This window comes from Flavobacterium sp. NRK1 (assembly GCF_024054175.1).
Classification (GTDB): Bacteria; Bacteroidota; Bacteroidia; order Flavobacteriales; family Flavobacteriaceae; genus Flavobacterium.
The window spans coordinates 1464861-1522531 of the sequence record NZ_JAMXLA010000001.1; the positions used below are offsets into that span (position 1 = coordinate 1464861).

Here is a 57671-nt window from a genome sequence, read left to right on the forward strand (position 1 = left end):
CAAAATTAATCCTTGAAGTACAGTCTCACGTAGGTGAAGACACTGTTCGTACTATATCAATGGACTCAACTGACGGTATGAGCAGAGGTCAGGAAGTTATTGGAACAGGTGCTCCTATCCAGATGCCAATTGGTGCGGATGTTTACGGACGTTTGTTTAATGTTATTGGAGACGCTATTGATGGTCTTGGCGATTTGCCAAAAGATGGTGCTAATGGATTACCTATCCACCGTCAGGCTCCTAAATTTGAAGATCTTTCAACTTCATCAGAAGTTTTATTCACAGGTATCAAAGTAATAGACCTTATCGAGCCTTATGCAAAAGGTGGTAAAATTGGATTATTTGGTGGTGCAGGTGTTGGTAAAACAGTACTTATCCAGGAGTTGATTAACAATATTGCAAAAGGTCACGGTGGTCTTTCTGTATTCGCAGGAGTAGGTGAAAGAACACGTGAAGGAAACGACCTTCTTCGTGAGATGCTTGAGTCTGGTATTATTAAATATGGTGATGACTTTATGCACTCAATGGAAAATGGTGGTTGGGACCTTTCTAAAGTAGATAAGCCTGGTATGCGCCAGTCTAAAGCTACATTCGTATTTGGACAGATGAATGAGCCGCCTGGAGCACGTGCACGTGTTGCGCTTTCAGGTCTTACAATCGCTGAGTACTTCCGTGACGGAGCGGGTGAAGCACAAGGAAAAGACGTTCTTTTCTTCGTAGATAACATCTTCCGTTTTACACAGGCAGGTTCAGAGGTGTCTGCACTTCTTGGTCGTATGCCATCTGCGGTAGGTTACCAGCCTACATTAGCAACAGAAATGGGTGCTATGCAGGAGCGTATTACTTCTACTAAAAAAGGATCAATTACATCTGTACAGGCGGTTTACGTACCTGCGGATGACTTAACTGACCCGGCACCGGCAACAACATTTGCCCACCTTGATGCAACAACTGTACTTTCACGTAAAATTGCTGAGCTTGGTATCTACCCGGCGGTAGATCCTCTTGATTCAACTTCAAGAATCCTTACTCCGCAAATCTTAGGGGATGAGCACTATAACTGTACACAAAGAGTTAAAGAAATACTTCAGAAATACAAACAACTTCAGGACATCATCGCTATCCTTGGTATGGAAGAGTTAAGCGAAGAAGATAAACTTGCAGTATCACGCGCACGTCGTGTTCAGCGTTTCCTTTCTCAGCCTTTCCACGTGGCAGAGCAGTTTACAGGTATCCCTGGTGTACTTGTAGATATTAAAGATACTATCAAAGGATTCAACATGATCATTGATGGTGAGCTTGACCACCTTCCGGAGGCTGCCTTTAACCTTAAAGGTACTATTGAGGAAGTGATCGAAGCAGGTCAGAAAATGTTAGCTGAAGCGTAATTGGTTGAGGGTTGATAGTTGATGGTTGCCAGAGGCTTCCGAATATCTACAACCAACAACTAAAATAACTAAAAGATATGTTATTATTAGAAATAGTATCTCCGGAGGGCCATTTGTTTAAAGGGGGCGTTACTTCGGTAACGGTTCCGGGTGTAGATGGTGAATTCCAGATGTTGAATAACCACGCCAGTATTGTTTCGATATTGACAGAAGGCAACATTAAGATAGCAGTACCTGATTTTAAAACGAACACCGAATTTTCGGCTAAGTTTGAAAAGTCAGACAAAGACCAGAAATTCCTTTTGCCAATAACATCAGGTACTCTGGAGCTTAAAGACAACAGAATTATTATCCTGGTAGGTTAATCTATCCATGAAATATAATTGAGAAGCCCTGCACATTGTGTAGGGCTTTTTTCTATGTATAATGCGTAAAATTACGTGATTGTAACACTGCTGATTTTGTATTTTTGTTTTAATAAAATACTGATGATGGCGAACCGTATAGTTTTGTTTTTTTTAATGCTTATTGCTGTAACTGCGTGTTCAACCACAGACAGTGATTATTCCGGTACTTATGTGAGTAAGGATGTGGTAAATATTGAAGCTATAAGGATTATGTATAGTAAAGGGTATTATCGTTTCTTAAGTACCAAAGCAAAAGAGGATACTTTAATACTCAGGCGGGATAGAACATTTATACATAGTAAGCTTTTATGCAATAAAGGCTTGACTAAATGGAGTGGTAAATGGTATGTTGACAAGCATAAAGTTGTTTTGGATTATGATGATAAAGACCGAAATGATATGATTTTTATAGCCGGATATAATCAGTTATACAGTATAAATAATATTGTAGCTCTAAAAACTAAAAAGTCTTATAAAAGACTTTGTTTACTTGAAAAGAGATAATTAAAAGGTAAATAAGATAATTAAATTAAGCGCGCATAATCCAGTGCCAATTATGTTTATTGTCATTATTGCTTTATCTTCAATGTATTTAGCATATTTTATACAAAATAAGTGATATATAAAATACAATGGTGTAATGTATATAGTTATTAAAAACAGGGGGAAACTACAATGAGGCTTTATATTGCTATCAGGAGTTAGATCGACGAACCATAAGTACATAAAAAATAAATATAGTACTGCTGTAGTAACTACATGAGTCTGCCAATAGTGAAAATATATTGCTACAAGTGCCACAAGAATAAGAAGCAATAAAAAAATTGATAATATAAAAAGGATCATAATTTATTTGGTTCATCACTTTCTTTAATATACTCCATAATATCACCGGGCTGGCACTCCAATACTTCGCAGATAGCTTCTAATGTCGAAAATCTAATGGCTTTCGCCTTGCCGGTTTTAAGTATAGACAGGTTGGCCGTGGTTATACCTACTTTCTCTGCCAGTTCATTAGAGCGCATCTTCCGTCTGGCGAGCATTACATCAAGGTTTATTATTATAGGCATGATTATATGGTTAGCTCGTTTTCTTCCTTAATAAATTCTCCTCTTTCAGCCATGTAAGACATTATCAAAATCAATTTACCAATAAGGTAAACAGCTAAAAATGAAGGTAACTGATCTTTTAAGGTGCTGAAATCAAAGTAATAAAAGCATCCTACTCCACAAAATAGCAGGTATTTTAGTTTAGCAAACATAATTATTGCTGTCCCTGCCTTTTTAAAGTCGGCACCTTGGGTAATGTAGAACATTTTACCTTTTTCTATATTATAAAGGCACATGTAAAATCGTATCAAACCATAAATAAGATAACCCAATAACAAAGCATAAACAATGCAAAATGTACCTGCAAACCAAATATCATTTTGGTACTCGTTCCAGGATATTGGTTTGAAGTACTCTGTCAGGCTATATTCTATTACTTTAAGGTATTTATGTGTAAAGATAGAATGTGCAGCTACCAAATGTAAGATAGCCCATGCTATTGCTAACATTATAGCACCTCGTAGTGTCAATAAAATTACATTTATATGATGTTTCATAATTAAACAGTTAAATCGTTTTTTTCTTTAATGTCTTTTGCCATTTGGAATACTTCAGACAAGACAAAAAAGAACAATCCAAGGCAGATGATGAATATAGATCCTGCAATAAAATTGAAGTCTATGCCTGACTGATTTCGTGACAGGTTATAAAGTACTGATCCGCCACCCGAAAGTATATAGCCTATTAAGATGCTTCTTCCAATAAGGCGAAAGTTTTTAATAACATCAAGGTTGAATATTCTCTTTTTTAAGAAAAGGTCCAGTGTTTGTTTAAAGATGTATAGGGCATAAATAAAAAAGGCAATACCCGCTATCACAAGTCCGGCAAAAGCTTTGGCAACAATCGGGGTGGCAGCCATTATTTCTCCGTTTATCTTAAACGGTATGGTGTGCGGGTATGTGAATGAGAGTACCCAAAAAGGCACTAAAAAAAACATAATAAAGAGTGATAATGCGAACAAAATTTGTACCAGTGCATGTAGAATGATTAAACGTTTCATTGGTTATATAGTTAAGTCGTTTTCAAGTTTAATGTTTTCTCCCTTTTTAATGATGTCTGCAATTACTATCAGTACAAAGCCAACAAACAGGAGTGTTATATTATATCCGAGTTCATAAGTAAAATCAGAAAAAATATTTTTTTAGTATCTATTCCGGTGTGTGATGAAGAGAGAATTTTAAATTTAGTCATTGGTTCAGGTATTATGGTAGCGCAAATATAAATAAATTATTGAAAAACAATAATTAATATCCCTTTTTCAATACTATTTTTTTGTTTATAGGTTTTTAAAACATAGTATTTTTGGAGTATGAGAACCTTTCCGAAATCATTACAGAATAAATTAGCATCGCGGGATGAAGCTGACGCATTACGAAAACTGCCTGCGCCGAATAGCAGGATAGATTTTTCGTCTAATGATTATCTGGGTTTTTCTAAATCGGAAGAAATCTTTAATGCATCGCATAACTATTTGGTTAAAGCCGGTATAAATAGTAATGGTGCTACAGGTTCACGCTTAATATCCGGAAACCATAAATTATATAAGGATACCGAAAATGCTATTGCAAATTTCCATAAAGCTGAAAGTGCTCTTATTTTCAATTCAGGGTATGATGCTAATTTAGGTCTGTTTTCATCTGTACCGCAAAAAGGCGACATTGTTTTGTATGATGAATACATTCATGCGTCAATACGTGACGGAATGCGCCTCTCTATGGCTAAAAACTATAAGTTTGGTCACAATGATATTGTCGATCTTGAAAGGTTGCTTAAAAAGGCTGAAATTGAGAATAGGGATAGAGAAATATATATAGTTACCGAATCGGTTTTCTCTATGGATGGTGATACTCCTGACCTTTTGGCAATGGTACATCTTGCTGAAAAATACAATGCCCGCATGATTGTAGATGAGGCTCATGCATTGGGGGTATTTGGAGAGAATGGGGAAGGGCTTTTACAAAGCCTTGCTTTAGAAAACAGGGTTTTTGCCAGGATTATAACCTTTGGTAAAGGTCTTGGCTGTCACGGAGCCGCTATAGTAGGTTCTTTACAGTTAACACAATATCTGGTTAATTTTGCCAGAAGCTTTATATATACTACAGCACTGCCGCCTCATTCGCTTGCTACCATACTTACGGCTTATAGCTATCTTGAGCAGGATAAAAACAGCAGGCAATCTTTAAAAAAGATAATAGACTTTTTTACTGCCGAGGTTAAAAGACTGCAATTGCATAGTTTTATATATAGCGAATCGGCAATACATTGCGCGGTGGTAAAAGGCAATGCAAAGGTTAAAAAGGTAGCTTTTTCACTTCAGCAAAACGGATTTGATGTAAAACCTATACTTTCACCCACGGTTCCGGAAGGGGAGGAACGCTTACGTTTTTGCCTGCATGCCTACACTACCCAGCAACAAGTTACTGCTGTATTGCAATTATTGTCTATTCACCTTTCTTTATAATTTTTTTAACCTTAGTGTCATTTTTGGCATCTTTTGCCTTTTCCTGTTGCGCTCTTTTGGTTCTGCGTTCCCGCTTTTTAAACCAGTTGCTGTCTTCTTCACCAAAAAGGTAGGCGTAGGGCTGGGTGTCGGGACTCAGTTCAAATAGTTTTTTAAGTATTGCAATAGTAGGAATAATGAGTATCATGCCGGTTATACCCCATATAGCACCGCCTATAAGCAGGCCTATAAAAGTAATAAGTGCATTAAGATTCACATTGCTTCCTGTAATTTTTGGGGTTAAAAAAGCACCTTCTAATAACTGTATAAAAGTAAAAGCCACTAGAATTGCTATCGGGTAAAACAGGCTGTCTTTAGTCATTAATGCAAAAGTAAAAGGTAATATTACTCCTAATGATGGCCCCAGGTAAGGTATAATATTTAGCATACCTGCTAATACGCCAAAAAATATGGCATGTTTTATACCCAATGCAAACAGCACTGCTGTATTTACTACAGCTAAGATAGCCATAACTTTTCCTGCCCCCATTATATATGCATGTACAATTTTTCGGATAGAGGTAAGTTTATCCAGCAAAAATGTATTGTCTTGCTTACTAAATACTTTTGTTACAAAAACCGCAAGGTGGTCACGGTATATGAGAAGGAAAAAAATAAAAACAGGTAGTAAAATAACATCAGAAAGCATTCCTATTGTGCTAAAAATAAGCTTGGTAGGCGATGGATCTTCGGGTTGTACTATTTCAACAGCCTTTTTCATTTCAAAGCCTCTTGACATACCTAAATCAACCCCGAAATGTTTTGCAAGCCAATTATTTCCCTCTACAATGAAGGAATTTATTTTGTCGGTCAGTCCGTCGCCCAGATCTTTCATAAAACCATTTACCTGAAGGTAAATAAAAAATAATATAGCGCCAATAAGGGTAATAAATATAAATAGGCAGATAGCGGCACTTACAGAGCGTGGTATTTTACGCCGCTCCAGTGTATTGCAGGCAGATGTTAACAGCATTGCAATATAACCTGATATAAGTAGCGGTACCAGAAGTTGTTTGGCAATTATCATAACAAAAACAATTATAATAATCAGGAGGGCAATATATACTGATTTGATATAATTTGGTACGCGTAGAGTTTCCATATAAGGTGGAATAATGTTAATTTTTTAAATCTTAGTAATCAAAATTAGTAATTATGCATTCTCTTATTGGTAATATTATATTAAAATTATAACGATAATTTAGTAAATGTTTAATTGGTGGCTTTAAACTAAAATGATGCTGATTGATTTAGTAAGTTTGTAAAACTTAAATAAATTGAGAAAAATTGCTGCTTTATATATTATATCGCTGCGAAAACTGCATAAATGAATTTGAAATAAAATGAAATTATTTATTACCGGTATAGGCACCGATGTTGGTAAAACTGTTGCATCGGCAATAATTACCGAAGCACTTGAAGCCGATTACTGGAAACCAATACAGGCAGGAGATATTAATGACTCCGATACACATAAGGTTAAAAAATATATCTCTAACAACAAAACACGCTTTTTTGAAAATAGTTATCTGCTAAATACTCCTGCGAGTCCCCATTTAGCAGCCGAAATAGATGGGGTTGAAATAAACTTAATTTCAACAAAGGAGCCTAAAACCAAAAATCATCTTGTTATTGAAGGCGCAGGAGGCTTATTGGTTCCTTTAAATACTACTGATACGATTGCCGACCTTATAAAACCCGAATATAAAGTTGTTGTGATATCACGCCATTATTTGGGCAGTATAAATCATACGTTACTAACTATCGAGGCTTTAAAACTGCGAAATCTTTCAATTGGGGGTATTGTATTTAACGGAGATGCTTTGCCATCTACAGAAAACATTATACTTCATAAAACAGGTTTGAAAATGATTGGGCGTATTGAAAATGAGCCTTATTTTGACAAGAATGTTATTAAAGAATATGCCGATGAATTTCGTGCAGAATTATTAAATATATGAGTTTACAAGAACGGGATGCCCAATACTTATGGCACCCTTATACACAACATAAAACCGCCGCAGTACCTATTGGAATTACAAAGGGTGAAGGTGCTTTATTATGGGATGAAAACGGAAAACAATATATAGATGCTATTGCATCATGGTGGGTTAACCCTTATGGGCATAGTAACAAATATATTGCCGATGCGATATACAAACAGCTTACATCATTAGAGCATGTGCTTTTTGGCGGATTTACACATGAACCAGCGGTGGTTTTGTCTGAAAAACTGATGACAATACTGCCTTCTAATCAAAAGAAATTGTTTTTTTCCGATAATGGTTCTACTGCTGTAGAAATTGCTATTAAGGTTGCTTTACAATATTATTACAATAAAGGAGAAAAACGGACTAAGATCATTGCTTTTGAAAATGCTTTTCATGGCGATACGTTTGCTGCTATGGCTGCAAGCGGAATTTCGTTTTTTACAGAAGCTTTTAAGGGTTCTCTAATTGAAGTGGTTCGTATTCCTGTACCGGAAAAAGGGAAAGAAGAAGAAAGTTATGTGCTTCTAAGGGAATTAGCTGAAACCAATGAATATGCAGGCTTTATTTTTGAGCCACTGGTTCAGGGAGCAGCAGGAATGGTTATGTATGAGCCGGAAGCCTTAGATGTGCTTATAACTATATGTAAAGAAAATGGTGTTTTTACAATTGCTGATGAAGTAATGACAGGATTTGGAAAAACCGGGAAAAACTTTGCCTGTGATTATCTTACCCAACGCCCTGATATGATGTGCCTTTCCAAAGCATTGACAGGAGGTGCTATCCCCATGGCTATAACTACTTTTACACAACAATTGTATGATGGCTTTTATGATGAGGATGTGAATAAAGCACTTTTTCACGGACATACCTTTACTGCCAATCCTACGGGTTGTGCGGCAGCCATAGCCAGCCTTGATTTGTTACAACAACAGCAAATGCAGGATAATCTGGTTCGTATTAATAAAAAGCATCTGGAGTTTAAAGCAAAAATGGAAAAACATCCCAGAGTTAAAACTACCAGGGTTCTGGGAGTTATTTTTGCTTTAGAGATTGAAAGGGAGAGCGAAGAATATTATGGTAGTTTCAGGAACAGGCTTTACGATTTTTTTATTGCTAATGGTGTTATCTTGAGACCTGTTGGGAATATTATCTATGTACTTCCCCCTTACATAATAGAAGATGAACTTCTTGAAAAAATTTACAATACAATACAGGAAGCGATAGAAACAGTAATGTAAAGACGCTGCTGTCTTTTACTCTATGTTTTTAGCGTATTTTTGCACAAATATTTTTTGCTTTGTCAACAACAGTTTCCATAGTTTCTATTTCCTCTTTTTCGCCGCTTGGATCATCAACTAAAGAGGTTTGGAATAACTATTCAGATACAGCTACCTTAATGCACGATTATAAACTGGGAGAGAAAATAATCCCTGTTGCTGCTTTAACCATAAAACAAAGGGAACAGGCAGATGCATTAAAAACATTTGATACAAAATATAATTCTCTTGATAATTCAGTATTGTATTCAATTCTTGCTTCAAGAATGGCAGTTGAAAATGCAGGCTGGACAGAAAATGATGTTTTTGGCATTAATATAGGCTCCTCTCGCGGAGCTACAGATTTATTTGAAAAGCATCATAGTGAATTTCTTGAAACAGGTAAAACAGGCATTCAGGCTTCTCCTGCTACTACCTTAGGTAATATATCCAGTTGGGTGGCTCAGGACCTTAAAAACTCAGGGCCCGAAATTTCACATTCTATTACATGTTCTACTGCCCTGCATGCGCTGTTAAACGGGGTAGCGTGGCTTCGTGCCGGTATGGCAGACAAATTTCTTGTAGGAGGAAGTGAAGCTCCGTTAACACCTTTTACTGTAGCGCAAATGCAGGCCATGAAGATATATAGCTCCTTAAAAGGCGAGTATCCTTGCAGGGCATTTGATTTTGAGAAAAAAGCTAATACCATGGTATTAGGCGAGGGAGCTGCTTCTGCATGCCTTGAGCCAGGTAAAAAAAGTAACGCCTTAGCTTATATAGATGGTATTGGATATGCTACGGAAACCCTTAAGCACAGTGTTTCTATATCTAATGATGCTGAATGTATGCAAAAATCGATGCTTATGGCGCTTAAAGATACCCCATTGGAAGAGGTAGATGCTATAGTTATGCACGCACCGGGTACGGTTAAAGGTGATTTATCTGAATATACGGCAGTACAAAAAATATTTGGAGAGAACATGCCATTGCTGACTACTAATAAATGGAAAGTGGGGCACACTTTTGGTGCTTCGGGATTATTAAGCCTCGAATTTGCGGTACTTATGTTACAAAATAATCATTTTATCGGAGTTCCTTATATAAATAGGTTTCCAACACAGGATAAGCCGTTGCGTAAAATTCTTGTAAACGCTGTAGGTTTTGGAGGTAATGCAGTAAGTGTTTTAATATCAAGGTAATTAGCTATAAAAATAGAATCCCGGCTACTACCCCGGGATTCCGCATCCAACTAAAAAATTACTAAAACATTATGAGACTTGCCCATAATTACTTTTTCCTTTAAGAATATCTTTATTTAATTTATGAATGTGTAAATTAAAAACTTATGTTAAAAACTTTTTGCAAATATATTGATATATAATGATTTGCAAAGGTTTGAGATGTTTTTTGCTAATAATTCACATCTACAGCTATATATTTATATATTAGATATTTATAGTTTAATATTTCAGTTATTATCTTCACATAAATTAATGGTAGACTATAAATATGATAATTTGATTTCTATGTATTTTTTAAAGCTAAAAAGCTTATTTATTCTTTTTTGTGTATAAAAAAATGTTTTTATACTTTTATTTTTGCATTTTTAATAAAAAGAAAACCCCGCTAAAAATTAACAGGGTTATCCAACTAAAAAATTTACTAAAGAATTATAAAAGACCTTACTCAATTATAATTTTCATAAACCGATTTACGGTTTGCCCTTTAGGCTGTATTTTAAAGAACTTGTATGCCTTGGTATCACTGCACTAATATTTTTTTAGTAATAATAACACCATTGGTCAGGGTGATGTTTACAATTACTACCTGTTGAACATTTAATATATCTGTTACATATTTTTGCAACTCTATATTATTTTGTTCGTAAATCTTTTTTCCGGCGATATCATAAACAATTACAGATTTTATACTTTCAGAAGCATTAATTGTAATTTGGTGATTATCACTATAAATATCTGCATTTTCAGATTGCGAGTTTGTTAAACCGGCCGTAGTGTCATAAACAACTTCAAAACGGTCTTCAAAAGTTCCTGCCTCACTGATAAATGTATAAGGTCCGGCATTCAGGTTGTTTATAGAACCATTAGTATGGTCTTTTATATAAACATGCTGTCCGTTAGCAAAAATACCATCCATATGATCAAGAGCCAATTGATATGTACCTGCAACATTAGTTTTAAATCCTAATTTTACTATATCTGTAGTATCAAATTCCTGACGTGCCTGTATTGCAAGTTTTGAAGTTTCACTAATAGAATAAAGTGTCACACCACCGTCAAGAATTGTTTCCCCATCCCATCCATTATCAAATTCGTTAGATGCTATTGATGAATAACCTATAAGTGCCTGGGTAAATACCCCTTCAGCGGTAACATCCAGCCAAAAACGGCTCGCATTTACTTCTTCATCATCTTTTTGAGAAATAGTTCTGAAAAAACTTTCAGAATTTACCATTTCTCTCATGCTGTTATTAAATACAAGATTCTGACTACAGGTTGATTTCACCATAAATCCCTGTCCTGTATTTAAAATTCCTTCTTCATGAAGTTCAAAAGGATCCTGTATTGTATTGTTTTCAGGATCGGGGATTGTGTTTGACTGATAGCCAAATTTTGTAATAACACAATAGCTAGATTTTCCGGGATCATCCGTTTTTCTCCACAGCCATAAAGTTCCGGTTATTACATCGCTATTGGCATCAATAAATTTTGCAATATTAATAGGCGATGGATATGGATTGCCTACTGAATTATAAGAAAGGTTACTATTAATATAATCAAGCGGTATGGAAATGTCACCTGTATTTGGTGTGCCGCTAAAACTTCCTTCCCATATTGAAGGAGTTGTAGGATGAGTTTCTTCGGTTCTTATTAAATATCCTTTAGCATTTTGAAAAGTTGTTGCTGCCGGATCTGATATTAGGTTATAAACATTATCGAAGGTAAAAAAGGTATAAAAGCGATTTATCATTGTTTCAGGTGAAAAATCAAGCAAAACCTGTCCGCTTACCGGTGAAGACCACAATGTAAAGTCATCTTTTTTAATGAGTGATGAGTTTCTTTTGATAGTAACGTTTCCTGTATTTTCCTGGCCTTCAGTTTGGATAAGATTACTCCCGCTTTCAAAAACCAGTTCACTATTATTGGCCACGTGAACATTATGAACAATTACTGCATTGGAATTTTGTGAAAAATTGACATGTGCTCCTCCTGTTACAAATAAGGAGCAGGCAGTAAATGTACCATTTGTATAAGTATAATCACTGCTTATAATAGCATCTTTTTCTGCGGTGGGTTCACCATTAGTCCAAAACATTCCATTCCATGTAGTATGCGTATCGCAATAAGAACCTGGATTCTGCGAGTGCATGTAAAATGGCAATAAAAACAGTAAATACAAGTGCTTTTTAGCAATTATACTTAGCTGGTAAAATAAAGTAGTCATGGGGGCTAACTTTTTATTAAATCAGACTAATAATGATACTAGTTAAATCTAGTTTTAAATAAAATGTTGGGAATAGAAGATCTTTTGGGGGCAAAAAATCAACTATAAATTCAATCAGAGATAAACTCTGCCAGGGTCGCTAATAATATAAAACGGGGGCAAATTTTATATTATCAAAAATTCAGAAAAAGCATTTTGCCATTGGGGGCACATGGCAAAACAAGAAATTAATTTTTTGGTATCTGTTTTATATTATTTGTGTTTTAAATTTTTTAGTTGAGTAGCAAGTAGGTTTAAATGTAAGGGTAACTATTAACTTTCTACAGGGACAAAGTAATGGTAAAAAAAGTAAACATTAACAAAAATTTAATAGACAAAGTATAGACAGTAAGAATTTTATGATTTTGACACGTATTGAAAATCAAATACTTACAGATTAAAATTAAAATTAATAGATGAAACGCATAGACAAGGGGTTATAATGCCAAGAATTTGAAACATTTTTTTGAAGATGAAGTAGTGAGGTTTTTTTGTAGGGCTATTAAAATTCCATTAGCAATTTCTCAAAATCATCCTCGTCATTCATTCCTATTTTTTTCTTTATTCTATACCTTTTTGTAACTGCACTCTCATAAGAAATCTGTAAAAGTGAAGCTATTTCCTTATAGGATAAATTCAATTTTAACAATGAGCAAAACTGAATATCATTTTTAGTAAGCATTGGAAAGCTGGAAAGAAGTTTGCTTTCAAAGTCGGGATTAGCATTTTTAAAGCGTACTTCAAATTCTTTCCAGTAATCTTTTTGACGTGTTAATAGTTTAAGTTCTTTCTTAACATCGCTTAATTCAGTAAAAGATGTATTATCAAGTTTATCAATTACTGAATGAAGGTTGTCATAATAATTTGCCATTTGCAGAGCCATAGAGGTTGCTTCCCTTTGTTTTTCTTCTATTACTTGTTTTTGTGAACTGCTAAGCTCCTGCTCAAGAATATTTTGTTGTTTAAGAAATTTCTTTTCGGTTTCTATAGATTTTAATTCTTCATGTTGTAAACGGTTTTTCAGCCAGTAGCCACGCAATAAAAGTAATATAAGAATTATTAAAGCAATGCTTGCAAAAATGTACATGAGCATTAGCCTTTTTTCTGTTTCTACTTTTTTTATCAGTGATTCATTATGGGTGGCAAGTGCCATATTTTTTTCCCGTTGAAATTCAGTCTGAAATTTTGCCTGCATTTCGTTTAATTTCTTGCTATAGTCAAGCATTCGTAATGTATCACAAAGCAGCATTGCCCTTTTATAGGCATCAGAACTTTCTTTCCAGTTTTTGTTAGCCATATATAGTTCTGCTATAGTCCTTTCATATTCATACCTTTCACGGGCATAACTTTTAAGATAAGCTGGTGAATTTCTAAATTCCGTGATTATTTTAATAGCTTCATTATATTTTTTTGCCTCATTAAGTACTCCAATATAATTGCTTATTATAAGCATAGAGTATTTTGATTTTTTTTGAGAAAGCAATTGATATGCCTTCTGGTAATGATTTAATGACTTTTTAGTATTACCCTTTAAGTCTTCTATATAGGCTAGTTTTGCATATATTACAGCTTCAATTTCTTTATCACCGGATTTTTGTGCGTAGGGTATAATGTTAACAAGCAAAGTATTGGCTTTATTGATCTGATCAAGCTCTATAAGATTTTCCGTATAATTTATTGTTGCTACTATATATACCTTATTTTCTTTATCGTCTTTATTTTTAGCTAAATATTCTTCCAGTAAATCGGCTGCAAAACCATAGTTGTTACTTTGCAGATAAGTACCGGCAAGTGTAACCTTAAATAAGCCCAGATAGCAATTATCATTTTTTTTCTTAAGTATTTTTATACCTTTTAAAATATTATCTGTGGCTTTCTCAATATCATCTTTGTATAGATATGCTGCGGCAATAGCATGATATATGTGCGCTTTATAAATATCATTGCCATATTTGTCATTTAGCTCAAAAGCTTTATTGCTCCATTTTAAGGAAGTGTCAAAACTGCCCATAATATTATACTCTGTTGCCAGGTTAACCATAGGAGCAATTTTTTTGGCAGGATATTTTTTGAGCAGGGCAAGTGCTTTTTTAAAACATATTATGGCAGAGTCCTGATTTCCTGAGAAGTCATAATATAACCCTGTTATATTATATGCCTTGGCTAACAAAGTATCGTTAACATTTTTTGATTTTAAAATACCGGCATACCTGTTTTTTTCTTTTTCAGCGTGCCTGAGGTTTTTATAATCTGCCTTAAACCAAAAATTTTTATAATTACATTTTTTGTCCTGTGCAGATACGCCAGAAATTAATAAGAGCATACACAGGCAAAAAATATCTTGCAGTTTAAATTTCAGTAAGAATTTTTTCAAATTCTGCATCATCATTAATTTCCATTTTCTTTTTTATCCTGTACTTTTTTGTGATGGCGCTTTCATGCGATATTTGTAAAAGCGTAGCAATTTCTTTATTAGATAAGTTTAATTTAAGTAATGAGCAAAATTCAACATCATTTTTTGTAAGCCTGGAATAACGGTTGGTTAATGTGTGCCCAAATTCCGGGTGCAGGCTGTTAAAGCGGGTTTCAAACTGTTTCCAATAATCCTTTTGCTTTATAAGTGATATTAAATCTTTTTTTAATTCATTAGTGCTTTCAAATTGGCCACGCTCACACTTCTCAATAATCTCGTTCAGATTATTTTGATAATTTGCCAGCCTTAAAGCAGATGATGTTAGTTCACGCTGTTTTTCTTCAATAACTTCTTTTTGGGAACTTGCATACTCATGTTCATAAGCCTGCTGTTGTTCAATTAAATTTTTTTCGGCATTTATTCTTTTAAGGGCTTCATTTTGCAGTCGGTTTTTAAGCCAGTAGCTGCGAAGGAATAATAGTACAATAATACTTAAAAAAATACTTGCAAATACATAAAGCAGGGTAACTTTTGTTTTAATTTCTTTTTCTTTCTGCAATGATCTGTTTTTAGCTTTAAGCACAAGGCTTTTTTCGTGCTGCAGCTGCTTTTGCAGTTTTGCCTGTAATTCATTTACATAGTTTTGATTATTAGCTTTTGCTATTGAATCTTTTGTCTTTACAATACTTATTAGCCCTGTAAGTGCTTCTTTATTATTGTTGGTATTTTTATATGTTTCTGCAGCGGCCACATCAAAACGCAATTTATCTTCAGAATTTACCCTGTTAAACGTAGGTGTTTTTTTTGTAGATTCAATTACTTTAAGAGCTTCATTATATTTACTATGCGCATTAAGAAACTCTATAAATTCAGCTCCGATCACTACTGTATTAAGAGAGTTCTCCTTTAAAAGAATCGTATATGCCGCTTTAAAGTTTTTATAAGCCGCCTCATCATGTTCTTCAAAATCGTCCAGTCTTGCAAGTTTGGAATAGGCAATTGCCAGGTGTTCTTTATTCTTTATTTTTTGCAACTCGCCAATTGCTTCTTTTAAGGCTCTTTTTGCGTTCTCTACTTCGTCAAGATGTATTACGCATTCAGCATAGTTTATTAGTGTCAGCGAGTGATTTACAATATCGTGGTTTGCTTTAAATATTTCGAGGCATTCTGTATACAGATCTTTTGCAAAAGTAAAATTTCGCATTTTCATATATGTATTTGCCAGTTTTTGGTTCATATTTACCAAATTGGCATTATCATCTTCATTTTTAAGAATAGCAATACCTTTTAGCAAACACTCTATAGCTTTATCATACTCCAGCATAAACTGGTAATTAGACGACATATTGCTATATACCGTGGCTTCAAATGTTTTAAGCTTTAACTTTTTGCTTAGCTCCAACGCTTCATTAAGAACTTCAAAAGAAGCATTATAATCTCCTTTGTTTCGGTAAGCAACAGAGATATTCATGAGCGGCATTGGTTTTAGGCGGGGGTAATTTTTAAGCGATACCAGAGCTTTTTTATAATAATAAATAGATGAATCTGTTTTACCCGTATTGCCATAATAAATACCATAAATATTATAAACCGTCCCTTTAATACTATCGGGAAGGTTTTTTTGGGAAAGAGCATATTTTATATAATATCTGGTACTGTCTGGCGAAGAGTAGATGTATTTTTTAATTTTTGCTTCTACAGCTTTATAATTAAATGTGCCTTCCTGGGCATACCCTGGTGATAGAAATAAACACAGCAATAAAAGAAGTAGGCTTGATTTTTTCATACTACTAGATTTGCATAAGAAGTTTTTCAAATTCGGCATCATCATTAATTCCCATTTTCTTTTTTATCCTGTATTTTTTAGTAATCGCACTTTCATGCGAAATTTGCAGCAACGATGCTATTTCTTTGTTAGAAAGATTAAGCTTTAAAAGTGAGCAAAATTCAACATCATTTTTTGTAAGCTTTGGAAAACGGCTCGTGAGCACATTTCCAAATTCAGGATGTAATGTATTGAAGCGTATTTCAAATTGTTTCCAGTAATCTTTTTGCTTCATAAGCAATTGCAGCTCTTTCTTAATATCATTTATATTAAGGTTGGCGTTGGCGTTGCATTTTTCTATGATCTCGGTAATATTGTCCTGATAGTTGGCCATTCTTAAAGCTGTAGAGGTAAGCTCTCTTTGTTTTTCCTCTATAATCTCTTTCTGTGAGTTTATTAACTCCTGTTCGTGTTCCTGCTGTTGCTGAATCAGGTCTTTCTCTGTTTCAATAGATTTAAGCTCTTCATTCTGTAAACGGTTTTTAAGCCAATACCCCCTTAAAAAGAGAAGGATAAGTACAATTATAGCTACGCTTATAAAAACATATAAAAGCATAAGCATTTTTTCTGTTTTCATTTGATTTTGCAAAGCTTTATTGTTTGCTTCCAGCGCCAGGTTTTTTTCACGCTGCAGTTCGGTTTGAAATTTGGCCTGAATTTCCTGCACTGCAATTTCCTTTTGTGCACTGGCAATAGAATCCATAATTGTTATAGTGTTCTGATAAGCTTTTATAGCTTCTTTATCATTATTAGTGGCTTTATAAGTTTCCGCTATTGCATTTTGGTAGCTAAGCTGGTCTTCCTTATTGGCGTTTTTAAATTTTTTGGAATTTTCTATAGTTTCTATAACTGCCAGTGCTTCTTTTGAATTATTGAGTTTATTAAGATAGCTAATATATGTTCCACCCATACCAACTACCCTTACAGATTTAGCCTTTAGCAAACTATTTACAGCGCTTTTATAGCTTGCCAATGCCTGATTTTTCTGTTCCAATATGGCTTCCAGTTCGGCTATTCTAAACTCACAAATACCTATAAGTTCTTCGTCACCATAAGTTTTAAGTCCGGTTTTAGCTTCTGTAAGTGCTTTTTTTGCCTCACTATATTGTTTAGTATGGGTGAGCGCATCACCCAGGTTAAGTAATGTTATGTAGTAATTTTGCTGTAAACCGGAAGCTTTAAATTCGGTCAGGCACTCGCGATACAAATCTATTGCAAATTTATAATTGCGTTTTGCCAGATAAGTACTTGCCAGTTTCTGTTTTACCGTATAAAGGTCTTTCCTGTTATTTACAGATTTGTAAAGATCAATAGCCTTTAACAAATAATCTACAGAACGCTCAAAATTGGTCATGTAATTATAGTTAGTAGCCAGCTCTCCATATGCAGTAGCAAGTCCATCATTATTTTTTAGCTTTTTCTGAATAGCTACTGCCTCATTTAGGAGTGAAATAGAGGTAGTGTATTCACCTTTATTTCTATACCCTATTGCAAGGTTCATGAGGCTTTTTACTTTAATTTTTGGGTATTCTTCTAAATACTTAATAGATTTTTTCATGTAATATATTGTAGAATCCGGTTTGCCGGTCATTCCATAATATATACCGTATAAGTTATAGGTTTTACCATAAACTGTATCATGAATATTATCCTGGGCAAGAGTTTTTTTAATTATTGCTAAGGCTTTTTCAGGACTTGAATTAAGCTGTTGTCTTGCATTTATTTCTGCTGCTTTAAAATTGTAGCTTTTACTTTGCCCAAATGATAATGCACAAATAAACAGAACTATAAAATGTAGCTTTTTTACCATAGCATTATATACATTAAATTAGCAAATTATCTGGGGATATTATACAGGCAATTTAACAAAATTTTATAAATTTTGTATTGTGTAAACAGTCAAAAATGTTATGAAATTGTGTTTATCTTTTCCTGTACGAGATTACTTTCATAACCTTTACGCAGTAAAAAGTCCATTACTTTTTTTTTCTTTTTTAGCAGGTTGCTTTCTCTTACATTTTCCCATTGCTTGTCTGCTAATAAATGAAAAGTTTCCAGGTATTCTTCGGCAGGTATTTCCTTTAAAGCTGTATCTATATTATATTTAGATATATTTCTTGCTTTAAGCTCATTTATTATTCTTCGTTTGCCCCAATGCTTTATTCTAAACTTTCCGCGGGCAAAACTGCACGCAAAGCGCTCTTCATTAAGAAAATTGTTATCAAGTAAATGTATAACTATAGCATCTATAGCCTGGGGTATCATATTCAGGCTTTTTAGTTTTTGTATAACTTCGTCATGGCAACGTTCCTGATAGGCACAATAATGCTCCATTTTTCGTTGTGCTTCTTCTACGGTGTACGATTTATACATTTTCTTTTATTAGAGGAAACAAAGGTAAAAAAGAAAATCCCATTATGTAAGGGGATTTTTTCTCTGTTAAATGGGTAATTTTAAATTTTTATGTGTATTTACTATAGCCTGTCTGTTTTTATAATCTATCCATGACTGGCCTTTGTATTTTCGCATAATATTGTCAAAATTTCTCATAATAAATACATTATAAGCGGCTTTGCCAAGATTTGATATTTTTCTTGGAAAAGCTCTCAGACTCATTGAGAAGCCGGGTGTAATATATTTCATGTAATGCCAGTAACCTTCCGGCATATATAGCATTTCTCCATGTTCAAGATCGGCAACCAATCCTCTGGCGTGTTTAAGTGCCGGCCATTTTTCAAAATCAGGATTATCAAAATCTATGTCTTCTCTTGAAATAAGGGCATGCGGAACTTTATATAAATAAGGAGTTTGGCTGGGTTCAAACAATATGCAGCGCTTTTTACCATGAAAATGAAAATGCAGAATGTTTGAATAATCTATATCATAATGAATAAATACTTTTGAATTTTCTCCTCCAAAAAACAGCATTGGTAATTGTTTTACCAGCTTAAGGCCAATATCAGGCCATTTAAAATCGTTTTTAAGTGAAGGCACTTCCTTCATTAAATTATATAAAAAAATTCTGTAGTTTGTAGGTTTAGATAACAGAAGGTCAATATAATCGGCCATTTTCATCTTAGCATGAGCTTCATTAAACCCATCTTTATGAGATACCGGCCTGTCATCATATAAGGGAACTATTTTATTTCCTGCAATATCTTTTATATAATTAAGCTTCCATTTTTCATAAGCTGGCCAGTCGTGCGTTAACTGCTCTACTATAACAGGCTTTTGTTTTCTTACATAATTGTTAAAAAAATCTTCTTTGGTAATGGTTTTTACGCGTTCAATTTCTGTCAGATGTAACGGCATCAGATAAGGATTTTAGCTTAGGCAAAATTACTAAAGCGTTATCTAATTGTAAAACAAGGTTTTCTTAAATTTTTAAATTATGTTAATATTATTTTTCAACTGGTTGATTGTTAGATATAAAAAAGCACCTGCCGAAACAGGTGCTTTTCAAAAATATAGTTGTGTTTAAAATTATTTCTTTACAATAATAAATTCTATTCTTCTGTTTAATGCGTGTTGTTCTTCCGTACAGTTTTCGCCGCAGTCAATTTTTGGCTGGCTTTCACCATAACCCTGACCTGACATCCTGCTGCTGTCTATACCTTTTGACATAACATATTGAACAGTAGCTTTTGCCCTGCGGTCAGATAATGCAAGATTATATTCCGCACTACCTCTGTTATCGGTATGGGCTTTTGCCATAATAACCATATTAGGCATAGACTTCATTAGTTGCACAAGCTTATCAAGCTCTGCAGCACCTTCAGGGGTTATGTTGCTTTTATTGTATTCAAAATAAATTTCTTTTAGTTTTACTTCATTGCCAACAATAAGTACCTCTACAGGAGTAAGGTCTGCAGTTATGTTAATAACACGTTCTTTTGTTTTTGCAATTGGAAAAGTATTTTGAAGATAGCCGTCTTTTGAAGCCTGAATAACATACGCCCTGTCGCAATCTACATTGTAAGTTACTTTACCTTCGGCATCTGCAGTAGTGGTTTCTATAACATTATTCCTGTCATCCAGTATAGATACAGTTGCGTTGGCAAGCACCTTGCCTGTTTTGGCATCTTTTACCTGTACAATAGCTTCTACACCGCAAATTGGTATAGCCATATACAGATTGTCTTTTCCAGCTTTATTACTGGAAAAGAACCCAATGTTTTTGGTGTTATTAAAACTAAATGCAAAATCGTCCTTAGATGAGTTTACCGGAAGTCCAATATTCATTGCATCAGTGCCTTTATTAAGGTCTATCATAAAAATATCCATACCTCCAAAACCTTTTCTGCCTTCAGAGGCAAAGAATAGTTTATTGTCATCGGTTATATACGGAAAATTTTCCCTTCCTTCGGTATTCACTTTTGGTCCAAGGTTTTCAGGTTTACCGTATTTGTTGTCACCCAAAACTTCTACTTTCCAAATATCTGTGCTGCCTCCTTTAGATCCTGGCCTGTTCGAAGCAAAATAAAGTGTTTTACCATCTTTGCTTACAGAAGGGTTTCCTGTAGAATATTTTTTTTCATTAAAAGGAACAGGTTTTACATTACCCCATTTTCCGTTTTCTTTTGTAGCCACAAACAGGTAAATAAGTCCGGTTCTTTGTCCCGGCGTATCTTTTTCAAAACTTCCTTCCTTCCAGCTTTCACTGGCAAAATACATGGTTTTTCCATCTCCGGTTACTGTTACCGGGCCATCATGCCATTTGGTATTAAGGTCTGAAAGGGGAGTAGGCTCGCTTAAAGTTCCGTTGTCATTGTATGTGGAAGTATAAATATCCATATATGGTTCTTCATTTCTGCCATACGTTCTTCTTGCCGTATTTCGCGTGCTTGCAAAGTAAAAAGTATTATCATCAGTAACAAAACCACCAAAGTCAGCATACTTATCATCGTTTATGTCCAGTATTTTTTCGTCATAAAGTTTTGTCTGTGTTTTAAGCTTGGGTAAATAATCAGGGTCCTGGTTAAAAAGTACAGCTCTTTGATCCTGAGGTGCCATTGAAGCAAATTTTTGCATCTGCTTATTAGCCTCTTCATATTTACCTTCTACCTTAAGCATTTGTGCATAACGATAGTAGGTCTCGGCATCCTGCTGTTTCAGGTCTATGAGCTTAGCATACCATTTGGTAGCTTCTTTGGCATTAAAAAGGTTATAATAACTATCTGCAATTTGTTTGTACACATAAGGATCTTTACCTTTTGAAGCAATTTTCTCGTATGCCTTAGCTGCATCAAGGTATTCAAATTTAGCATATAATTTATCTGCCGATTCTGTGTCTTTATTTTGTGCAGCCAATGTTAATGTCATTAGCAGGCTTAAGGATATATATATATATTTCATGTTCTGTTCGTTTTTTTAGATTAGAAATAACGTGGTGAACGTGATACTTTTTTAGGGAAGTTCAAATCAAACAACAATATGATCTCGTGAGATGCAGGTGTTGTTACATTAAGGTCTGATACAATGTGGTCATAAGCATAACCTAATCTCAGGTTAGGAGTTATAGCATAGTTTACCATACCGCCAAAGCTGTCATCAAGCCTGTAGGTAGCTCCTATCTCAAAGCGTTCAAAGAATAAAAAGTTAAGTGATCCGTCTATAGATGGGGATACACCAAATGCCGACTTAACCATGAATGATGGTTTCATCTTCAGGTTGTCGTTAAGCTGGAATACATATCCACCGGTAATAAAATAGTGTGATTCCTCTGATCCGAATTTTTGAGTTCCATTTTGATAATCAAGGTGCTTGCTTTTCAGCATATTCGGTACAGATGCTGCAAAATAGTACTTATTGGTATAGTAGAAAAATCCTGCTCCAATGTTGAAAAACGTATTATTTACGTTAGAAGAGAAGGCAGGGTCGCCTGGTGCTGGTACGTGGCCATCTCCAATATCGCTGTATAAGCCAACATTATGAAAAGTAGCACCGGCTTTTAAACCAAGAGCTAAACGGTGTTCGCCACCAAGGTTTAGTGTGTATGAGAAATCCGCATAGGCGTTAGTCTCTTCTACAGGCCCTATCTTATCATTGATAACCGATAATCCCAAACCTACATTCTTACCTACAGGACTGCTCCCTGAAAAGGTCATGGTAGTTGGGGAATCTTCGATATCTACCCATTGCTTACGGTATAGCAATCCAAAAGAAAGGTTTTCTTTTGAACCTGCATAAGCAGGGTGAATAACATTCATGTTATACATGTACTGTGTGTAGTGTGGGTCCTGCTGTGCCGAAGCATCTGCAAGGCCGCCAAGAGCCAATAATGCTGCAAGGTAAAGTTTCTTCATTTGGTTTGTTTAGTTTAAGTTAGGGATAGAGCCAAAATAGTATTGCTGCCAGGTTATCAAGTAACAGCAATAATTAATAAGACTTATTTTGGTGTAAAAGGTTTAACGAATAGTTAAATTTTAACTATTTTAAATTTAAGCTTAATGCCTGTTATACAAGGCAATTGCTTATTTAGAAGTTAAATCTTACAGATTATCAGAGTGCGGAAAGATAGTCAAACAGCAAAGTGTTTTCAGGCAGATCCATCTTTGCTGCAATACGCTCTTTTCGTTTGCGGCATGCCTCGGCAGTAATATTTAACATAGATGCAATTTCTTTAGTACTAAGATTCATATATATGTATGAAAGAAATCGGATATCGTTTGCAGTCAGGGCAGGGTGTAGTGTTTTAAGCTGTGATATGAAGCCGTGATTTACTTCTTCAAAATGGGTAATAAAAGTGTCCCATTCATCATCTGTTTTAAGATGTGCTTTCAGTGTTTTTATCTGATCCGAAAGAGAATGGTTTTTAGACAGATCTGTAATTTGCGAAAGAGATGTTATTATTTCTTCAATGAGTTCATTTCTTCCTGAAAGGTATAATGCTTTTGCCGATAATTTCCTGTTACGGGCTTCTATCTCATTTTTAAGGCGTTCCTGTTCAAGCAGCGCATTAGCTTCTTTTTCATTTATTTGTTTTTCAAGCAGCAGATTTTCTGTTTTTTCCTGTTCAAGCTCAAGGGCAATTACTTTTTCATTGCGTTCGGCAATAAGTTTCTTTTGTTTATGCTTTAATATTATACTTCGCAGTAAAAGGCCAATAATTGTTATTATAGCAATTATAAAAGCAATGATAGCATAAAATACCCTGCGTTCTGTAGCAAGTTTTTCCTCTTTTAAAGCTATTTGGTTTTTATAATTTTGTATTTCAAATTTTACCCTGTTGTTTTCAAAAAGTCTTCCGTTTTTTCCTTCATTAACCTGTTGTTCAGCCTTTAATACAGAATCTTTATACTGCAGGGCAAGATTAAACTCATTTTTATAAGCATATATTTGAGATAGAAAATTAAATACTATTTTCCTGGTGTCGGGGCTTTTATTAACTTCCAGTAGTTTTTTTGCATTAGCTTCAGCAAGTTTATAGTTACCTTCTTTAAGATATCCCTCTATTATTATGAGCGAAAGCTGTGTACCTATATTATTAAAACCAAGATCTTTAGCAGATTTGTACAGGCTTTGAGCTTTTTCTCTTGCCTGTTGTGCATTACCTGTAAGTAAATCATTTTGAGCAAGAGTGATTAATCCTAAAGTGTATAAATTGGCATCTTTTTTTAGGTAAGGGAGCGATTCAAGTATGTATTTTTTTGCTTCTGCTGTCTTTCCTCTTTCATTTGCCATGCTGCCAAGATTCATCGCATACAGGCCTATTTTTAAATTGTCTTTATGCTCTTTTGCAATATCATAGGCTTTCTTAAAATATTCATGTGCTTTTTCAGGATTATTTTCTTTGGTATATAAAATAGCAATATTATTAAGTACCACCATTTCATACTTAGGGTCCAGATGTTTTAATGCTATGTTATAGCTTTCAAGATAATAGTTTAGTGCCTCTCCATAATCAAGCATTTCATAGTAGTTGGCCCCAATATTATTGTTAGCAAGGAATTGCTGTTTATACCAGCGGTTTTTTTCGGCAAGGGTACGTGCCCTCGTTAGAAACTCTAATGACTTTATATGGTCTTTTTTCCACATAGCATCAATGCCTTTTACTATAAGCGAATCGCATTGAGCCGGGTTGTTAGCGTATGCTGTTGTTATTTGCATAAAAAAGCAAAGCACCAGTAGATAAAATGCCTGCAGGTATTTTTTATGTAAATGTTTCTTCATTATAAATTACACTAATCTAAAATCAAATATAAGTAATACGAAGTAAAAAGGCTTTTCCTTGATGTAGGAAAAGCCTTTTGTACTATTTTTTTATTATTTATGCTTTTTTGCCTGAAGCTTCAAGGTTTCTTTCAATCTTATGTCCGGGTCTTGACCATTTTGGTTTTTCGCCAAGTGGAGCATACTCAGAGTCTTCTGCTTCTACGGTTTTAGGCTGTGATACTTTTGTAAATGGTTTTTGTGGAATAAGTCCTAATGTTTCAAACATTTTCATGTCTTCATTAACATCGGGGTTAGGTGTTGTAAGCAATTTATCACCTGCAAATATTGAATTGGCACCTGCAAAGAAACACATTGCCTGACCTTCGCGGCTCATTTGCGTGCGCCCTGCAGAAAGCCTTACCTGAGTATCCGGCATTACAATACGTGTAGTAGCAACCATACGTATCATTTCCCATATTTCAACAGGTTTTTCATTTTCCATAGGTGTACCTTCTACAGCAACAAGTGCATTAATAGGCACAGATTCAGGTTGCGGATTAAGTGAGGCCAGTGCAACAAGCATACCTGCTCTGTCTTCAATACTTTCACCCATACCTATAATACCGCCACTACATACAGTAACATTGGTTTTTCTTACGTTTTCAATAGTTTGTAAACGGTCTTCAAAACCACGTGTAGAAATTACTTCTTTATAATACTCTTCTGAAGTGTCAAGATTATGATTGTATGCATACAGGCCTGCTTCAGCAAGTCGTTTGGCCTGGTTTTCTGTAATCATACCTAAAGTACAACATACCTCCATATCCAGTTTGTTAATGGTTCGCACCATTTCTAACACCTGGTCAAACTCGGGGCCGTCTTTTACGTTTCTCCATGCAGCACCCATGCAAACACGCGATGATCCGCTTGATTTTGCACGTAAAGCCTGCGCTTTAACCTGAGATACGCTCATAAGGTCGTTGCCTTCAACACCTGTATGATAACGGGCAGCCTGAGGACAGTAACCACAGTCTTCAGGGCATCCGCCGGTTTTTATAGATAGTAATGTTGAAACCTGCACCACATTTGGGTCATGGTTTACTCTGTGTACCGATGCCGCTTCAAACAGAAGGTCCATCATCGGTTTATTATATAAGGCTATAATTTCTTCTTTAGTCCAGTCGTGCCTTTTTGTAGTCATAACAGTATTTTAATATTGCTTCAAAAGTAGCAAATTCCTGTTATGTACAGAAATATCTGCAATAAAGATTAATGTTGATTATGTGCTACGTCATCTACTCTGTTGATTTTTTCAACTTTATCTTTCCAGTATTGCATAAGTGCAAAAGATACAATTGCCGATGCTGCAACACCTTCAACAGTTAAACCTATGCAAAACTGATATAATGAAGGTTCTCCGCCGCCAAAAATATAGCTTTGTTCAAATCTGTTCAGGTATTCATTTCCCCCTTTATATTCTATATAGCCAATAAAACTCAAAATTCCCAAAGCAAGGCTTATAATTGCAGTAAATATACCTGACATTAGGTTTGTAAAATATCCGTTTATGTGATCTTCATAGTTAGATTTGATAGTTTTATTTACCCCGTAAATAACAAAGATAAAGTTTACTAGCCTAAGGTAAACCTGGTCAGACCAGCCTACCATTTCCATTAAAAGGAAAAACAATGCAATGCCCAAATAAATAATAAAACCGTTGATTGCTATTCTTGAAAAGTTCATAGTTTTTGTTGTTTTGTGTTTATATTCAGTTAATAGACTGCTTAACAATATATTATTTAAACACACCCTGAAAAAATTGCCGGCAATAGATGTATTTATACCCGAATTTAGTCATAAAACGGGATATAGCTATGGAGATTAATAAAAATTTAATAAAAGAATTATGATTAAATACGGGAAGTATTTATTTTTTTGAAGTTTGCTTATTATCAGTTAATAATACCCATTCATTATGAAAAAAATAATCCCACTTGGCTGATGCCAGATCGGTCTCAGGATTAATGAGCGTTTTATATGCACCTTTGTTTATAGATACTTTTGTGTCTGCATATATTTCAACATCCTTACCCAGTTCTTTAAAGTGCCTTTTTAAATATTGTGCGGTCTGCCAAATCATATCAGGTCTTGTTTCCATGTTGTGTATTTGCTTAGGAGTAAATACCGATCTGAAATTGAACATTTCCTCTTCACCTGTTTTTTTGTCAATAATTTTAAAGTGTGTATAGCCGCTGCGCATACGCAGCATCATTCTCCAGCTCAGGCGATGCCCTTCTTCTGTCCACAATACATCACCTTTAATTAAATGATGCCTTAAAGGCAGTAATAGCTGAATTATAAGATAGGGTAAAAAAAAATAATGCAATATATTTTTCCCCTCATTTGTTGGCTGTCCGGCAGTTATGGCAACAGGCTTTTTTTTGAGAAATAATCTTCTTATTGTTTCAGGCGGATAAAAGAATACCACAAAGCTTAAAGCAAAAAACGGGAATATACCAATCTGTAGTGTTATTGAATTGAATATATGAAATATAAGTGAAGCTATAAATGCTATAGTCCTTGTTCTTTTAAACAATAGTAAAGGTACTATTGTAAGGTCAAAAACCATCCCGGAATAGGTTATGAACAAATAAAACCATTTATGTGTCATTATAGGCCTGAGTGCAGGATGTGGAACAGAATATTCCATGAGATATCGCACAAATGTACCATCCAGCCATCCCGGATATAGCTTTGCTATAGTGGCATAAAAATACACAATGCTTATCTGGGCAATCATTATCCAGGAACACCACGCCGGCATAGTTAGTTTTTGCAATGCAGGATTTAGCTTAACATCTAAAGAAGCATATTTATTAGCCGGAAGAAAAAACATTATGAGGCAAACCAATATTAAAAGGTAATAGTGGTTATTATAGGATGTTTTTTGCATAAGGTAAACCCCCGTCCAAAGAATTGTATATAAGCCCAGTGTCCAGCGGTATTTGTAACCAATTGCTACCAACAGGCCTAATATGCCCATAGCTGAAAAATAGAAATACATGCCATAGCCGGGAAGCGGTTGCAGCCATTCAAAACCAATGTGGGAAAAAGTATATGCCGGATCTATAAAATTGCTCTTAACCCAGCCGGTAAGTATAGCGCCAAATGTTTCGCAGGCCAGCAGCAAGCCAAAAAATATCCTGAAAATAATTAACGGGGCGTTATCTATTTGGAGGAACAGGCGCTGTTTCATAAGTTATGCTCTTTAAAATAAGCTAATGATTCCTGCCTGTCTATTTCAAGTTGTTGTTTTAAAGCTTCAAACGATTCAAATTTTATCTCGTCTCTAAGTCTGTGGTATATACGAACATTTACTTTTTTACCGTAAATATCCTGATTAAAGTTGTGGTAATGCACTTCAATAGTCGTTCCGGTTCCGTTTACTGTAGGGCGAGTACCTATATTCATCATGCCGTAAATGGTTTTTCCGTCTATTTCAGATGACACTACATACACACCATTTGCAGGGATAAGTTTATAATTCTCGGAAGGTTCTATATTTGCAGTAGGAAAATTTATAGTTCTGCCCAATTGTTTTCCCTTTACAACTGTTCCGTTTATAAAATAAGGGTAACCTAAAAAATTATTTGCGGTTTCTATATTGCCTTCAGTTAAAGCATTTCTTATTTTGGTAGAGCTGACGGAAATTTCGTTTACTGAAAGTGCAGATATTTTATCTACTTCAAAACCGTATTCTTCTCCAAAAAGAATAAGATCATCTATAGTTGCCGTTCGGTTACGGCCAAAACGATGGTCATGGCCTATTATTATTTTTGAGATATTAAGTTTGTCTACCAGTATGTTCTTTACAAATTCTTCAGCAGTAAGCCTTGAAAAAGCCATATCAAAGGCATGTATAATCAGGTTGTCTACCCCTTCTTTTTCAAGCAGGGTGGCCTTTTCATCTATAGTATTAAGAAGTTTTAAATCGCTATTTTGCTGCAGCACCATTCGCGGATGCGGAAAAAATGTAAGTACCACACTTTCACATCCTGAAGATCTGCTGCTTCTTATAAGTTTGTCCAGTATGCTTTTATGGCCTTTGTGCACGCCATCAAAAGTGCCTAAGGTAACAATTGTTTTTGTAGCTGAGCTGAACTCCTGTATTGAATTGTAAATTTTCAAACCTATTCTATATGTTTCGCAAATTTAACCATCTGTATTCAATTAAATTATTTCTCATTCAAAAAAATAAGGAATAATTCACAGTTTGCTTTCAAAAAGTTAAAAGCAGGCTTATTTTAAAGTTATAATTACTGATTTTGTTTTTTGTGAATCTACCAATTCGGGTAATTCTATTTGGAGCTTATTATTTTTAAAGCTAATACTGCCTTGTTCAACTTTATAAATTCCTGCTTTGCCACGACAAAAACATTGTACATTAAAAAGCATTTTTATCTTTTGAAGATCCTTTCCTGTATAATTAAATTCTTTACCCTTATCGGTTTCAAAAATTATTGTTTCGCTGTAACCGGCATCCTGTAATGTAGGGTCTGTTATTTTACGGAAGGTATATTTCACTACAGTTTTGCCTTTTATATCCTCAAGGTTATAATAAACGTGCCCCGTATCGTCTGTTTTTACCAAAATGCTTTTGTTCTCTAAAACTTCGAATAAGCAATCTGTTTTTTCCGGACACGATGTTTCTATAGTATAACTTTTTCCGGATAAAGAAGTACTTTTTTTAGCCGTGCAACCATATAATGCTATAATATAAAGAGAGAGTAAAATTGTCTTTTTCATATTATAAATGTACAAATTTTAATATCACGGCAAATTTAAAAGCAAACAAGGGTTATTAATAACTATATAAGGATGTTAAAATATTGTTATGTTGTGTAAATTATTATCTTCGTAATCTGTGAAAATTAAAATTTTATGAAAAAAAGAATACTTTTAGTTGTGGCTTTTGTCATGTTCTTAAGTGCTGGCTATGCTCAAAATGCAATCTGGACTAAAACAGACGGGCGTGATGTGTCTAAAGATAAACTTTTGGACAGAATGTCTACCCCTTCACACTACCATCTGTTTCATTTAAATCTGCAAACACTTAAGGGGCAGCTCGCAAACGCTCCTATGCGGGGCAATAAGCTTTCGTCTAAAGTTATATTACAATTCCCAAATGGTGATGGAGAACTTAAAAGCTTCAAGATTTATGAAGCACCGGTAATGCAGGGAGGTTTGGCTGCAAAATATCCTGATATGAAATCGTATGTTGGGCAGGGAGTTGAAAATCCAACTGAAATTATACGTTTCAGTATAACAATGTACGGGCTGCATAATATGATGTTTACTGATGATGGTACATCATATACAGATCCTTACACTAAAGATAAACAAATCTATATAGTATATAAAAGAGCGGCTGTAGAACCAAGGGCTTTTAGATGTGGCGTTACCGATGCTGCTCCTAAAAAGAAAAATAATCCTCAGACAACAACACTTAGTGAAACAGCTACAGATGGTGTTTTACGCACTTACCGACTGGCAATGGCCTGTACTATAGAGTATGCTGCTTTTCATATAGATGCTGCCGGCCTTAGCGGAGGTACAACTGCTGAGAAAACGGAAGCCGTGCTTGCTGCAATGAATGTTACCGTAACAAGGGTAAACAGTGTGTATGAAAGGGATTTTTCTATTTCATTACAGCTTATAGATAATAATGACCAGCTTATTTTTATTGATTCAGATAATTTTGATAATGAAAATACAGATAATGCATTGCTTGATCAAAGCCAGGATGCTATAGATAATATTGTTGGTTTTGACAGTTATGATATTGGGCATGTTGTAAGTACAGGCGGCGGCGGTGTAGCACAATTATATTCACCATGTTCTGATAGTAAAGCAAGAGGTATTACCGGTTTATATGCTCCCGTAGGAGATCCTTATGATATTGATTTTGTGGCTCACGAAATGGGACACCAGTTTGGAGGCAATCATACTTTTAATAATAGCTGTGATGGTAACCGTAATGATGGCACTGCCTATGAAACGGGTAGCGGAACCACTATTATGGCTTATGCAGGTGTTTGTTTCCCAAGTGTACAGGATCATTCAGATGCTCATTTTCATAAAAACAGTATTACTGAAATTACTGACTTCATGAAAAACTGGGGTAACTGTTCTGAAAATACTGAAACAGGAAACGCTGCACCGTATGCCGATGCGGGCTCTGATTATGTAATACCTAAGGGTACTCCTTTTATTTTGAAAGGAAATGCTACCGATGAAGATAACGACGCCATGACTTACTGCTGGGAACAAATGGATTTAGAGATTACAGTACAGCCACCGGTAGCAGATGCTGTTGAAGGCCCTAACTTCCGTTCACTGCCGCCAAAAGACAGTCCTGAAAGATACATGCCGTCACTAAGTGCTGTACTAGCCAATAATCTGGCGCCTACGTGGGAAGTAGTATCTAATGTAGCACGTACCTTTAATTTTGCTTTTACAGTAAGAGATAATAATCCGCTTGGCGGGCAGACTGCTTATGATGATATGCAGGTAACGGTATCTGGTGGAGCAGGTCCGTTTTTGGTAACCGCACCAAACACCAATGTGCTATGGCAGGCAGGAAGTAACCAAACAGTTACCTGGGATGTTGCAGGTACTACAGAAAATGGAGTAAATACAGCCTATGTAGATATTCTTTTTTCTAACGATGGCGGGCAGACTTATCCTGTTGTGCTTGCATCTAAAGTACCGAACGATGGTAGTGAAGTAATAACGGTACCTACTTCTGCCGGATCTAATAAAAGAATAATGGTTAGAGCTTATGGCAATATTTTTTATGACCTTTCCAATACTAACTTCACGGTTACAGCTGCTTCTGCAACTATAGCTATAGCTGTTGATGGTGAACAAAATAAAAATGGATGTAAAGACGGCGAAGTTAATTATTCATTGTTCTATCAGGCATTAGCAGGTTTTACAGGGGAAACTACTTTTTCTGCAACGGGTAATCCGGAAGGAAGCACGATAAGTTTCGATCAGGAAACTATGAATACTACAGGTGTTGTAACTTTAACTATTTCGGTGCCGGATGCTGTTGAAGCAGGGTTTTATGCTATGACTGTTACGGCTACATCCGGAGATGTCACTAAAACAGCTAACTTATATCTTAATGTGATAGATACTAATTTTGGCACTGTAATTCTTACTTCTCCTGCCAATGGCGCAGAGCAGATTGTGAACAGGGTTAAACTTATGTGGGAAAATGTTGCAGGTGCAACAGCTTATGAGGTTGAAGTTGCTGCAGATGACACTTTTGAAAATATAATTGAGGAGCAGACTGTAATGACTAATAATTTGGTAGTTACACTTAATGAGCTTTCAGATTATTACTGGAGAGTAAAACCGATAAATGAAACATGCTCAGGAGCTACAAGTGAATCATTTATGTTTAGAACCGGGGAAACCACATGTGCAGAATCTGTTTCTGCTAATGTACCTGTTACTATATCTGATTCTTCTTCTGTAACAGTAAATTCTACATTAACTATCACAGGTACAGAACCAATAAGCAGATTGACTGTAGATTTGGAAATCAATCATACGTGGGTAAGTGATCTTACAGTAGTACTTAAAAGCCCAACAGGTACGCAGGCTACACTTTTCCAGAATGTTTGCCCGCAATCTATAGATGTTGATGCTGTTTTTGATGATTACGGAACAGCATTGGTATGCGGTTCTACTCCGGCTATATCGGGAATGGTTATTCCGTTAGAAGCACTATCTGTATTTAATGGAGAATCTCCTGAAGGTGTCTGGACGCTTACAATTAATGATAATTTTGAACAGGACGGAGGTCAGCTTGCCAGCTGGTCACTAAATATATGCAATACTTATGAGCCGGAAGTAGCAGGATTACAGAGCGCTGTTTTTGCAGGTCTTAGTATATATCCTAATCCTAACAAAGGCGATTTTACCATTAGGTTTACCTCAGCGACAGGTAATGACATTAAAGTTTCGGTTTACGACATGAGGGGCAGGCAGTTACTTGATAAAGCATTTGCTAATACGGGACTTATAGAACAGTCCTTGTCTTTAGGAAATGTTCAGTCAGGTGTTTACCTGGTAAATATTCAGGACGGAGAAAGTATAGTTACCAAAAAGATTATTATACAATAATGAAAGGATGATAAGAATTTTTCCAGGTTATGAAAATAAGCAAAACAGTAACAATTATATTATTGCAAATAGCATTTCATTCCTTTGGACAATCTGTGCGGATTGATACTTTATTACTTCCGCGCATAGAAAAATCCACATCTAATTCTAACCCGTTTAAATTTCCTGAAATTAGAACAGGGAATCAAAACATTGATAAAAAAATAAATGCACAGTTAAGGAGAGATTATTTCAGCGATGGTAATGGAGGTTTAAAACCTGAGTCAGAATGGGTAGATGAAAGCCTATTCTATATTGATTTTGCAGTTACATTCAATAAAAAAGGTGTTTTATCTCTAAATATCAGTATGGAAAGCTGTGGGGCATATTGTACTAATTGGACAAATTATTATAATTATTCAACTCTCACAGGAGAGCAATTAAGTATAAATGATATTATTGATTTTTCGGATAATTTTAAACACAGGATAATTAATGATAAGGATCTTCAGTTTTTAAAACAAAAGGAAGAATTGGAAGTGATGAGGCATGATACACATTCGGGACTTGACGAAGAAAGTTTCAAATGGGCGCTGGAGAATTATCAAAATTGCCAAGAATCATTTGAAATTAATGAATTTGCTTTATACAATGATTATTTGCAGATAATATATGAATGTCATTTGCCACGAATGATTCAGAACCTTAATCCGGTTATAGTATTAAAATACAAATTTGAGGATCTTAAAAACTTAAAAATAGAACCCTAAAGTTGTGGTTCTTTAATATAGTTGCCAGTGTTTTTCCGTGTGAATATTCCGGGCGGAGATAGTAAAATTAACAAAGAGATTATAAAAATAAAATAGGGATGCTTTCACAGCATCCTATTTTATTTTCCGTTAAAACTACTCATTGTATTAGCAAGTCCCGAGAGCACGAACGATTTTACTGCTTCAGCTGATGTATCAAGCCTTTCAGATAGTTTTGTTTTTTCTTCTTCATTCCATTCTCCCAGTACGTAATCTACCTGTTTGCCTTTTTTAAATTCATCGCTAATGCCAAATCTAAAACGAGGATAATCGGCAGTATTAAGTAGCTGTTGTGTACTTTTAAGTCCGTTATGTCCGCCGTCGCTGCCTTTTGCCTTTATGCGAATGGTGCCAAAAGGAAGGTTAAGGTCGTCGGTAATAACCAAAAGATTTTCCAAAGGTATGTTTTCCTTATCCAGCCAGTATTTAATAGCCTTTCCGCTAAGGTTCATGTAGGTATTTGGTTTAAGTAAAAACAAAGTTCTGCCTTTAATCTTAACTTCCGCCATAGCACCTAGTTTTGCAGTTTCAAAAGAACTGCCTTCCTGCTGTGCAATCCTGTCTACTACCTTAAAACCTATATTATGGCGTGTATTTACATATTCTGCACCTATATTACCAAGGCCTACAATAAGGTATTTTTTCATTGGGTCTGTAATTTCTTGATTTCCTTTTTTATTAAAAAGTGAGGTTAACCATTTCATGAGTGCAAAAGTAATATTATTTGTTTGATTTGGTAATCTCAAAATCTATTGCAATAAAAAAGCGTCCCTTTTGAGGACGCTTTTGGTATATGAGAAAATAATGAATTATTTTTTCTTTCCTTTTGCAGGAGCTTTTGCAGCTTTTGCAGCTTCCTGAGCAGCTTTCATAGCAGCACGTGAAATTCTTACCTGTGCAACAACAGTGTTGTCCGGGTGAAGTAATTTGTAGTTTTCAGCAGGAAGTTTAGTAACATAAAGTTTGTTACCCATTTCAAGCTCAGTAATGTCTGCTTCAACAAAGTCAGGCAGGTTTGCAGGTAAAGCTCTAACTTTAAGTTTACGTTGGTTAAGACGTAAAACACCACCTGCCATTACACCTTTAGAGTTACCTGTAACTTTAACAGGAACTTCCATAGTGATTTCTTTTTCTGCATTTAGCTCATAGAAATCGATGTGTAAAATTCTGTCAGATACCGGGTGAAACTGGATATCCTGAAGGATAGCGTTGTAAGTTTTACCGGCAAGGTCAATTACTACAGTGTGTACGTTTGGAGTGTAAACTAAGCCTTTAAAAGCTTTTTCTTCTGCAGTAAAATGTACTGGCTGATCTCCTCCGTATAACACGCAAGGTACCATTCCAGCATTACGTGCCGCACGCGTTGCCGCCTTACCCACGCTTTCTCTTTCAGATCCTTTGATCGTAATTGATTTCATTTGAAATAATTATATAGTTAATAAAAAATAAATTACATTATAAACTTCCCGCTTATGGAAGTGTTGTTTTGTACCATGTGCATTACATCTGCAAACAGGTCTGCACAGGTTACAACCCTAATTTTAGAGGTTGATTTTTTAAGAGGTATGCTGTCTGTAACAATAAGTTCTGTAAGCTTAGAGTTTTCGATTTTCTCGTAAGCATCGCCAGAAAGTATAGCATGTGTGCATATTGCCCTAACGCTTAATGCACCTCTTTCTATCATAAGGTCGGCAGCTTTTGCAAGTGTTCCTCCCGTATCTATCATATCATCTACAAGAATAATGTTCTTACCGGTTACTTCACCAATAAGCTCCATTGTCTCAATCTTGTTAGCTTCTTTACGCTGCTTGTAGCAAATAACTACATCAGACCCTAAAAATTTAGAGTAAGCATATGCTCTTTTAGAGCCACCCATATCCGGAGAAGCTATAGTAAGATTCTCAAGGTTAAGGCTCTTAACATAAGGTAAGAAAATAGTAGAAGCAAATAAATGGTCTACCGGTTTTTCAAAGAAGCCCTGTATTTGGTCTGCGTGCAGGTCCATAGTCATAATTCTTGTTGCGCCGGCTGCTTCAAGCAGTTTAGCTACAAGTTTAGCTCCTATAGGTACCCTTGGCTTATCTTTCCTGTCCTGTCTTGCCCATCCGAAGTAAGGTATTACTGCGGTAATGTGCCTGGCAGAAGCCCTTTTTGCAGCATCTATCATAAGCAGCAGTTCCATTAGGTTGTCTGATGTTGGAAAAGTAGAGCACACAAGGAAAACTCTTAACCCTCTGATAGATTCTTCAAATGAAGGCTGAAATTCGCCGTCACTATATGTTGAGAACGTAACTTTACCCAGTTCCGTGCCATAGCTTTTGGCTATTTTTTCGGCCAGGTACACACTTTGAGAACATGCAAATATTTTTGCTTCGGGCTCGTTGTATGACATTTTAAATTGTTGTTTTGTAGTTAGTTAGTCTTTAGACCTATATACGAGGGTGCAAATTTAGGAATTTAATTGGACTCTAAAAGGAAATTGTAATCTATTTTTACTGAAATTAAATATTTATTTTTACATTTGCACCCACAAAATGACAGTATCGCTGGTTACTACGAGAACATTTTGTTGAAATTGATATTCCGATCAATAAGCCTGGATGGCGGAATTGGTAGACGCGCACGACTCAAACTCGTGTACTTAGGTGTGTGGGTTCGATTCCCACTCCAGGTACTAAACCTCTCAGAAATGGGAGGTTTTTTTTATTTTTTTTAATCTTCGGAACCACAATCCGAAGGTTAAAAAGTGCCATTAAAATTTAAAGCTTAAATTATATATAAAAAAAGGAGCTGTCGTAAAATACAGCCCCTTTATAATAATTGATTGTTGGTTTGTGGTGATCACAAATGTAAAACATGCGGGTATGCAAAAACCAGGTAAAAATACCTGATTTTATAACTGAAGGCATTTTTTAACAAAAGGTGTCTTAAACATTCCTTAATCCATGCTTAACACCATCATTTGCCAGTAGCTATAAGTTTGCAGATATTATGTAAATGCAAATGAGTATTAAGTGGCCGGTTTCTATATTGTATAGTGTTGTGTGGGCGATAAAACCGGAGCTTACAAACTACTGAAAAACAATAATAGTTAGGGTAATTTTGTTTTTTGAAAATGGGAAGGGTCAGCATAATGCCGACCATTTTCTTATTTTGATAAACTTTTAAAAACATTATATTTTTAGTTATTAAAAGCGGTTTCCATTTTTGTGTATATAGCCTCAAGGCAAAGATTATTAATACTGCCTTCATGCGTATGTTTTGTGGCTTTTGGCGAAGTAAAAGTGTTGTTTTCTACCTGCTCACCCACAATTTTATAAGCATCTCTAAACGGTACTCCGTTACTTACTAATTCATTAAGAGCATCTACAGTAAACAAATAATCATACTTTTTATCTTCAAGTATATTTTCATTCGGCTGTACCTCTTTAATACTGAAAGTTAACATCTCCAGGCATGATTTAAGGGTTTGTACGGCAGGAAATAAACCTTCTTTCAGTAACTGAAAATCGCGGTGGTAACCACTTGGTAAATTATTGGTTAGTAAGGTTAGCTCATAGGGTAATGCCTGTATCTTATTGCATTTTCCACGCACTAGCTCAAAAATATCCGGATTTTTTTTATGTGGCATAATACTACTGCCGGTAGTAAGGTGTTGAGGTAGCGTAATAAAGCTGAAGTTCTGGCTTAGGTAAAGACAAATATCCATTGCCAGCTTAGATAATGTTCCGGCTACAGATGCCATGGCAAAAGCTGTTGTCTTTTCCGCTTTTCCACGGCTCATTTGTGCAGCTACAGAATTGTATTTTAAAGTTTCAAACCCTAATTCTTCGGTAGTAAATGTTCTGTCTATAGGAAAAGAGCTGCCATAGCCTGCCGCAGAACCTAGTGGGTTTTGGTCGGCTATTGTAAGGGCTGCATTTAGCATAGTAACATCGTCTATCAGGCTTTCGGCATACGCCGAGAACCACATACCAAATGATGATGGCATGGCCACCTGTAAATGGGTATAACCCGGTAAAAGTATGTGCTCATATTGCGCTGCTTTTCGCATTAACAAATCAAAAAGCTCTTTGGTTTGCTGTTTAATAACAGTCAGTTCAGTTTTCAGGAATAAATGTACATCTACTAAAACCTGATCGTTTCTTGATCGGGCAGTATGTATTTTTTTACCTGTATCGCCCAGTTTTTCTATAAGCAGGTATTCTACTTTGCTATGTACATCTTCAAAAGACTGTTCTATTATAAAATCACCTTTTTTAATATCGGTAAGTATATCTTCAAGTGCCATAACAATATCGTCTGCTTCATCTGTGGTAAGCAAACCTGTTTTAGCCAGCATTTTTGCATGAGCCATAGATCCGACTACATCATATTCTGCGAGCAGCAAATCAAGTTCTCTGTCATTGCCAACGGTAAATGCGTCGGTTTTTATATCAGTTGGTATCCCTTTTTCCCAAAGTTTCATGGTTTATTGTTTAAGTCGGAAGCCTTTGCTTCCGGTTATATGTTTTGGTTAAGAAATTTAGAGAGTATAGCTATATACAAACGTATTCCTTCTTCAATTTCATTTATATAAATAAATTCGTCAGCGGTATGAGAGCGTGGCGAACTGCCCGGGCCCAGTTTTAATGACTGACAATACAGCACCGACTGATCTGAAAGCGTAGGCGATCCGTAGGTCGCTCTGCCCAATTCAATTCCAGCAAGTACTATAGGGTGATTCTTATCTATTGATGAAGAATTTAAGTGCAGTGACCGTGCTTTTACCAGTGCTTTTCCGGCTAATTCTTTTTGTATAATCTCTAACACTTCAGCATTAGTATAACAGTCATTAACCCTTACATCTACCATTAGCTGGCATTCAGCAGGAACTACATTGTGTTGTTTTCCGGCAGAAATACCCGTAACTGTCATTTTCATAGGCCCTAAAACTTCAGATGTTTTTTCAAATATGTAATCCCTAAACCACTCTATTACATTTAAAGCGTTGTATATAGATACATTATCGTTAGGATGTGCGGCATGACCCGGTGTGCCTTCTACAACAACATCAAGTACAAGTAAACCTTTTTCGGCAATGGCAAGCTGCATTTCTGTAGGTTCGCCTACAATGGCACAGTCCAGATTTGGTAAATGTTTCAGTACACTATTAAGTCCGTTAGGTCCACTGCTTTCTTCTTCGGCAGAAGCTACAATTACTATATTGTAAGGCAGGTTTTCTGCTTCATAAAAATGCGTAAATGCAGCAATAAGCGATACTAAGCATCCTCCTGCATCATTACTGCCCAGTCCAAATAATTTTCCGTCTTTAACTAAAGGCTCAAAAGGATTTAAAGTATAACCCTGATTAGGTTTTACAGTATCATGGTGTGAGTTGAGCAGCAGAGTGGGCAGGGCTTCATTATAATTCTTATTAAAAGCCCAGATATTATTATTTTCCCGCTTAAAAGGTATATTGTTAGCCGTAAACCAGGCTTCTATAAGCAATGCTGTTTTTTCTTCTTCCGATGAAAAAGAAGGTGTTGCAATAAGTTGCTTTAGTAGTGCAATAGCTTCCTGTGTTAGTGTCTGTATGGTTTTAATGGCCATAATTGTATTTTTGGTTAAGGTGTAATAAGGGTATAGGTTTCATTGCCATTTATCATGGCAGGGTTTCCTATTCCTATTTGCGACACCCCCTGATTGAGGGCGTTAAAGCAGTTTTCAAGTTTGGGCAGCATGCCTGCGTGTATAGCACCTTTTTTCCTTAGTGTTTGGTATGTATCAAAAGTAAGGGTTTTTATAACGGAATCCCCGTTGTTAACATCAAGCAATACACCTTTTTTCTCGAAGCAGTACAATAGTTTAACCTCATAAAATTTACTGCATGTTACAGCAAGTGTACTGGCAATAGTATCGGCATTTGTGTTAAGCAGCTGTCCTGCTCCGTTATGTGTTATAGCACAAAATACAGGAACAACATGCTGCATTAATAATGCATTAAGCAATTCATCATTTACCGCAATAATATCGCCTACAAAGCCAAAATCAATTGCTGCATTTTTTCTTTTTTCAGAGCGTATAAGGTTACCGTCTGCACCGGTAAAACCCATAGCATTGCTGCTAAGCGATTGCAGTTTACCAGTTATGTTTTTGTTTATCCAGCCTGCGTATGTCATTACCGCTACTTCCAGCATTGGAGCATCGGTAATTCTTCTTCCCTCATGAAAAACTGCTGTTATGCCTAAGCTTTCTGCTGTTCTTGTAGCTAGTTTTCCTCCGCCGTGTACCAGTATTTTGGCACCTTCTATTTTAGAAAAATCGCTTAAAAAACGTTCCAGAACATCTGCATCGTCTATAACATTACCGCCTATTTTTACAACGGTTAACTGTGTTTTTTTATTCATTATCAAGCAGTTTTGTAAGTATGGCCTGTGCAGCAAACGTACGGTTATTAGCCTGCGGTATTACTATAGATGCCTCACTGTCCAGCACTGCATCGCTCACAATCATATTTCTTCTAACGGGCAGGCAATGCATAAATTTGGCATTATTGGTAAGTGCCATTTTTTTGGGTGTTACAGTCCATGACGGGTCTTTGCTAACTATTTTACCATAATCGTCATAAGAGCTCCAGTTTTTGGCATATATAAAATCGGCATTTGCAAAGGCCTCATCCTGATTGTGGGTAATAGTTACACCGGCTGTAAAATGGTGGTTCAGCGAATAGCCTTCAGGATGAGTAATTACAAAATCTACATCTGCCTTTTTCATAATTTTTACAAATGAATTAGGAACTGCATGTGGTAGTGCCTTAGGGTGCGGAGCCCAGGTTAATACTACTTTAGGTCTTTTAGTGGTTTTGTATTCTTCTATAGTCAGGGCATCGGCTACAGCCTGTAGTGGGTGCTCGGTAGAACCTTCAAGACTTATAACCGGTACCGAAGCATACTTTAAGAATGCATTAATCACATATTCTTCTTCATCTTTTTCCTTATCCGTAAGGGCAGGGAAGCTTCTCACAGCTATAATATCGCAGTACTGCGAAACCACCTGTGCTGCTTCCTTAATATGCTCGGCACTGTTGCCATCCATAACTACGCCTTCCTCAAATTCCAGTACCCAGCCTTCGGTATTCAGGTTCATTACAATAGCATTCATACCTAGGTTAAGTGCTGCTTTTTGGGTGCTGAGTCTTGTTCTCAGGCTGGGATTAAAAAACAATAAACCCAATGTTTTGTTTCCCCCTTTTTGTTGATTAGCAAAGGGAGCCGCTTTTATTTTTTTTGCTAATGAGATTAAACGTTCAAGGTCCTGAATATCATCAACAGAAGTGAATTTTTTCATTTAAGTAAGTTATTAAGGTTCAGCATTTGCTTCAACAGTAATAGTTGCCAAAGCGTTCTTTAGTCCTGCAAAAAATGTATCAACATCTTCTTTTGTTATTGATAGGGGAGGCAATATGCGCAACAGATTTTTTTGTGAGGCGTTGCCGGTAAAAATATGCTCATCATAAATAAGTTTTTTTCGTAGTTCGCCTACTTCAAAATCAAATTCAAGACCAAGCATAAGTCCGCGCCCTTTTATGTTTTTTACCTGTGCAATTTGTGTTGCCTGTTCCTTAAAGTAATTACTTACTGCATTTACATTAGCCAGTAAATTTTCTTTTTCTATAATTTCCAGAACCGATAATGCTGCTGCACTCGCCAGGTGGTTACCACCAAACGTTGTACCCAGTAATCCGTATGAAGCCTTAAATTCAGGAGAAATTAGTATCCCTCCGATAGGAAACCCATTACCCATGCCTTTTGCCAGACTTATAATATCAGGCTTTATGTCATGATGTTGATGCGCAAAAAACTTACCTGAACGGGCATAGCCACTTTGTATTTCGTCCAGTATAAGTACTACACCATTGTTATTACAGGTTTTTTCTATATGTTTTAAAAAGACTGTAGTAGCTTCGTCCAGTCCGCCAACACCCTGTATGCCTTCTATTATTACAGTGCACGCATCGCCTTTAGCTATTGCGGTGTCAAAAGCATCAAAATCATTTAAACGCAGAAAAACCACCTCATGACCTGCGTTTAATGGTGCCACTATTGATGGATTATCTGTAGCGGCAACAGCAGCCGATGTTCTGCCATGAAAACTCTTTTTAAAAGCAATTACTTTCTTTTTACCGGTGTGAAAAGAAGCCAGCTTAAGTGCATTTTCATTTGCTTCGGCTCCAGAATTACAAAGGAAAAGGCTGTAATCACTATAGCCTGAAAGCTGAGTAAGTTTTGTAGCAAGAGCTTCTTGAATTGGGTTATATACAGAGTTAGAATAAAACCCTATTTTGCTTACCTGTTCACTAATTGCTTTTACATAGTCAGGGTGTGAATGCCCTGCCGAAATAACGCCATGACCACCATAAAAGTCAAGATATTCCTGTCCTTCATCGTCCCATACTTTTGCGCCCAGTGCTTTTACCGGTGCTATATTATATATTGGATATACGTCAAATAAACTCATTGTATAACTTTTTAGTTGTGGCTTAAAAACCGGAAGACTTTAATTTTAATCCTGATGTTTCTTCTAAGCCAAATAATAAATTCATATTTTCAACAGCCTGTCCCGATGCTCCTTTTACAAGATTGTCTATTACCGAAGTTATAAGCAAGTAATTGCCTTTTTGTTCCAGGCTTATAAAACACTTGTTTGTTTGTACTGCCAGTTTCAGGCTTATGGCATTAGTTGTAACATTTACAAAAGGCTCATTTTTATAATAATCTTTATAAAGTGTTATTATCTCCTCAAAGTTGGCGGGCAACTTAGTGTACAGTGTTGCAAATATGCCTCGGGTAAAATCGCCGCGGTTGGGTATAAAAAGCAATTCGCTTTCAAAACTGCTTTGTAACTGTTTAAGGCTTTGACCTATTTCTCCCAGATGCTGATGCTCAAATGCTTTATAATGTGACATATTGCTCATTCTCCACGGATGGTGCGACGTTGCCGAAGGCATTACTCCTGCGCCTGTGCTACCTGTGGTAGCATTAATATGAACATCATTATTAAGCAAATCTTTTTGAGCCAATGGCAGTAATGCAAGCTGTATGGCTGTTGCAAAACAGCCTGGGTTTGCAATATATCGTGCTGTTTTTATAGTTTCCCTGTTCAGTTCTGGTAATCCGTAAATAAATTGTTTGTTCTGAAAAACAGCATCTTTTGTAAGCCTAAAATCATTACCAAGATCTATTATGCGGGTATTTTCAGAAAAAGAGTTTGCCTCCAGAAAAGCTTTTGACTGACCGTGACCAAGGCATAAAAAAACAACGTCGACATCCTGATTAGCGTTTCCTGTAAAGTTAATGTTAACTTCTCCAAGTAAATCCTGATGTACTGATGCTACTTCTTTACCTGCATTTGTGGTACTATACACAAAATCAATTTCAGCTTGCGGATGGTTAGCCAGTATTCTGAGTAATTCTCCTGCAGTATATCCCGATCCTCCTATTATTCCGGCTTTAATCATAAGTTTCTCCGTTTACCTGAGCATAAATATTCTGAGCATTGCCCACTATTTTAATAAACCCTTTAGCATCGTCTGCTGTCCAGGCATTATTTACCTCTCCATATTGTCCAAATTTGGTATTCATTAAATCGTGAGCCGATTCAATACCGTCCAATGAAAAATGGTAAGGTTTCAGGGTTACCGTTACAGTACCCGTTACTGTTTTTTGTGTATCTGTTAAAAACGATTCTATGTTACGCATTACAGGGTCAAGGTATTGCCCTTCATGAAACAACATGCCGTACCAGTTGCCTAGTTGTTCTTTCCAGTATTGCTGCCATTTACCCAGTACATGTTTTTCCAGCAAATGGTGTGCTTTTATAATAATAATTGGTGCGGCAGCCTCAAAGCCTACACGTCCTTTAATACCTATAATAGTATCGCCTACATGAATGTCCCTGCCTATTGCAAAAGCAGCAGCAAGTTCTTCCAGCTTTTGAATATTTGCAGATGGCTTATCAAAAACACCGTTAAGTCCTGTTAATTCACCTTTTTCAAAATGAAGGGTAACTTTTTCCTGCTTTGTTTTTTGCAGTTGAGAAGGATAAGCTTGTTCGGGTAAAGGCTGACCGGAAGTAAGAGTTTCTTTGCCTCCTACACTTGTACCCCAAATACCTTTATTAATAGAGTATTGCGCTTTCTCCCAAGAGTACTCAACACCATTTTTCTGCAGATATTCAACTTCTTCCTGGCGGCTAAGCTTCAAATCGCGTATTGGCGTGATTATTTTAATTTCTGGCGCTATTGTCTGGAAAACAAGATCAAAACGTATCTGATCGTTACCTGCCCCGGTACTTCCGTGCGCTATGGCATCTGCGCCAAGCTTCTTGGCATGCTTAACGGTCTCTAATGCCTGAAATACCCTTTCGGCACTTACAGATAATGGGTAAGTATTGTTTTTAAGTACATTGCCAAACACAAGATATTTAATAGCTTTTTGATAGTAAGCATCTACAATATCAAGATTTGTATGTTTTGCAGAGCCTAACTCATAAGCTCTTTTTTCTATTCCGCTAAGTTCATTGGCTGTAAAACCGCCTGTGTTTATAAGTAAGGTATGTACTTCATACCCCATGTCATTTTTTAAATATTTAAGGCAGTAAGAAGTATCAAGTCCACCACTGTATGCTAAAACTACTTTTTTCATGTTGTTTTTTCTTTTTTAAGGAATAATGCCTGTTTAATGCTTTTTAAGCGGGCAAGCACCTTTTTATTAAACGTATATTCTTCGTCATTTTGCTTTTTGTTAGCAGGATCGTATAACATACCTGTACAAAGGCACATTTTATACTCCTTACGTTCCAAAATGTCAAAATTGGTGCATCCTCTGCAGCCGTTCCAAAAGGTAGGATCATCTGTAAGTTCGCTAAAAGGTACTGGCCTGTAACCCAAATCGCTGTTTATTTTCATAACAGCAAGGCCAGTGGTTATTCCAAATATTTTGGATCCCGGAAATTTTTGCTGTGAATATTCAAATACGCGTTCCTTTATTTTCTTGGCAAGGCCAAGATTACGATAGTCAGGGTGCACAATAAGGCCGGAGTTGGCCACAAATTTTCCATGAGACCAGCTCTCTATATAGCAGAAACCAGCAAACTTGCCATTAACAAGCGCAATTACTGCATCACGGTTTTCCATCTTTTTAATGATGTACTCAGGGCTTCTTTTGGCAATGCCGGTACCCCTGATAATAGCCGATGCTTCCATGGTGTCGCATATAAGCTGCGCAAATTTGTAATGCCCTTCGTGAGCTATCACAATAGATACATCCATTGCAAAAAAATATAATTGATTATAAAATAGGAATTTAAATGAGAATTGAGCCGGACGGACCGGTTCGGTAAATATATACAGACCCTATGGCCGGAAAGACCGCGGTCTGAAAAGGAAATTAAGAAATGTAATTGCTATGTGTCCTGCAAATGCAGGTGCCCAAATATGAGAGGGTTGTGTTTTCAATTCAGGAAAATAAATAAAAGTGAATATTAGTCCAAAAACTTTGCGGTACTATAAAGACCGCACTATCCGGCTGTAAGGCAGAGTTTTTGTCCGCGACATATAAGTTATATGTAATTCATTTTTATTCATCGGCGCAAATGTAAAACAATTTTTAAAGGGTTGGCCGTTAAAATTTACTATACCTCTAATTTTTATTAAATTATGCTTTAATGGGCTTTAAATTTTTCATTTATAAAATAATATGAGTAAAATTTATAAAATGACATTAATGCGAAGCAATTTTTAATCTGTGGTAGGTAATTCACTAAAATTATTGCTGATAGAACTTTATTTCTATAGGAAATTATTTAATATATTTCTAATTACATGTTTGTAGAAATAGTTATTAACATTTTTCTTACACTATTTCTTTAACAAATGATGCGTGTAAATTTTTAAATATTAAAAAACTTTAATATATAATTATTCGGAAATTCCTTATATTTATATTGAGAATGTAATTGATTTCTGCCCCCGAATGATGTCTTCTTATCTGTATCGTTCTTTGAATTTTAATCTATAACTGTTTGATTTTTAACATGTTTTATTTATGACTTTTTTAAACTTTATCGTGTTCAGAATTTAAGTCTATACATGTTAAAATTAACAATTTTGGTGTTTTTTCTTTAATAAACCAAGTATAAATACGGGGTGGTTTTATTTACATATTGAATATTTTAACGCTTTTTTAGCTTTTTTGATGAAATCCAATGTTGTGATTATATCGTATAATAGGTAAAAAAATACATTTTTTTACAACATTTTGTTATTAATGGAACATCATGAAAAATAGTTATTGTTAATTAAAATCTAAAAGTTTGTGAAAATTTCAATTAAAAAATAAATATCGATCGGAATTTTATCGTGTTTTTAATTCCTTTTATCGAATTTAATTTTTGATAAGAATTTGTTTACATAGGTTTAGTCTCGAAAGTTGATATTCGTACAAGCTTTAAAACCGTAAATGAATAAAAGAAGAAAAATACTTTATTTAATATTTAGCTTTTTTATTTGGCTATTAATTGATGCGTGCGCATACGCGCAGGTAACTCTTTCTACGCCGTCATTAGGTTTTACTCAGGCATGTGCATCGCCATCTTTTAATTCTTATAATTTTTCTTTCTCTGTAGCTCCTGTTGCAAACCTTGGCGCAGGCAATCAGTTTATAGTAGAGATGTCTAATGCCACAGGCAGCTTTGCTTCACCTACTGTAGTTGCTACCCTGCCTACAACAACCACTATAGTAGTTAACGGCAGCTTTAGTATTCCTCTTACTTCATATGGAGAAGGATACAGAATAAGGGTAAGAAGTACAGTTCCTGCTAAAACAAGTCCTTCAAGTGTAGCTTTTCCTGCTTACTACGCAATTCACAACCAGCCTTATTCTATAAATAATAATGTTGGCACTGTTAATATATGTTCAGGAACCACTTATAATCTGTCCATAGATAATACGGGTACACCAGCTTCTCCGCTATATTATCCTTCATTAACTTATAAATGGTATAAAGATTATGTGTTAATTCCGGGTGAGACGGGATCATCTATAACTGTTTCTCAATCGGGCAGTTATTATGTTGTTACAAATTTTGGAAGCTGTGTATTTAATTCATATTCCAATATTGTTACTGTAGCGATACAAAGCATATTAACACCACAAATAAGCACTAGTGATGGCTTAACACAAATATGCCCCGGCAATACGAAGACACTTACCAGTGATGTACAGGATAGTAACTTTACCTATACCTGGTACCGGGATAATGTTGTGATACCTGGAGCCGTTCTCCCAACATATAATGCCTCTCAGGCAGGAATTTACCACCTCGTAATAACAGGTGGTGGCTGCATTTTTGAGACTAACGATATTGAACTGGAATTAATTGATTTTAATCTTGATATAGATCCGGCAGTAACAACCGCTATTATCCCAGGTCAGTCAATTACGCTTACAGCTATTACAGACGCTGCCAGCCCTACATACCAATGGTATAAAAATAATATTGCAATTTCCGGGGCAACCCAGTCAACATACAATGCTACAACACAGGGAACATATAAAGTAGCTGTAAATCAAGCAACACCTTGTAATACAACAAAAGAAGCATCAGTTGAGATTGTTTATCCTGACAGTTTCAATTTAGCAATACAGACTAATGCGGCTTACCAGTCATGTATCAGCACAACGGCTACACTGAATATTTCTCAGTTTGATGCCGTTACGGGTGGTATTGCTACTAACCTTATAGGCAATAGTTACGGCTATACGTATCAATGGTATAAAGATGGAACGGCTGTTGCCGGGGCTACTGCTAACCTGTTAAATATTACTACTGCTGCCGATAATGGCAGTTATACACTTGAAGTTACCCTGCCGGATTATGGTATTGTAACTTCTAATGCTGTTGCAGTAAATCTGTCAACAGGTAATGTGGTAATTTCGGGCCCTGTTACTATTTGTGAGGGTGCAATAGCTGCATTAACTTCGAGTGTAACTAATGCGGCTTATACTTACCAATGGTATAAAGATGGTGCTTTGCTGCCTGCAATAACAACACCTACACTTGCAGCCGACTCGGAAGGAGATTATTATCTTAAAGTAACCTATGGCGGATGTACTTCGCAGTCTAATACTATTCATATAGATATTGAAAGTATAAGCATTAGCAGCACAAATCCATCTACAGATATTATTTTACCAGGACAGAGTAAGGCTCTAACAGTTACTACAGATGCTTTAGGCCCTCAGTATGTATGGTACAGGAATAATGTAGCGTTAGCCGAAACAACAGCAACACTTAATGCTACGCTTGATGGTACTTATAAAGTTATTGTAACCCAGACTTTAGGCTGTAACGCAACAGCCGAAAGCACTTTTGTATTAAATTATCCAACAGGCTTTACTATTGCTATTGCTGCCAATGCAGGTTATACAGCATGTACAAGCACAACCGCAACAATTAGTGTTTCCAGTTTTGAGGCGCAGACACCTTCGGGTAATGTTAACGTTGCCGGATTAGGATATACCTATCAATGGTACAGGAATAATGTGCCTGTTGCTGGAGCCACATCAGCATCATTGGTGCTTAACAACTCATCGCAGAATGGCGATTACAGGCTTGAAGCTACCGTGCCTTATTTTCCTACAGTAATATCTAATACAATAACAGTTAATCTGGCTATGGAGCTTGTAACTGTATCTGCAGGCGGTATATTGTGTACAGGTGGAACAACTACACTTTCTGCGAGCCCTAATAACGCTGCATATACCTACCAGTGGTATAAAAACAGTTCCGCTCTTACAGGAGAAACAGCAGCTATATTAACAGCAGATTCGGCAGGTAATTATTATGTTGCAGTAACAAGCGGAGCTTGCAGTACCCAGTCTAATACATTAAACTTACAGGAAACAGTTATAACGGTTGGCGTAAGCACTCTTCCTACAGATGTTATATTGCCGGGACAAACAAAAACAATTACAGTTACTTCAGATGCCGTTGCACCAACTTATGAATGGTACAGGAATAATATACTTCTTGCCGAAACTTCCGATACACTTACGGCAACACAAGACGGTACATATAAAGTTATAGTAAATCAAACATCGGGTTGTACAACAAGTGCAGAGACTACTTTTGTACTAAATTATCCAACGGGCTTTAATTTAGCTATAGCAGCAGATGCTGCATATGTGTCTTGCAGCAGTACTATAGCTTCTTTAGATGTTACAGCATTTACTGCAACTATACCTTCCGGCACTATAGATGTATCGGCTTTAGGATACCAATATCAATGGTATAAAAATAATGTGGCTGTGGCGGGAGCAACATCACAAACGCTGATAATAAGCAGTGCATCTCAAAACGGAGTTTATAAGCTTGAAGCTACGGTTCCTGATTATGGAGTTGTAACATCAAATAATGTTACGGTAAATGTGGCTGTAGAATCTATAGTTATAACCAATGCTGTAGCTTTGTGTGAAGGCTCTACAGTAATAATAAATGCTAATGTAAGCGATGCGGGTTATACTTACCAGTGGTATAAAAACAGTACTGCAATTACAGGAGAAACTACTTCTGCGCTTACGGCAAGCACGCCTGGCAATTATTATTTAATAGTATCTGGCGGAACATGTACTGCCCAGTCTAACACGGTAAATCTTCAGGTTTCAGAAATAGCAGTAAACACTACTAATCCGGCTACAGATATTATATTTCCGGGACAGACAAAAACGCTTAGCGTTACTACAGATGCTGTTGCTCCAACCTATGCGTGGTATAGAAACAATGTGTTGATTGCCACAGCAACCGGACCGACTTATACTGCCACACAGGATGGTGAATATAAGGTAGTTGTTACACAAACATCAGGGTGTACAGCTACAGAAGAAAAAATATTTATGTTGGAATATCCAACAGGATTTACAATTACCGTTGCTGCAAATGCAGGTTATACCGCATGTACAAGCAGTAGCGCTACACTTACTGTAACAAGTTTTACAGCAACTACTCCTAGCGGAAGTATAGATGCATCTGCATTAGGATATGCTTATCAGTGGTATAAAGGCAGTACACCTGTTTCAGGCGCTACATCATCATCTTTAATACTTAATAATCCTTCGCAGAATGGCAATTACAAAGTAGTTGTAACAATACCTGATTTTGCACCGTTAAATTCAAATACTGTTGCTGTAAGCCTTGCGCTACCTGTAGGCTCTGTTGTAGTTACCAAAAGTGGTCCTTTATGTATGGCGTCAACAGTAGTTCTGTCTTCAAGTATAACAGATGCAGGTTATAGCTATCAATGGTATAAAAACGGATTGCAATTGGCGGGAGCCACAGCTTCATCATTAACTACGGGTAATCCGGGCGATTATTATCTGGTAGTTACTGCCGGAGCATGTACCTCGCAGTCTAATACTTTGGCACTGCAAACAGCCTCAATTGTAATAAACAGTACCAACCCTGCTACAGATATTATTTTACCGGGACAAACTAAAAACATAACAGTTACTACAGATGCTACAGCGCCAACCTATGCCTGGTACAGAAACAATGTACTGCTGCCGGATACGGGAGCTTCAATTACTGCAACTCAGGATGGTGATTATAAAGTTATAGTAACAGAAACTGCAGGCTGTACAATAACAGCTCAAAAAATATTTACATTACAATATCCAACAGGCTTTACAATTACAATTGCTGCAAATGCCGGTTATACTCCATGTGCAACAACACCTGTCACCTTGAGCGTAACGGCTTTTTCAGCAATTATTCCAACAGGCACGGTAGATGTTTCTTCTTTAGGGTATCAGTACCAATGGTATAATGGCAGTGTGCCGGTTGCAGGAGCTACTTCTTCAACATTAACACTTACCGATGCTTCTCAAAACGGGAATTATAAAGTTGTAGCTACTGTACCTGATTTTGCACCAATTAATTCTAATAATGTAAGTGTAAATATTGCCATGCCGGCGGGTTCTGTAACAATAAGTCAGAGTGGTACTTTATGTTCAGGCTCGACTGTAGCGCTTACTTCAGCTATAACAGGGACGACTTATACCTATCAGTGGTACAAAAATGGTTCGGCACTCGCAGGAGCTACTTCATCATCATTTATGACGGGAACAGAAGGTAATTATTATTTAGTTGTTACCGCAGGAACCTGTACTTCACAATCTAACACACTAAATGTTACCGAAGCGCAAATTGTAATAAACAGTACAAATCCGGTTACAGATGTTATACTTCCGGGAGATAGTAAACTACTTACTGTTACCACAGATGCAGTAGCACCTATATATGCATGGTACAGAAATAATGTGCTGCTAAGCGAAACGTCTGCATCGCTTATAGTTACAGAAGACGGAGAGTATAAAGTTGTAGTTACACAAACATCAGGCTGTAATGCTACACAGGAAAAAATATTTACACTACAGTACCCAACAGGATTTACAATAACAATTGCTCCGGATGCTGCTTATGCAGATTGTACAAGTGTTACGGCAACATTACAGGTAAGCAGCTTTACAGCCCAGACCCCTTTGGGAGATATTAATGTTGCTGTATCGGGCTATTTGTATCAGTGGTATAAAGATAATTCTCCATTAGTAGGGGAAACTTCCCAGACATTATCTTTAAGCGGAGCTGCTCAAAACGGTGAATATAAGCTACAGGTTATAATACCTCAGTTTAGCCCTGTATTCTCTAATGCTGTTGTTGTTAAAATGGCAATGGATCCTGTTGTTATAACTAACAGTGGTGTATTGTGTGATGGATCTACAGTAGATATAGTTTCAGGTGTAGCTAATCCGTCTTACACGTATCAATGGTATAAAGACGGTTTACCTGTATCAGGCGCTACATCGTCTGTGTACACTGCTTCACAGGAAGGCGATTACTATTTAATTGTTGCTTATGATGGTTGTACAATTCAGTCTAATACACTTAACTTACAAACAACTGGTATTGCAATAAACAGTACAAATCCTGATACAGATATTATTTTACCCGGACAAACTAAAACAATAACTGTTACCACAGATGCATCTGGGCCACAATATACATGGTATAAAGATGGTGTGCTGCTTACTGAAACATCTGCCACGCTTACAGCTACACAAAACGGAACTTATAAAGTTGTAGTACTGCAAACCGTAGGCTGTAATGCTACACAAGAGAAAATATTTACACTTAATTACCCTACCGGATTCCAGATTACCGTTGCAACAGATGCATCTTACATTGCCTGCACCAGTAATGCAGTAACGCTAAATGTATCTAATTTTATAGCGCTAGCCCCCAATGGCGCTATTGATGTAATGGCAGCAGGCTACCAGTACCAATGGTATAAAAATAATGCGCCTTTAACAGGAGAAACAAACGCTGCATTAACACTTAACGATCCGTCTCAAAACGGAACATATAAAGTTGAGGCTGCAATACCGGATTTTGCACCTGTATTTTCTAATGATATTGCAGTAAACCTTGGGCTAGGAACCGTAACCCTTACCTCTTCAGGTTCATTATGTGATACAGGATCGCAGGTAGTATTCATAAGTAATATCACCAATACTGATTATACTTATACATGGTATAAAGATGGTGTAGTGCAAACTACAGGAAATACTCCTGATTTTACCACAACACTGCCCGGAGATTATTATGTAGAAGTAACCAATGGCATTTGTACTACTGCATCAAATACCCTGAATATTCAGCAGAGCGATTTTGACCTTACAGCTACAGGTCCGCTTACAGGAATAATAATTCCGGGAGAAACTAAAATTCTGTCGGTTACTACTACTGCACAGCAGCCAGCTTATGTATGGTACAGAAACGGAATACTAATAGAAGGAGAAGAAACAGCTTCACTTACAGCCACACTTGCGGGAGAATATAAAGTAATGGTAACGCAGACACAGGATTGTATAATAACAAAAGAACTGTTGTTTGATCTTACTAATCCGTCAGGTTTTGCACTTACAATTGCTGCACAGAATTATGAAAGCTGTGTAAGTACAGAAGCTAATCTTTACATTTCTGAATTCAAGGCAATTACCGATCAGGGAATTATAAGCCTTATAGGCAATGATTTTGATTATGCCTACCAGTGGTATAAAGATGGAGGTGTAATACCGGGAGCAACAGATGTTGCTTACTTAGCAACAGAAACAGGGATTTATTCTCTTGAAGTGAATATTCCGGGATTTGGAATTGTAAATTCAAATGGAATTGCTGTAGAAGTTGCTTTTACAGACCATGTTACTATTACTATGGACGGTGTATTTTGTACGGATGGATCTGAAGTGACCCTTTACAGTGATATTACAAATGAGGAATATTTATATGCATGGTATCATGATGGGGCAACCCTTATAGTAGGGGCAGATTCTAATGTTACAGTAAGTGAGATGGGAAGCTATTATCTTGAAGTAAGCTATAATGGTTGTACGGTAACATCTAATACACTGGTACTTGAGCCATATGATATAGACCAATTTGTAATAAGTGTTGATGAAAATGTTGATTTACCTGAAGGAACCACAAAAATAGTTACAGCAAGTGGTGCAGATTCATACACCTGGTATTTTAATGGTGAAGAAATAGCTACAGGAGACTCAATAGAGATTTCGGAGCCGGGAACTTATATGGTTAAGGCACAAATAGGCGAGTGTGAGGTTACAAGGCAGTTTGTAGTTGCCATTAAAGAAAATAACCTTGTAGCAATACCTAATGTAATAACACCTAACGGAGATGGTATTAATGATACATGGGCACTGCCGCTAAAATATATTAGTGAAGATATAGAAATAATGATTTATTCACCGGATGGCACCTTGATATTAAGGCAGTCGCCTTATAACAATAGCTGGCCGGAGAGTGATTTTTTATGGTTGCAAAAAGACCCTGTGTTTTATTACACAATAATGGAGGGTACGGAGATTATAAGAAGAGGTTCAATAACATTTGTAAAGTAAAGGATGATAAAAAACTATTTTTCTTTATTTCTACTCGTGTTTTTAACTGCCTTTAATATGGTAAATGCTCAGGATACGCCTGTACTTACCTTTAATTTCCCCGCGCAGAACAATTTAAAATATAACAGGTTTTTATTAAATCCGGCATTTTCATTTGTGAGAGAAGATAACACATATGTATCAATTTACCACCGTAACCAATGGATGCAGTATGATGACTCACCTAAGGTTTATCTGCTTTCTACAACCGGAAGATTTACCGACAGGGCAGGTTTTGGTTTTGGAATCTTTCAGCAGACACTTGGAGTAATAACAAGTTTTGGAGGCGTTGGCAACTATGCTTACAATGTTAGGATTAAAGATAAAATCAACCTCACTATGGGTTTTAATATTGCTTATTATAACAGCGGGGTAGACAGAAACAGAAGCATTACAGAAGAGCCGGACCCTTTGTTGTTATCTATGCGCAATACTTCGCTTTTAAGTATAAGGCCGGGTATTAATATTGGATATAAAGAATTTGACTTAGGGTTTTATGCCGAAAACTTTGTAGACTATAATTTTAAATCGGCAGGTAATCCTAAAGATTTTATAAACAAAACCTATTCAGGTCATTTAATGTATACTCACCAGATGACTTCGCTTAAAGATTTTTTTCAGGATAGTGAATTCAGGTTAATGCTGCGTGGAAAAACAAGTGAATTATATGGTTTTGGACTTAGCGGATCGCTAATAGTAAGTTTTCCAAAATTTGGATGGCTTCAAACCGGTATAGACGAATATTATGGAGTAGCAATTGGGGCAGGTTTCCATTTTACAAAAAGGCTTTCACTGGGTTATACTTTTGAAAGAATCACTAAAAATGCACTGGTTAATTTAGGGCCAACTCATGAAATAACAATGGTGTTTAGCTTTAAAGACAGAGATGCAGCCAGGAAAAAATATATGGAGCAGGCTGAAAAGCCGAAAGATACACTGGCAGAGCTTGAAGAAGAATTAAAAGATGATTTAAAGGAAGAAGATATTGAGGCTAAAGACAGTACTGCTGCTGCCGAGTTTGACAATAAAGTTGAGATTGAAAAGCTGAAAATGGATCTTGATCCTGAGAGCATGCATTTACTGGAAGATCTTATAAAAGAAGATTCATTGGCTAAAGTCAAAAAGGCTGAATTTGATCAAAAAGTAAAAAATCTTAAAGAGTATGCCAGGCGAGAAAAGGCAGCAAAAGAAAAAGCAGGAGATAATAAGCCTATAGAACTTAAAAACATAAAACAATCTAAACGAATTGAAGATCCAAAAACACTGGAAGAACTTAAATATGCACCTGACGGATATTATGTGGTTTCTAAGGATAAAAAAGCGAAAGACAGTGATAAAGAAGTAAAAATAGAAAAACACAAATCGTTTACTGAAGCAGCAAACGCTTCAGAAAAGAAAAAAGCGTCGGGCAAAGAAAAAGGGGTGTATATAGTACACGTAGATAATAACCCTAATCCAGAACTTGAAGAACAAATTGTAAAAAAACCGAAATCTGATAACACCTTACAAAATGAAACACAACTACAAACAAACAGCGATATCCCGCTTCCTCTGGAAGATGTAAAAGGAGATACACTTAAAACAGAAGAGGATATTAAGGAATTTTATTCTGATAAAACAGCTAAGCCGAGGGAAGCTGTTAAAAAAGTAAACAGGCTTAATGTTGAGGGTATGGAACCCGGCTATTATATTATTGCAAACGTATTTTCGGGACAGGAAAATGCAGAAAATTTCGTAGCCAAAATGGCTGAGAGAAATATAAAAGCAGGAATATTTTTAAACCCTAAGAACAATTTCAGGTATGTGTATTTAAAACGACTAAGTACCTGGCGGGAGGCACTGATCTCTTACTATTCAAATGTGGACAATATTTATTTTGAGTCCATTTGGATTATGAGTATCAATACCAACTAATAGCGGAAAACACTAAAAAGGAAACACCAAAATCAACTAAAACTACCAAAAACACCAATGCACTATCAAACTTTAAAAAAGCTTAGGATTTTTATCCTACTGGGGGTATTATTGTCTTGTTTAATAGCAGGTGCACAAACTCCGGTACCACCGGCATTTTCACCAAGACTTGCAGGAGGGAACATTAAAGTGAAGGGAGATGTTATTTTTGTAGGTAACAATATTCTAAACAGAGCACCTTCCAATAATACTTCTCAGGCTAATGTTCCGCTAAATGATAGTTCTGACAACAACGGTCAGAATATGGAATATATTGACATTGATGGAGATCCTTCAACTTTTAGTTCCAGTAGTGCTGATTTGTCTTTGGCATCTAGCTGTGACAAAGTAGTATATGCCGGATTATATTGGGCCTCAACATATCCTTATGAAAGAAGTACAAATGGAGGTCAGCAATGGACTCCGTCTGATGCTACCCGTTATAGTGATTTTAATCAGGTAAAGTTTAAAGTTCCGGGAGGGTCTTATGTTACTCTTATTGCAGATAATAATACTGATTTGCCAGGAGAGGATGACTCCATAATTTTTGATGGTAAAAGCACAGGTGCACTAAACCAGTCATATAAAGATGCACCAATAGTTTGTTATAAAAATGTAACATCTTTAGTACAGGCACTGGCAAATGCGAATGGTACTTATACCCTGGCTAATTTAAGGGCGGCTAAAGGCCAGAGGGACGGCTCAAGTTCTGCAGGTTGGGTAATGGTTGTAATTTATGAAAATCCTACTTTGCCGGGTAAATTTATATCTACTTTTGATGGTTACCAGGGTGTTAGTAATAGCAATACAGCTAATATAAATATTAGCGGATTTGTTACATTGCCAAGTCCGTTTCCTGTTAAAGCACGGCTAGGAGTAGGTGCCCTTGAAGGTGATAAAGGACTTACAAATGATAAACTTCAGATAAAAGGGAGTCTAGTTAGCACTTTTACAGATATAGGTAATACTTTAAACCCAACTAATAACTTTTTTAATTCAACAATAACCAATAACAATGCGCAGGTTCCGGGTAGAAATCCATACGGAACAAACACATTAGGACTTGATTTAGATATGCTTGACATACCTAATGCAAATAATAGTGTGATAAAGAACAATGAAACAGCTGCCACATTAAAACTAACAACATCGGGAGACGGGTATGGAGCATTTGTTGTAACTTTTGCTGTAGACATTATTGAACCGGATATTAAACTTGTTAAAACTGTTGAAAATACAAATGGAGATAATATTGCTGGGCAGAATGTAACTTTAAGTGATGTTCTTGATTATGTAATTACTTTTGATAATGAAGGTAATGATGATGCCAAAAGTTTAGTAATAAAAGATGTTCTTCCTATAAATACTTCTTTTGTATCTGTAGATATGAGTGATGTTCCGGGAGGTTCATATACTGATGACGGAGCAGGTACAATTTATTTTACAATACCTGATAATCTGGTTAAAAAAGGAAATGAATCTGTACCCCACAGTATAAGGCTTAGGGTGAAAGTAGCCGAAAGTTGCAATGATCTTACAGATGCTTGTTCTAATCTTATCCAAAATACTGCTTATGCAACGTATCATGGTGTTTTAAATACTACAACTATAAGTGATGACCCAAGTGTAGCGGGATTAAGTACTTGCGGAAGCCCTATAGAGGGGCCAGCAAATTTTTTGGTTGATGTAAGTGCCTGTACTTATAGCAGGGAAGAAGTATTATGTAATGGTACATTAACGCTTACTGCTGGAGATGGTTATGGAACTTATGAATGGTTTCTTCAGGATCCGGGTGGAGATTTGCCTATGGGTAACACACAATCTATTACAGTTGTCGCCCCGGGAGTATATTACTATAATGCCACGCCTATTGCACCATGTATAGTGCCTATGATGGAAGAAATAACAGTAACCAATTTTGCCGGTGCAAATATTGCCAACCCTGTTATTCCATTCGCCAATGAAACTGTAACATGTTCCAACAATGGTATAAAGCTTCCTAAAATATTTTTATGCGGTATTAACGATAGCAGAGTAATAACAACGGGAATAAGTAGTGGTACCGTTAAGTGGCAAAAATTAAATACGGCTACATGTACTACTGTTGTTCCTGATAGTTGTCCTCATAATGGT

General features: G+C 36.1%; 41 protein-coding genes and 1 tRNA gene (2 of these 42 cut by a window edge). 13 read left to right on the top strand and 29 right to left on the bottom strand.

Going from position 1 to position 57671, the window contains the following annotated elements:
* From atpD to NHE85_RS06945, 3 genes are all read left to right on the top strand, one after another.
* Positions 1–1388 carry the 3' portion of a F0F1 ATP synthase subunit beta gene (atpD, locus tag NHE85_RS06935; protein WP_252811017.1) on the top strand. The gene continues 124 nt to the left of window position 1, outside the view, so 1388 of the gene's 1512 nt are visible here — the last part of the coding sequence; its start codon lies beyond the left edge, outside the window; its stop codon occupies positions 1386–1388.
* Positions 1389–1465: 77 nt separating this feature from the next.
* Positions 1466–1753 (top strand): F0F1 ATP synthase subunit epsilon, encoded by a 288-nt coding sequence (locus NHE85_RS06940; RefSeq protein ID WP_252811018.1) that lies wholly within the window; start codon positions 1466–1468, stop codon positions 1751–1753.
* Positions 1754–1876: 123 nt separating this feature from the next.
* The gene (locus NHE85_RS06945) at positions 1877–2299 is read left to right on the top strand and encodes a hypothetical protein (protein WP_252811019.1); all 423 of its coding nucleotides are present in this window, start codon (positions 1877–1879) and stop codon (positions 2297–2299) included.
* Between the two features lie 338 nt (positions 2300–2637).
* Here NHE85_RS06945 and NHE85_RS06950 read toward each other — a convergent pair whose 3' ends face one another.
* The 3 genes from NHE85_RS06950 to NHE85_RS06960 are packed head-to-tail and all read right to left on the bottom strand — an operon-like array spanning position 2638 to position 3904.
* Positions 2638–2865: a helix-turn-helix transcriptional regulator gene (locus NHE85_RS06950; protein ID WP_252811020.1), complete on the bottom strand. Its 228-nt coding sequence runs from the start codon at positions 2863–2865 to the stop codon at positions 2638–2640.
* A 2-nt stretch (positions 2866–2867) separates the two neighbouring features.
* On the bottom strand, positions 2868–3401 hold the full coding sequence (locus NHE85_RS06955) for a hypothetical protein (RefSeq protein ID WP_252811021.1): 534 nt from the start codon (positions 3399–3401) through the stop codon (positions 2868–2870).
* A 2-nt stretch (positions 3402–3403) separates the two neighbouring features.
* Complete coding sequence (locus NHE85_RS06960) at positions 3404–3904, bottom strand: DUF2975 domain-containing protein (protein ID WP_252811022.1); 501 nt, start codon at positions 3902–3904, stop codon at positions 3404–3406.
* 309 nt (positions 3905–4213) lie between these two features.
* Between NHE85_RS06960 and NHE85_RS06965 the strand changes: the two genes are divergently transcribed.
* Positions 4214–5365 carry an 8-amino-7-oxononanoate synthase gene (locus NHE85_RS06965; protein WP_252811023.1) on the top strand — a complete coding sequence of 384 codons (1152 nt, stop codon included), beginning with the start codon at positions 4214–4216 and terminating at the stop codon, positions 5363–5365.
* On the opposite strand, the gene NHE85_RS06970 is transcribed toward NHE85_RS06965, so the two are convergent.
* Entirely contained in the window at positions 5346–6506 is a 1161-nt protein-coding gene (locus NHE85_RS06970) for an AI-2E family transporter (protein WP_252811024.1), read from the bottom strand. The two genes, NHE85_RS06965 and NHE85_RS06970, sit on opposite strands and share 20 nt — an antisense overlap.
* 241 nt (positions 6507–6747) lie before the next feature.
* Here NHE85_RS06970 and bioD point away from each other — a divergent pair, with 241 nt between their 5' ends.
* The 3 genes from bioD to NHE85_RS06985 are packed head-to-tail and all read left to right on the top strand — an operon-like array spanning position 6748 to position 9850.
* The gene (gene bioD, locus NHE85_RS06975) at positions 6748–7365 is read left to right on the top strand and encodes a dethiobiotin synthase (RefSeq protein WP_252811025.1); all 618 of its coding nucleotides are present in this window, start codon (positions 6748–6750) and stop codon (positions 7363–7365) included.
* Positions 7362–8633, top strand: coding sequence for an adenosylmethionine--8-amino-7-oxononanoate transaminase (gene bioA / locus NHE85_RS06980; RefSeq protein WP_252811027.1), 1272 nt, complete (start codon positions 7362–7364; stop codon positions 8631–8633). The genes bioD and bioA overlap by 4 nt, the downstream gene beginning before the upstream one ends.
* A 59-nt stretch (positions 8634–8692) precedes the next feature.
* Positions 8693–9850 (top strand): beta-ketoacyl synthase N-terminal-like domain-containing protein, encoded by a 1158-nt coding sequence (locus tag NHE85_RS06985; RefSeq protein ID WP_252811028.1) that lies wholly within the window; start codon positions 8693–8695, stop codon positions 9848–9850.
* Positions 9851–10412: 562 nt separating this feature from the next.
* Here the strand turns inward: NHE85_RS06985 and NHE85_RS06990 are convergent.
* From NHE85_RS06990 to NHE85_RS07055, 14 genes are all read right to left on the bottom strand, one after another.
* A complete protein-coding gene (locus tag NHE85_RS06990; RefSeq protein WP_252811030.1) occupies positions 10413–12116 on the bottom strand; it encodes a T9SS sorting signal type C domain-containing protein in 1704 nt (567 codons plus the stop codon).
* Between the two features lie 541 nt (positions 12117–12657).
* Positions 12658–14478: a hypothetical protein gene (locus NHE85_RS06995; protein WP_252811032.1), complete on the bottom strand. Its 1821-nt coding sequence runs from the start codon at positions 14476–14478 to the stop codon at positions 12658–12660.
* Between the two features lie 25 nt (positions 14479–14503).
* A complete protein-coding gene (locus NHE85_RS07000; protein ID WP_252811034.1) occupies positions 14504–16354 on the bottom strand; it encodes a tetratricopeptide repeat protein in 1851 nt (616 codons plus the stop codon).
* A 4-nt stretch (positions 16355–16358) separates the two neighbouring features.
* On the bottom strand, positions 16359–18203 hold the full coding sequence (locus NHE85_RS07005; protein ID WP_252811036.1) for a tetratricopeptide repeat protein: 1845 nt from the start codon (positions 18201–18203) through the stop codon (positions 16359–16361).
* A gap of 98 nt (positions 18204–18301) precedes the next feature.
* Positions 18302–18766, bottom strand: coding sequence for a regulatory protein RecX (locus tag NHE85_RS07010; RefSeq protein ID WP_252811038.1), 465 nt, complete (start codon positions 18764–18766; stop codon positions 18302–18304).
* Between the two features lie 66 nt (positions 18767–18832).
* Positions 18833–19705 (bottom strand): cupin-like domain-containing protein, encoded by an 873-nt coding sequence (locus NHE85_RS07015; protein ID WP_252811041.1) that lies wholly within the window; start codon positions 19703–19705, stop codon positions 18833–18835.
* Positions 19706–19876: 171 nt separating this feature from the next.
* Positions 19877–21748 carry an OmpA family protein gene (locus tag NHE85_RS07020; RefSeq protein WP_252811042.1) on the bottom strand — a complete coding sequence of 624 codons (1872 nt, stop codon included), beginning with the start codon at positions 21746–21748 and terminating at the stop codon, positions 19877–19879.
* Between the two features lie 20 nt (positions 21749–21768).
* Entirely contained in the window at positions 21769–22698 is a 930-nt protein-coding gene (locus NHE85_RS07025) for a type IX secretion system membrane protein PorP/SprF (RefSeq protein WP_252811044.1), read from the bottom strand.
* 196 nt (positions 22699–22894) lie between these two features.
* Entirely contained in the window at positions 22895–24565 is a 1671-nt protein-coding gene (locus NHE85_RS07030; protein WP_252811046.1) for a tetratricopeptide repeat protein, read from the bottom strand.
* A 97-nt stretch (positions 24566–24662) separates the two neighbouring features.
* Entirely contained in the window at positions 24663–25748 is a 1086-nt protein-coding gene (gene bioB, locus NHE85_RS07035) for a biotin synthase BioB (protein ID WP_252811048.1), read from the bottom strand.
* 68 nt (positions 25749–25816) lie between these two features.
* Entirely contained in the window at positions 25817–26290 is a 474-nt protein-coding gene (locus tag NHE85_RS07040; RefSeq protein WP_252811049.1) for a hypothetical protein, read from the bottom strand.
* A gap of 184 nt (positions 26291–26474) precedes the next feature.
* The gene (locus tag NHE85_RS07045) at positions 26475–27803 is read right to left on the bottom strand and encodes an HTTM domain-containing protein (RefSeq protein ID WP_252811051.1); all 1329 of its coding nucleotides are present in this window, start codon (positions 27801–27803) and stop codon (positions 26475–26477) included.
* Positions 27800–28735, bottom strand: coding sequence for a bifunctional riboflavin kinase/FAD synthetase (locus NHE85_RS07050; protein ID WP_252811052.1), 936 nt, complete (start codon positions 28733–28735; stop codon positions 27800–27802). The genes NHE85_RS07045 and NHE85_RS07050 overlap by 4 nt, the downstream gene beginning before the upstream one ends.
* A 111-nt stretch (positions 28736–28846) precedes the next feature.
* Positions 28847–29353, bottom strand: coding sequence for a hypothetical protein (locus NHE85_RS07055; protein WP_252811055.1), 507 nt, complete (start codon positions 29351–29353; stop codon positions 28847–28849).
* Positions 29354–29488: 135 nt separating this feature from the next.
* Here NHE85_RS07055 and NHE85_RS07060 point away from each other — a divergent pair, with 135 nt between their 5' ends.
* Both NHE85_RS07060 and NHE85_RS07065 read left to right on the top strand, forming a co-directional pair.
* A complete protein-coding gene (locus NHE85_RS07060; protein ID WP_252811057.1) occupies positions 29489–32743 on the top strand; it encodes a reprolysin-like metallopeptidase in 3255 nt (1084 codons plus the stop codon).
* Positions 32744–32772: 29 nt separating this feature from the next.
* Complete coding sequence (locus NHE85_RS07065) at positions 32773–33492, top strand: hypothetical protein (protein WP_252811059.1); 720 nt, start codon at positions 32773–32775, stop codon at positions 33490–33492.
* A gap of 119 nt (positions 33493–33611) precedes the next feature.
* Here NHE85_RS07065 and pth read toward each other — a convergent pair whose 3' ends face one another.
* The 3 genes from pth to NHE85_RS07080 form a co-directional block, all read right to left on the bottom strand.
* Entirely contained in the window at positions 33612–34235 is a 624-nt protein-coding gene (gene pth / locus NHE85_RS07070; protein WP_252811061.1) for an aminoacyl-tRNA hydrolase, read from the bottom strand.
* 105 nt (positions 34236–34340) lie between these two features.
* Positions 34341–34949, bottom strand: coding sequence for a 50S ribosomal protein L25/general stress protein Ctc (locus NHE85_RS07075; RefSeq protein WP_252811063.1), 609 nt, complete (start codon positions 34947–34949; stop codon positions 34341–34343).
* A gap of 32 nt (positions 34950–34981) precedes the next feature.
* Positions 34982–35923, bottom strand: coding sequence for a ribose-phosphate pyrophosphokinase (locus NHE85_RS07080; RefSeq protein ID WP_252811065.1), 942 nt, complete (start codon positions 35921–35923; stop codon positions 34982–34984).
* A gap of 202 nt (positions 35924–36125) precedes the next feature.
* On the opposite strand from NHE85_RS07080, the gene NHE85_RS07085 reads away from it, so the two are divergent.
* Positions 36126–36205: transfer RNA gene (locus tag NHE85_RS07085), tRNA-Leu, on the top strand.
* Positions 36206–36712: 507 nt separating this feature from the next.
* Here the strand turns inward: NHE85_RS07085 and argH are convergent.
* From argH to NHE85_RS07125, 8 genes are read right to left on the bottom strand one after another with little or no spacing between them, the layout of a single operon-like run.
* Positions 36713–37999, bottom strand: a complete 1287-nt coding sequence (argH, locus tag NHE85_RS07090; RefSeq protein WP_252811067.1) for an argininosuccinate lyase — start codon at positions 37997–37999, stop codon at positions 36713–36715.
* A 35-nt stretch (positions 38000–38034) separates the two neighbouring features.
* Positions 38035–39123 carry a M20 family metallo-hydrolase gene (locus NHE85_RS07095; protein WP_252811069.1) on the bottom strand — a complete coding sequence of 363 codons (1089 nt, stop codon included), beginning with the start codon at positions 39121–39123 and terminating at the stop codon, positions 38035–38037.
* Positions 39124–39137: 14 nt separating this feature from the next.
* Positions 39138–39920, bottom strand: a complete 783-nt coding sequence (gene argB / locus NHE85_RS07100) for an acetylglutamate kinase (RefSeq protein WP_252811071.1) — start codon at positions 39918–39920, stop codon at positions 39138–39140.
* Complete coding sequence (locus NHE85_RS07105) at positions 39913–40860, bottom strand: N-acetylornithine carbamoyltransferase (protein WP_252811073.1); 948 nt, start codon at positions 40858–40860, stop codon at positions 39913–39915. The genes argB and NHE85_RS07105 overlap by 8 nt, the downstream gene beginning before the upstream one ends.
* A gap of 12 nt (positions 40861–40872) precedes the next feature.
* Entirely contained in the window at positions 40873–42030 is a 1158-nt protein-coding gene (locus NHE85_RS07110; protein ID WP_252811075.1) for an aspartate aminotransferase family protein, read from the bottom strand.
* A 22-nt stretch (positions 42031–42052) separates the two neighbouring features.
* On the bottom strand, positions 42053–43030 hold the full coding sequence (gene argC, locus NHE85_RS07115; RefSeq protein WP_252811077.1) for an N-acetyl-gamma-glutamyl-phosphate reductase: 978 nt from the start codon (positions 43028–43030) through the stop codon (positions 42053–42055).
* On the bottom strand, positions 43023–44216 hold the full coding sequence (locus NHE85_RS07120) for an argininosuccinate synthase domain-containing protein (protein WP_252811079.1): 1194 nt from the start codon (positions 44214–44216) through the stop codon (positions 43023–43025). Before NHE85_RS07120 ends, argC begins: the two co-directional genes overlap by 8 nt.
* Positions 44213–44842, bottom strand: a complete 630-nt coding sequence (locus NHE85_RS07125) for a GNAT family N-acetyltransferase (RefSeq protein ID WP_252811081.1) — start codon at positions 44840–44842, stop codon at positions 44213–44215. Before NHE85_RS07125 ends, NHE85_RS07120 begins: the two co-directional genes overlap by 4 nt.
* A gap of 1189 nt (positions 44843–46031) precedes the next feature.
* On the opposite strand from NHE85_RS07125, the gene NHE85_RS07130 reads away from it, so the two are divergent.
* The 3 genes from NHE85_RS07130 to NHE85_RS07140 form a co-directional block, all read left to right on the top strand.
* On the top strand, positions 46032–53546 hold the full coding sequence (locus tag NHE85_RS07130) for a gliding motility-associated C-terminal domain-containing protein (RefSeq protein WP_252811082.1): 7515 nt from the start codon (positions 46032–46034) through the stop codon (positions 53544–53546).
* 3 nt (positions 53547–53549) lie between these two features.
* Entirely contained in the window at positions 53550–55499 is a 1950-nt protein-coding gene (locus tag NHE85_RS07135; RefSeq protein ID WP_256474536.1) for a PorP/SprF family type IX secretion system membrane protein, read from the top strand.
* Positions 55500–55610: 111 nt separating this feature from the next.
* The coding region annotated (locus tag NHE85_RS07140) for a hypothetical protein (RefSeq protein ID WP_252811086.1) crosses the window boundary (this coding region is incomplete at its 3' end): on the top strand, positions 55611–57671 show 2061 of its 11779 nt. 9718 nt of the annotated region lie beyond the right edge of the window.

Coding starts and splice junctions, on each gene's coding strand:
- NHE85_RS06940 (WP_252811018.1), top strand. CDS start 1,466: ATGTTATTATTAGAAATAGTATCTCCGGAGGGCCATTTGTTTAAAGGG.
- NHE85_RS06945 (WP_252811019.1), top strand. CDS start 1,877: ATGATGGCGAACCGTATAGTTTTGTTTTTTTTAATGCTTATTGCTGTA.
- NHE85_RS06950 (WP_252811020.1), bottom strand. CDS start 2,865: ATGCCTATAATAATAAACCTTGATGTAATGCTCGCCAGACGGAAGATG.
- NHE85_RS06955 (WP_252811021.1), bottom strand. CDS start 3,401: ATGAAACATCATATAAATGTAATTTTATTGACACTACGAGGTGCTATA.
- NHE85_RS06960 (WP_252811022.1), bottom strand. CDS start 3,904: ATGAAACGTTTAATCATTCTACATGCACTGGTACAAATTTTGTTCGCA.
- NHE85_RS06965 (WP_252811023.1), top strand. CDS start 4,214: ATGAGAACCTTTCCGAAATCATTACAGAATAAATTAGCATCGCGGGAT.
- NHE85_RS06970 (WP_252811024.1), bottom strand. CDS start 6,506: ATGGAAACTCTACGCGTACCAAATTATATCAAATCAGTATATATTGCC.
- bioD (WP_252811025.1), top strand. CDS start 6,748: ATGAAATTATTTATTACCGGTATAGGCACCGATGTTGGTAAAACTGTT.
- bioA (WP_252811027.1), top strand. CDS start 7,362: ATGAGTTTACAAGAACGGGATGCCCAATACTTATGGCACCCTTATACA.
- NHE85_RS06990 (WP_252811030.1), bottom strand. CDS start 12,116: ATGACTACTTTATTTTACCAGCTAAGTATAATTGCTAAAAAGCACTTG.
- NHE85_RS06995 (WP_252811032.1), bottom strand. CDS start 14,478: ATGCTCTTATTAATTTCTGGCGTATCTGCACAGGACAAAAAATGTAAT.
- NHE85_RS07000 (WP_252811034.1), bottom strand. CDS start 16,354: ATGAAAAAATCAAGCCTACTTCTTTTATTGCTGTGTTTATTTCTATCA.
- NHE85_RS07005 (WP_252811036.1), bottom strand. CDS start 18,203: ATGGTAAAAAAGCTACATTTTATAGTTCTGTTTATTTGTGCATTATCA.
- NHE85_RS07010 (WP_252811038.1), bottom strand. CDS start 18,766: ATGTATAAATCGTACACCGTAGAAGAAGCACAACGAAAAATGGAGCAT.
- NHE85_RS07015 (WP_252811041.1), bottom strand. CDS start 19,705: ATGCCGTTACATCTGACAGAAATTGAACGCGTAAAAACCATTACCAAA.
- NHE85_RS07020 (WP_252811042.1), bottom strand. CDS start 21,748: ATGAAATATATATATATATCCTTAAGCCTGCTAATGACATTAACATTG.
- NHE85_RS07025 (WP_252811044.1), bottom strand. CDS start 22,698: ATGAAGAAACTTTACCTTGCAGCATTATTGGCTCTTGGCGGCCTTGCA.
- NHE85_RS07030 (WP_252811046.1), bottom strand. CDS start 24,565: ATGAAGAAACATTTACATAAAAAATACCTGCAGGCATTTTATCTACTG.
- bioB (WP_252811048.1), bottom strand. CDS start 25,748: ATGACTACAAAAAGGCACGACTGGACTAAAGAAGAAATTATAGCCTTA.
- NHE85_RS07040 (WP_252811049.1), bottom strand. CDS start 26,290: ATGAACTTTTCAAGAATAGCAATCAACGGTTTTATTATTTATTTGGGC.
- NHE85_RS07045 (WP_252811051.1), bottom strand. CDS start 27,803: ATGAAACAGCGCCTGTTCCTCCAAATAGATAACGCCCCGTTAATTATT.
- NHE85_RS07055 (WP_252811055.1), bottom strand. CDS start 29,353: ATGAAAAAGACAATTTTACTCTCTCTTTATATTATAGCATTATATGGT.
- NHE85_RS07060 (WP_252811057.1), top strand. CDS start 29,489: ATGAAAAAAAGAATACTTTTAGTTGTGGCTTTTGTCATGTTCTTAAGT.
- NHE85_RS07065 (WP_252811059.1), top strand. CDS start 32,773: ATGAAAATAAGCAAAACAGTAACAATTATATTATTGCAAATAGCATTT.
- pth (WP_252811061.1), bottom strand. CDS start 34,235: ATGAAATGGTTAACCTCACTTTTTAATAAAAAAGGAAATCAAGAAATT.
- NHE85_RS07075 (WP_252811063.1), bottom strand. CDS start 34,949: ATGAAATCAATTACGATCAAAGGATCTGAAAGAGAAAGCGTGGGTAAG.
- NHE85_RS07080 (WP_252811065.1), bottom strand. CDS start 35,923: ATGTCATACAACGAGCCCGAAGCAAAAATATTTGCATGTTCTCAAAGT.
- argH (WP_252811067.1), bottom strand. CDS start 37,999: ATGAAACTTTGGGAAAAAGGGATACCAACTGATATAAAAACCGACGCA.
- NHE85_RS07095 (WP_252811069.1), bottom strand. CDS start 39,123: ATGGCCATTAAAACCATACAGACACTAACACAGGAAGCTATTGCACTA.
- argB (WP_252811071.1), bottom strand. CDS start 39,920: ATGAATAAAAAAACACAGTTAACCGTTGTAAAAATAGGCGGTAATGTT.
- NHE85_RS07105 (WP_252811073.1), bottom strand. CDS start 40,860: ATGAAAAAATTCACTTCTGTTGATGATATTCAGGACCTTGAACGTTTA.
- NHE85_RS07110 (WP_252811075.1), bottom strand. CDS start 42,030: ATGAGTTTATTTGACGTATATCCAATATATAATATAGCACCGGTAAAA.
- argC (WP_252811077.1), bottom strand. CDS start 43,030: ATGATTAAAGCCGGAATAATAGGAGGATCGGGATATACTGCAGGAGAA.
- NHE85_RS07120 (WP_252811079.1), bottom strand. CDS start 44,216: ATGAAAAAAGTAGTTTTAGCATACAGTGGTGGACTTGATACTTCTTAC.
- NHE85_RS07125 (WP_252811081.1), bottom strand. CDS start 44,842: ATGGATGTATCTATTGTGATAGCTCACGAAGGGCATTACAAATTTGCG.
- NHE85_RS07130 (WP_252811082.1), top strand. CDS start 46,032: ATGAATAAAAGAAGAAAAATACTTTATTTAATATTTAGCTTTTTTATT.
- NHE85_RS07135 (WP_256474536.1), top strand. CDS start 53,550: ATGATAAAAAACTATTTTTCTTTATTTCTACTCGTGTTTTTAACTGCC.